The 57,671-nt window shown below is 29.3% G+C and carries 62 protein-coding genes and 1 tRNA gene (2 of these 63 cut by a window edge); 25 read left to right on the top strand and 38 right to left on the bottom strand.

Annotated features, from left to right (window positions below):
- The 3 genes in view from J0H68_05890 to J0H68_05880 are tightly spaced (at most 46 nt apart) and all read left to right on the top strand, a layout consistent with a single transcriptional unit that may run on beyond the window.
- Positions 1–463, top strand: partial view of a hypothetical protein gene (locus J0H68_05890; protein MBN8828220.1) — the 3' end only. It extends 572 nt beyond the left edge of the window; the window shows 463 of its 1,035 coding nt (coding positions 573–1,035); its start codon lies off the left edge, out of view; it ends in the stop codon at positions 461–463.
- Positions 464–469: 6 nt separating this feature from the next.
- On the top strand, positions 470–1,567 hold the full coding sequence (locus tag J0H68_05885) for a methyltransferase (protein MBN8828219.1): 1,098 nt from the start codon (positions 470–472) through the stop codon (positions 1,565–1,567).
- Between the two features lie 46 nt (positions 1,568–1,613).
- Positions 1,614–2,639: an acyltransferase gene (locus tag J0H68_05880; GenBank protein MBN8828218.1), complete on the top strand. Its 1,026-nt coding sequence runs from the start codon at positions 1,614–1,616 to the stop codon at positions 2,637–2,639.
- 2 nt (positions 2,640–2,641) lie between these two features.
- Here the strand turns inward: J0H68_05880 and J0H68_05875 are convergent, their stop codons facing one another.
- The 6 genes from J0H68_05875 to J0H68_05850 form a co-directional block, all read right to left on the bottom strand.
- Complete coding sequence (locus tag J0H68_05875; GenBank protein ID MBN8828217.1) at positions 2,642–3,664, bottom strand: hypothetical protein; 1,023 nt, start codon at positions 3,662–3,664, stop codon at positions 2,642–2,644.
- Positions 3,639–4,916 carry an MBOAT family protein gene (locus J0H68_05870; GenBank protein MBN8828216.1) on the bottom strand — a complete coding sequence of 426 codons (1,278 nt, stop codon included), beginning with the start codon at positions 4,914–4,916 and terminating at the stop codon, positions 3,639–3,641. The genes J0H68_05875 and J0H68_05870 overlap by 26 nt, the downstream gene beginning before the upstream one ends.
- A 479-nt stretch (positions 4,917–5,395) precedes the next feature.
- Positions 5,396–6,229 (bottom strand): hypothetical protein, encoded by an 834-nt coding sequence (locus tag J0H68_05865; GenBank protein MBN8828215.1) that lies wholly within the window; start codon positions 6,227–6,229, stop codon positions 5,396–5,398.
- Positions 6,207–6,761: a hypothetical protein gene (locus J0H68_05860; GenBank protein MBN8828214.1), complete on the bottom strand. Its 555-nt coding sequence runs from the start codon at positions 6,759–6,761 to the stop codon at positions 6,207–6,209. Before J0H68_05860 ends, J0H68_05865 begins: the two co-directional genes overlap by 23 nt.
- 154 nt (positions 6,762–6,915) lie before the next feature.
- Entirely contained in the window at positions 6,916–7,296 is a 381-nt protein-coding gene (locus J0H68_05855) for a hypothetical protein (protein ID MBN8828213.1), read from the bottom strand.
- Between the two features lies 1 nt (position 7,297).
- Positions 7,298–7,471 carry a hypothetical protein gene (locus J0H68_05850; GenBank protein MBN8828212.1) on the bottom strand — a complete coding sequence of 58 codons (174 nt, stop codon included), beginning with the start codon at positions 7,469–7,471 and terminating at the stop codon, positions 7,298–7,300.
- 13 nt (positions 7,472–7,484) lie between these two features.
- On the opposite strand from J0H68_05850, the gene J0H68_05845 reads away from it, so the two are divergent.
- Entirely contained in the window at positions 7,485–7,712 is a 228-nt protein-coding gene (locus J0H68_05845; protein ID MBN8828211.1) for a hypothetical protein, read from the top strand.
- Between the two features lie 4 nt (positions 7,713–7,716).
- Here the strand turns inward: J0H68_05845 and J0H68_05840 are convergent, their stop codons facing one another.
- The 5 genes from J0H68_05840 to J0H68_05820 form a co-directional block, all read right to left on the bottom strand.
- The gene (locus J0H68_05840) at positions 7,717–8,052 is read right to left on the bottom strand and encodes a hypothetical protein (protein ID MBN8828210.1); all 336 of its coding nucleotides are present in this window, start codon (positions 8,050–8,052) and stop codon (positions 7,717–7,719) included.
- A 7-nt stretch (positions 8,053–8,059) separates the two neighbouring features.
- Positions 8,060–8,248: a hypothetical protein gene (locus J0H68_05835; protein MBN8828209.1), complete on the bottom strand. Its 189-nt coding sequence runs from the start codon at positions 8,246–8,248 to the stop codon at positions 8,060–8,062.
- A gap of 338 nt (positions 8,249–8,586) precedes the next feature.
- The gene (locus tag J0H68_05830) at positions 8,587–8,964 is read right to left on the bottom strand and encodes a hypothetical protein (GenBank protein ID MBN8828208.1); all 378 of its coding nucleotides are present in this window, start codon (positions 8,962–8,964) and stop codon (positions 8,587–8,589) included.
- Positions 8,964–14,522 (bottom strand): filamentous hemagglutinin N-terminal domain-containing protein, encoded by a 5,559-nt coding sequence (locus J0H68_05825; protein MBN8828207.1) that lies wholly within the window; start codon positions 14,520–14,522, stop codon positions 8,964–8,966. Before J0H68_05825 ends, J0H68_05830 begins: the two co-directional genes overlap by 1 nt.
- A 1-nt stretch (position 14,523) precedes the next feature.
- Positions 14,524–16,104 carry a ShlB/FhaC/HecB family hemolysin secretion/activation protein gene (locus J0H68_05820; protein ID MBN8828206.1) on the bottom strand — a complete coding sequence of 527 codons (1,581 nt, stop codon included), beginning with the start codon at positions 16,102–16,104 and terminating at the stop codon, positions 14,524–14,526.
- 610 nt (positions 16,105–16,714) lie between these two features.
- On the opposite strand from J0H68_05820, the gene J0H68_05815 reads away from it, so the two are divergent.
- Complete coding sequence (locus J0H68_05815; GenBank protein ID MBN8828205.1) at positions 16,715–17,878, top strand: tyrosine-type recombinase/integrase; 1,164 nt, start codon at positions 16,715–16,717, stop codon at positions 17,876–17,878.
- On the opposite strand, the gene J0H68_05810 is transcribed toward J0H68_05815, so the two are convergent.
- The 3 genes from J0H68_05810 to J0H68_05800 are packed head-to-tail and all read right to left on the bottom strand — an operon-like array spanning position 17,875 to position 19,904.
- Positions 17,875–18,843, bottom strand: coding sequence for a hypothetical protein (locus tag J0H68_05810; protein ID MBN8828204.1), 969 nt, complete (start codon positions 18,841–18,843; stop codon positions 17,875–17,877). The genes J0H68_05815 and J0H68_05810 overlap by 4 nt on opposite strands.
- Positions 18,840–19,430, bottom strand: a complete 591-nt coding sequence (locus J0H68_05805) for a hypothetical protein (GenBank protein ID MBN8828203.1) — start codon at positions 19,428–19,430, stop codon at positions 18,840–18,842. The genes J0H68_05810 and J0H68_05805 overlap by 4 nt, the downstream gene beginning before the upstream one ends.
- Positions 19,431–19,454: 24 nt before the next feature.
- On the bottom strand, positions 19,455–19,904 hold the full coding sequence (locus J0H68_05800) for a hypothetical protein (protein ID MBN8828202.1): 450 nt from the start codon (positions 19,902–19,904) through the stop codon (positions 19,455–19,457).
- A gap of 208 nt (positions 19,905–20,112) precedes the next feature.
- Here J0H68_05800 and J0H68_05795 point away from each other — a divergent pair, with 208 nt between their 5' ends.
- A complete protein-coding gene (locus J0H68_05795; GenBank protein MBN8828201.1) occupies positions 20,113–22,749 on the top strand; it encodes an ankyrin repeat domain-containing protein in 2,637 nt (878 codons plus the stop codon).
- Positions 22,750–23,053: 304 nt separating this feature from the next.
- On the opposite strand, the gene J0H68_05790 is transcribed toward J0H68_05795, so the two are convergent.
- From J0H68_05790 to J0H68_05775, 4 genes are read right to left on the bottom strand one after another with little or no spacing between them, the layout of a single operon-like run.
- On the bottom strand, positions 23,054–23,548 hold the full coding sequence (locus J0H68_05790) for a GNAT family N-acetyltransferase (protein ID MBN8828200.1): 495 nt from the start codon (positions 23,546–23,548) through the stop codon (positions 23,054–23,056).
- Positions 23,541–24,317, bottom strand: coding sequence for a class I SAM-dependent methyltransferase (locus J0H68_05785; GenBank protein MBN8828199.1), 777 nt, complete (start codon positions 24,315–24,317; stop codon positions 23,541–23,543). The genes J0H68_05790 and J0H68_05785 overlap by 8 nt, the downstream gene beginning before the upstream one ends.
- A 13-nt stretch (positions 24,318–24,330) precedes the next feature.
- Positions 24,331–25,125: a DUF2608 domain-containing protein gene (locus J0H68_05780; GenBank protein ID MBN8828198.1), complete on the bottom strand. Its 795-nt coding sequence runs from the start codon at positions 25,123–25,125 to the stop codon at positions 24,331–24,333.
- A complete protein-coding gene (locus J0H68_05775; GenBank protein ID MBN8828197.1) occupies positions 25,126–26,922 on the bottom strand; it encodes an ABC transporter ATP-binding protein in 1,797 nt (598 codons plus the stop codon). It lies immediately after the preceding gene.
- A gap of 71 nt (positions 26,923–26,993) precedes the next feature.
- Between J0H68_05775 and J0H68_05770 the strand changes: the two genes are divergently transcribed.
- A complete protein-coding gene (locus J0H68_05770) occupies positions 26,994–27,491 on the top strand; it encodes a GNAT family N-acetyltransferase (protein MBN8828196.1) in 498 nt (165 codons plus the stop codon).
- Between the two features lie 6 nt (positions 27,492–27,497).
- Positions 27,498–27,920 (top strand): nucleoside triphosphate pyrophosphohydrolase, encoded by a 423-nt coding sequence (locus tag J0H68_05765; GenBank protein ID MBN8828195.1) that lies wholly within the window; start codon positions 27,498–27,500, stop codon positions 27,918–27,920.
- A gap of 66 nt (positions 27,921–27,986) precedes the next feature.
- On the opposite strand, the gene J0H68_05760 is transcribed toward J0H68_05765, so the two are convergent.
- Together J0H68_05760 and J0H68_05755 are read right to left on the bottom strand one after the other, a co-directional pair.
- Entirely contained in the window at positions 27,987–28,892 is a 906-nt protein-coding gene (locus tag J0H68_05760) for an aminoglycoside phosphotransferase family protein (protein MBN8828194.1), read from the bottom strand.
- Between the two features lie 7 nt (positions 28,893–28,899).
- Positions 28,900–29,700 (bottom strand): hypothetical protein, encoded by an 801-nt coding sequence (locus J0H68_05755; protein ID MBN8828193.1) that lies wholly within the window; start codon positions 29,698–29,700, stop codon positions 28,900–28,902.
- A 99-nt stretch (positions 29,701–29,799) separates the two neighbouring features.
- Here J0H68_05755 and J0H68_05750 point away from each other — a divergent pair, with 99 nt between their 5' ends.
- The 5 genes from J0H68_05750 to J0H68_05730 all read left to right on the top strand — a co-directional run bounded on the left by J0H68_05750 (position 29,800) and on the right by J0H68_05730 (position 33,382).
- Positions 29,800–30,564, top strand: coding sequence for a DUF4111 domain-containing protein (locus J0H68_05750; GenBank protein MBN8828192.1), 765 nt, complete (start codon positions 29,800–29,802; stop codon positions 30,562–30,564).
- A gap of 112 nt (positions 30,565–30,676) precedes the next feature.
- Positions 30,677–31,240, top strand: a complete 564-nt coding sequence (locus J0H68_05745; GenBank protein MBN8828191.1) for an alpha/beta hydrolase — start codon at positions 30,677–30,679, stop codon at positions 31,238–31,240.
- 69 nt (positions 31,241–31,309) lie between these two features.
- On the top strand, positions 31,310–32,230 hold the full coding sequence (locus J0H68_05740) for a leucine-rich repeat domain-containing protein (GenBank protein MBN8828190.1): 921 nt from the start codon (positions 31,310–31,312) through the stop codon (positions 32,228–32,230).
- 88 nt (positions 32,231–32,318) lie between these two features.
- Entirely contained in the window at positions 32,319–32,792 is a 474-nt protein-coding gene (locus tag J0H68_05735; protein ID MBN8828189.1) for an NUDIX domain-containing protein, read from the top strand.
- 2 nt (positions 32,793–32,794) lie between these two features.
- Positions 32,795–33,382 (top strand): AAA family ATPase, encoded by a 588-nt coding sequence (locus J0H68_05730; protein MBN8828188.1) that lies wholly within the window; start codon positions 32,795–32,797, stop codon positions 33,380–33,382.
- Here J0H68_05730 and J0H68_05725 read toward each other — a convergent pair.
- The 8 genes from J0H68_05725 to J0H68_05690 all read right to left on the bottom strand — a co-directional run bounded on the left by J0H68_05725 (position 33,377) and on the right by J0H68_05690 (position 38,236).
- Positions 33,377–33,784, bottom strand: a complete 408-nt coding sequence (locus J0H68_05725; protein ID MBN8828187.1) for a hypothetical protein — start codon at positions 33,782–33,784, stop codon at positions 33,377–33,379. The genes J0H68_05730 and J0H68_05725 overlap by 6 nt on opposite strands.
- A gap of 22 nt (positions 33,785–33,806) precedes the next feature.
- Positions 33,807–34,217 carry a hypothetical protein gene (locus J0H68_05720; protein ID MBN8828186.1) on the bottom strand — a complete coding sequence of 137 codons (411 nt, stop codon included), beginning with the start codon at positions 34,215–34,217 and terminating at the stop codon, positions 33,807–33,809.
- A gap of 11 nt (positions 34,218–34,228) precedes the next feature.
- Positions 34,229–35,836 (bottom strand): hypothetical protein, encoded by a 1,608-nt coding sequence (locus J0H68_05715; protein MBN8828185.1) that lies wholly within the window; start codon positions 35,834–35,836, stop codon positions 34,229–34,231.
- Complete coding sequence (locus tag J0H68_05710; protein MBN8828184.1) at positions 35,820–36,392, bottom strand: hypothetical protein; 573 nt, start codon at positions 36,390–36,392, stop codon at positions 35,820–35,822. Before J0H68_05710 ends, J0H68_05715 begins: the two co-directional genes overlap by 17 nt.
- Entirely contained in the window at positions 36,389–36,673 is a 285-nt protein-coding gene (locus J0H68_05705) for a hypothetical protein (GenBank protein MBN8828183.1), read from the bottom strand. Before J0H68_05705 ends, J0H68_05710 begins: the two co-directional genes overlap by 4 nt.
- Positions 36,674–36,695: 22 nt before the next feature.
- The gene (locus tag J0H68_05700) at positions 36,696–37,022 is read right to left on the bottom strand and encodes a helix-turn-helix domain-containing protein (GenBank protein ID MBN8828182.1); all 327 of its coding nucleotides are present in this window, start codon (positions 37,020–37,022) and stop codon (positions 36,696–36,698) included.
- Positions 37,023–37,207: 185 nt separating this feature from the next.
- On the bottom strand, positions 37,208–38,068 hold the full coding sequence (locus J0H68_05695; GenBank protein ID MBN8828181.1) for a hypothetical protein: 861 nt from the start codon (positions 38,066–38,068) through the stop codon (positions 37,208–37,210).
- A gap of 92 nt (positions 38,069–38,160) precedes the next feature.
- Positions 38,161–38,236: transfer RNA gene (locus J0H68_05690), tRNA-Ala, on the bottom strand.
- Between the two features lie 418 nt (positions 38,237–38,654).
- Between J0H68_05690 and J0H68_05685 the strand changes: the two genes are divergently transcribed.
- Genes J0H68_05685 through J0H68_05675 form a run of 3 tightly spaced genes read left to right on the top strand, consistent with a single transcriptional unit; the run spans position 38,655 to position 40,200 of the window.
- Entirely contained in the window at positions 38,655–39,158 is a 504-nt protein-coding gene (locus J0H68_05685; protein ID MBN8828180.1) for a GNAT family N-acetyltransferase, read from the top strand.
- Complete coding sequence (locus J0H68_05680) at positions 39,136–39,693, top strand: hypothetical protein (protein ID MBN8828179.1); 558 nt, start codon at positions 39,136–39,138, stop codon at positions 39,691–39,693. Before J0H68_05685 ends, J0H68_05680 begins: the two co-directional genes overlap by 23 nt.
- Complete coding sequence (locus J0H68_05675) at positions 39,694–40,200, top strand: hypothetical protein (GenBank protein ID MBN8828178.1); 507 nt, start codon at positions 39,694–39,696, stop codon at positions 40,198–40,200. It begins immediately after the preceding gene.
- Here the strand turns inward: J0H68_05675 and J0H68_05670 are convergent.
- Positions 40,176–40,946 (bottom strand): 3'(2'),5'-bisphosphate nucleotidase CysQ, encoded by a 771-nt coding sequence (locus J0H68_05670; protein MBN8828177.1) that lies wholly within the window; start codon positions 40,944–40,946, stop codon positions 40,176–40,178. The two genes, J0H68_05675 and J0H68_05670, sit on opposite strands and share 25 nt — an antisense overlap.
- Before the next feature lie 48 nt (positions 40,947–40,994).
- Between J0H68_05670 and J0H68_05665 the strand changes: the two genes are divergently transcribed.
- A complete protein-coding gene (locus J0H68_05665) occupies positions 40,995–41,726 on the top strand; it encodes a prepilin peptidase (GenBank protein ID MBN8828176.1) in 732 nt (243 codons plus the stop codon).
- On the opposite strand, the gene J0H68_05660 is transcribed toward J0H68_05665, so the two are convergent.
- The 3 genes from J0H68_05660 to J0H68_05650 are packed head-to-tail and all read right to left on the bottom strand — an operon-like array spanning position 41,715 to position 43,370.
- Complete coding sequence (locus J0H68_05660; GenBank protein MBN8828175.1) at positions 41,715–42,017, bottom strand: DUF2610 domain-containing protein; 303 nt, start codon at positions 42,015–42,017, stop codon at positions 41,715–41,717. The genes J0H68_05665 and J0H68_05660 overlap by 12 nt on opposite strands.
- Positions 42,018–42,025: 8 nt before the next feature.
- The gene (locus J0H68_05655; GenBank protein ID MBN8828174.1) at positions 42,026–42,526 is read right to left on the bottom strand and encodes a hypothetical protein; all 501 of its coding nucleotides are present in this window, start codon (positions 42,524–42,526) and stop codon (positions 42,026–42,028) included.
- A complete protein-coding gene (locus J0H68_05650; protein MBN8828173.1) occupies positions 42,516–43,370 on the bottom strand; it encodes a zinc ABC transporter substrate-binding protein in 855 nt (284 codons plus the stop codon). The genes J0H68_05655 and J0H68_05650 overlap by 11 nt, the downstream gene beginning before the upstream one ends.
- Positions 43,371–43,388: 18 nt before the next feature.
- On the opposite strand from J0H68_05650, the gene J0H68_05645 reads away from it, so the two are divergent.
- Complete coding sequence (locus tag J0H68_05645; protein ID MBN8828172.1) at positions 43,389–44,099, top strand: metal ABC transporter ATP-binding protein; 711 nt, start codon at positions 43,389–43,391, stop codon at positions 44,097–44,099.
- Here J0H68_05645 and J0H68_05640 read toward each other — a convergent pair whose 3' ends face one another.
- A complete protein-coding gene (locus J0H68_05640; GenBank protein ID MBN8828171.1) occupies positions 44,100–45,128 on the bottom strand; it encodes a hypothetical protein in 1,029 nt (342 codons plus the stop codon). It abuts the gene before it with no gap.
- 146 nt (positions 45,129–45,274) lie between these two features.
- Between J0H68_05640 and rpiB the strand changes: the two genes are divergently transcribed.
- Positions 45,275–45,727 (top strand): ribose 5-phosphate isomerase B, encoded by a 453-nt coding sequence (gene rpiB, locus J0H68_05635; GenBank protein ID MBN8828170.1) that lies wholly within the window; start codon positions 45,275–45,277, stop codon positions 45,725–45,727.
- Positions 45,728–45,729: 2 nt separating this feature from the next.
- The gene (locus J0H68_05630; GenBank protein MBN8828169.1) at positions 45,730–47,031 is read left to right on the top strand and encodes a serine hydroxymethyltransferase; all 1,302 of its coding nucleotides are present in this window, start codon (positions 45,730–45,732) and stop codon (positions 47,029–47,031) included.
- A 22-nt stretch (positions 47,032–47,053) separates the two neighbouring features.
- Here the strand turns inward: J0H68_05630 and J0H68_05625 are convergent, their stop codons facing one another.
- Positions 47,054–48,430, bottom strand: a complete 1,377-nt coding sequence (locus J0H68_05625; protein MBN8828168.1) for a GntP family permease — start codon at positions 48,428–48,430, stop codon at positions 47,054–47,056.
- Between the two features lie 427 nt (positions 48,431–48,857).
- On the opposite strand from J0H68_05625, the gene J0H68_05620 reads away from it, so the two are divergent.
- Positions 48,858–48,998, top strand: a complete 141-nt coding sequence (locus J0H68_05620) for a hypothetical protein (GenBank protein ID MBN8828167.1) — start codon at positions 48,858–48,860, stop codon at positions 48,996–48,998.
- A 105-nt stretch (positions 48,999–49,103) separates the two neighbouring features.
- Here J0H68_05620 and J0H68_05615 read toward each other — a convergent pair whose 3' ends face one another.
- Together J0H68_05615 and truA are read right to left on the bottom strand one after the other, a co-directional pair.
- Positions 49,104–49,469: a response regulator gene (locus J0H68_05615; GenBank protein ID MBN8828166.1), complete on the bottom strand. Its 366-nt coding sequence runs from the start codon at positions 49,467–49,469 to the stop codon at positions 49,104–49,106.
- Positions 49,470–49,574: 105 nt separating this feature from the next.
- Entirely contained in the window at positions 49,575–50,312 is a 738-nt protein-coding gene (truA, locus tag J0H68_05610; GenBank protein MBN8828165.1) for a tRNA pseudouridine(38-40) synthase TruA, read from the bottom strand.
- An 89-nt stretch (positions 50,313–50,401) separates the two neighbouring features.
- Between truA and dprA the strand changes: the two genes are divergently transcribed.
- The 4 genes from dprA to J0H68_05590 all read left to right on the top strand — a co-directional run bounded on the left by dprA (position 50,402) and on the right by J0H68_05590 (position 56,301).
- Entirely contained in the window at positions 50,402–51,550 is a 1,149-nt protein-coding gene (dprA, locus tag J0H68_05605; protein MBN8828164.1) for a DNA-processing protein DprA, read from the top strand.
- Positions 51,551–51,568: 18 nt separating this feature from the next.
- The gene (gene topA / locus J0H68_05600; GenBank protein MBN8828163.1) at positions 51,569–54,130 is read left to right on the top strand and encodes a type I DNA topoisomerase; all 2,562 of its coding nucleotides are present in this window, start codon (positions 51,569–51,571) and stop codon (positions 54,128–54,130) included.
- A 128-nt stretch (positions 54,131–54,258) separates the two neighbouring features.
- Positions 54,259–54,771: a phasin family protein gene (locus J0H68_05595; protein MBN8828162.1), complete on the top strand. Its 513-nt coding sequence runs from the start codon at positions 54,259–54,261 to the stop codon at positions 54,769–54,771.
- Positions 54,772–55,044: 273 nt separating this feature from the next.
- A complete protein-coding gene (locus J0H68_05590; GenBank protein ID MBN8828161.1) occupies positions 55,045–56,301 on the top strand; it encodes an MFS transporter in 1,257 nt (418 codons plus the stop codon).
- On the opposite strand, the gene J0H68_05585 is transcribed toward J0H68_05590, so the two are convergent.
- Together J0H68_05585 and J0H68_05580 are read right to left on the bottom strand one after the other, a co-directional pair.
- The gene (locus tag J0H68_05585) at positions 56,285–56,941 is read right to left on the bottom strand and encodes a hypothetical protein (GenBank protein ID MBN8828160.1); all 657 of its coding nucleotides are present in this window, start codon (positions 56,939–56,941) and stop codon (positions 56,285–56,287) included. The genes J0H68_05590 and J0H68_05585 overlap by 17 nt on opposite strands.
- Positions 56,942–56,960: 19 nt before the next feature.
- On the bottom strand, positions 56,961–57,671 hold the 3' portion of the coding sequence (locus J0H68_05580; GenBank protein MBN8828159.1) for a hypothetical protein. Its footprint extends 63 nt past the window's final position; the window shows 711 of its 774 coding nt (coding positions 64–774); its start codon lies off the right edge, out of view; its stop codon occupies positions 56,961–56,963.

Genomic DNA, 57,671 nt, shown 5'->3' with positions numbered 1-57,671 from the left:
ACTAATAAATGCAAATGGCCAGCCATATATAAGGCTTGATAGCAAAGGTAATATAAAAGAATTTCGTCATAAAAAAAGATTCATTTTTCCACTAAGGGAATATTCAGCTTTAATGGCATTATTAGAAGAAGCTTACCTGAATGTAAAATATGGGATTACTTTTGAAGAAGCACGTGAAATAAATTTAAAAGTAATTTCGGAAATGAATAATGTTGCTAAAAAGTTTGAAATACCGTTTTTTGTTGTTTTCGTTTATTCGACAGATATAGAATATTATCAAACAGCTTTTTCACAATTAAATATAAAAAGTTTTGATTGCAATCATCAAAAATATAATAGTGGAGATCCTAATTTTAAAGTTCCTGTTGATAACCATCCTAATGCGTCAGTACACGAATATTATGCAAAATGTATAATAAAGAATCTGGGATTAGAATTATTAAATACTGAAGATAAACAATAGTGTATTATGCAAAATAACTTAAATATATGGGCACGTGTTACACGAGGACTTGAATGGGTTGCAGCGGCAGAAGCTTCATTAATTTTAGGTATTACAGAAATCAAAACTGGGCACCGTGACTTATTATTTAAATGCACTGATATTAATGAGGTGTATAAGCTTAGGTGCATTGATGATGCTTACATATTATGGGATGAAATTGGTGGAATAGATCATACAAGACAAGTCTTACAAATTTTAGAAAGAACAATAAATTCACTTCGTGATTTCCCTTTAAATATCCCGAATAATATTTCTAATCTTAGAGTGACCGCTAGTTTTTTAGGTAAGCGTAATTATTCTCGCTTTGAAATTGAAGAAATTATAGGGCCTGTAATTGCTAAGCGTTTTGGATTAAAGTTTATTGATAGCCGTACTGAAGAAGCTTCAAATGCTCTATGGTGTAGAGTACATTTATCAGAAGATTCTATGCGTATAGGTATAAAATTAACAGAGCAGCCTTTACATAGACGCTATTGGCGAACTGAAGCGATTGCTGGATCCCTTCATCCACCAGTAGCTGCCGCTATGGCTTTACTTGCAGATATTCAAGAAAGTAATACTGTAATCGATCCTTTTTGTGGGTCAGGTACGCTTTTAATTGAAGCAGGTTTTAGATGTAAAAACACTAATTTAATTGGTTACGATATTTCTGATCTAGCTATTAAAAATGCAATTGAACAAGCACAAAAAGCAGATATTCCTGTTAAATTTATTAAAGCAGATTCGAGCGATTCTTCACTACCTTTAGCTGATAGAATCATTTCAAACCCTCCATGGGGTAGAGCAGTTGAAGCAAGAGGTAATCTTACAACTTATAATCTCATAACAACATTTCTTGGTAATTTGAAACCTTCTGGTAAAGCTATAATATTAATAGATCAGGAAATAGATTTTTTAACTCTTCTTAAAAGTGAAGGATTAAATCCATCATTAGTCGAACCCGTTAGAATAGGGGGCCGGCTTACACATTTAGTAATGCTAGGTAATGAACCTTGTTTTTCTGACAATAAAATAGGAAGAGCTTTAGAAGAGGCTAAAAGAAATTATAATAATATAAAATAATGAATTACCGATTTATGGTTATTTATTACAGATAGAGCTAAAAATTATGAGTGATATTTCAATAAAAAATATATCAAAAAATTCTAACCAAAAAATTTATAGTATCCAAGTGATGCGTGCAATTGCAGCACTCATGGTTATGCTCGCTCATTTTATATCTGATGGAGTAAAATATAATAAAATTAGTTCAAATTTTGAAATTTATAAGCCTTTTTTATTAAGGGGTGTTGATATATTCTTTTTTATTTCTGGCTTTATCATAACTTTATTGTATGTGACTAAAAATGATAGCTGCAAGCAATTTATAAAAAAGCGAGCTATTAGGATACTTCCAACTTATTATATATTTACGTTAATTGCCTTTGGGGTATGGCTAGTAAAACCTAATTTATTTAATAACTCCGTTGGTAACAAAACTGATATAATTGCTTCATTTATCTTAATACCTTCTAAAACGAATTATTTGCATTTGTTATCTGTTACTTGGACATTATGTTTTGAAGTATGGTTTTATGCATTTTTTGCATTATCTATAGCTTTTTTTAGAAAAAACATACTTATACCGATTACACTTTACGCTATTTACTTGCTACCATTTTTAAATTTAAAATTATTTATAGGAAATACGTTTTCAAGTTTAATTAATTCACCTTATTGCTTAGAATTTTTATCAGGAAGCTTATTTTGCTCCATATATTCATTCAAAAATTATAAAGCTATTCCGGGAATAATAATAGCTTTACTCGGACTTTATATAGCTGATTATAATATATTTATCGTAACCTTAATTAGTGTTAGTTTATTTTTATTATTAGAATTATATTGTAAATATTTACCTGTATCTCAAACTTTAATTTTACTTGGCGATTCGTCTTATTCTTTATATTTATCTCATCTTTTAGTAATGGGTGTTATAAAACACATATGGGATAAATTAAATTTTACCGGAAATTTCATGAATATTATTTGGATTATTTCAATGATTGTAGGTCCTATTATATTTAATATGATATATTATAAATTTATTGATTTAAAGATAGTTCAATATTTGCGTAAAAAATTTATCGCTTGAGTTTATTTTATAATATTTAATTCAAAATATTTTTTAAGAAATTTTCCTATTCTATGAGAATTATTGATTGAAGCTTTAGAAGTTAAATGCCATCTATCACCCATATTTTCCTTTGGTACTGTAGTAATAAATGGTTCATAAAAAATAACATCAGGATAGTGATTTTTAAATTTATTTAGTTCGTCTATAAAAGGTTTAATTTCATCACTTTGCTCGCAAGCCACAGGATTTGTAATTACCAAAAGTTTAACATTAAATTTATCCGCTACATTTTTTATTGGAACGAGATTATCATATAAGGTAGGTCTTCCATTAGAATCAAATAATCCTTCAGTTAATTGTTTATCGCATTTTCCAATTGGAACATCTGTATTAGGCAATGGAAAAGGAGCCCAGCCATCGCTTTCTTTAAATTTCATAAGCCATTCTTTAAAAGGTGGAATATTTAACCAACCACTGCTTGGATCTTTATAAAAATCAAAGCTCCACTTATGATAAAATAAAAGATTTGTAACCGGCACTCTTAAAGAAAAACTAGGCATTTTATTATTTAAAAATTCTCCAATCGATAAATACGATTTTTTATATTCTTCTGAAAATCCCTGTTTATATACCATGGGTAATGAGTAAGGAGAAAAATATAATATTAAGTGTTTTGCTTTAGGATTTTGAGATAAGTAATCTTCTGCTACATATGAATAACCTTGCCACCCTAGGTCAGCACAGCAATTAGTTGATAAATATTTTTTTCCACTTAAATATTCATTTATAATTTTAGGTTGAACGCCAAAAAAACCAGAAGAATCGCCTATTTGAATAATATCGTAATCTTTCCCAAGAAAAATATTTCTTTTACCTTCTGTAATAAACTTTTGTAAAATAGGAGGGGCTCTAAAACTTGTATCGATTAAATCACCTCTCCAATTTATTTCAGGTAAAGGGATGAAGGTAAGTGATGATTCAATAATAAGCACTATTATTATTGCATACACATAATGCTTAAAATACAAAATAAATGAAACCATAATTACTTCTACTGGCAAAAAATATAATTAAATAAGTTAATATTAAAATGAGTATGGTTCTAGTTTTCGTATTAAATATTTTATAAAAATCTACATATTCTCTATTTTTTCTATACGCAAAATAATCTAAAATAATGATGGGAAATATAAATAACAAGCTTCCATAGCTAAAGTCTAAAAACATATCAAGATTCTTAAAATTAAATAATTTTATAGTGCTATAAAATATGTTTTTAAACTGCTTCATTGATTTACTAAAAAATAATAACCAACCAAATAAAATAATTAAAATCATTATTATTCTATTAATTAAATTACCTAATTTGTTTCCAAATTTTTCTTTAAACTTAATATCCCATTTAGTAATTCTATGGATGCTAAGAATTATTCCATGAAAAATTCCCCATAAAATAAAACCCCCGCCTGTGCCATGCCAAAGGCCCATTAGAAACATGGTTATAATTAAATTGATAATATTACGTGTATTACTACCTCTATTTCCACCTAAAGAAATATAGATATAGTCTTTAACCCAACTTGATAAGCTTATATGCCACCTGCGCCAAAATTCTGAAGGGTTAAGAGAGTAATAAGGTGTTAAAAAATTTCGCATTAAATTTATACCAAAAAGTCTGGCAACACCCCTTGCAATATCTGTGTAACCTGAAAAATCACAATAAATTTGGAAGGTGAAGGAGAATAATAATATCAACCCCATACCAGGTTGATTAAGGTTTTCTAAGCATCTATCAACTATATTTCCTAAATTGTCTGCAAAGACTATTTTTTTTGTTAATCCAAAAATTATTTGAAAGAGAGCAAAATCTATTGATTTTTTAGAAACAAAAATTTTCTTAGCTGTTAATTGATGTAATAAATGAGGAGCGCGTTCAATTGGTCCTGCAACAAGCTGGGGGAAAAAAGAAACGAAAGATAAATATTCCCATATTTTGCATTTAGCCTTAAATTGACCGCGGTATACATCAATAATGTAACTCATGCTTTGAAAGGTATAGAAGGAAATTCCAGCTGGGATTGGAATATCGTGTTTTAGACTTTCAAATTTTAAAACGGAGCCAATAACCCAATCCCAATATTTAAAGAACGATAGAAAGCTTAAATTAATTATGACGCTAACAATTAAACAAAGTTTTTTAATTTGACGATTTTTAGAGTGATAAATCACTTTTCCAAGATGATAATCTAAAAATGAAGAGCAAAATAATAAAATACCCCAATTTATGTTACCCAATGAATAAAAGATGTAGCTAATTATTATTATAAATATATTTCTAAAAAGTACATTTTGCTTAAATAGCCAATGATATAAAACTAAGCTTATTGGTAAAAACAAAAATAGAAATTGATAAGACTGAAAACTCATTACTGAATATGGTATTTATAAGAATTATTTTTTAATTTCTATTTAGGTTATTTTTCTCCAATTGCCTAGAAGAATTTGTATAATACTTTTTATAAATAAAAGTTCTAAATAGTAAGATCAAAGTCCTGCGCTAAATATTCCCCGAAAGCTTTTATTTTGATAAATATTCCTTCAAAAATCTGATATTTAATATCTCCTTTATCCTACCATTAAATTAAGTAATACTGAAATAAATTAACTGTAAGAAGAGTGTTTTTGAATATTAGTTTTTTAAATATCTCTTACTTAGCTATCAAATATTCAATTAGGGTTGAAGTTTTATATTTATTTGTTAAATAATATATTTTCTAGCCAGATATAGATAGTAGATTATTAAACAATTCTTCCTTTTTTTGCTCTTCAATTTCAAAATGAAGTAATTCCTTATTTATAAAAATACATCTAACAGCTTTAAAGAGAACAAACGTTTTTTTATCCTTTCTTTCTTCTAGTATTAGCTTCAAAAACATGCCTTCTTTCTGATTAAATAGTAAGGATGCGTTAATTATAATTTTATGTTTTTCCTGTATTTCTTGTATCCTATAACCTAACTTTATTAATCGTTTTTTTATAGCACCTTGAAGTATGTCTACTGAATCAGACGATATACTAGTTAAATATTCCGTAGGGTTTTTTACATCGTTTGCACATTGTACAAATTTTTGTTTCAATACAGTAATAAAGTTATGTCCTTCTGAAGTTTCAGTTATATGATCCTTAAAAATCAATGTAGGTAAGAACACTATAGGAAGTTCATCCATAGGATCTACAAAATCTAATCCAACTGTCTTTTTATTAAATTCCTTTAAATATAAATTAAAACCTTTTCCTCCTTTTTTACTTATTTTAAATAGTAATTGATTATCAAAATAATTTTTAGAATCTGTACTTAATGAAAGTTCTATAGCAGCTTTTTTTATTGCACATGTAGCTAATTCTTTATTTGCTCTAAAGATCAGAGTATGATCTTGATCTTTAATAAAGCTTCCCCATTTATATTCAAATTCATTTAATAATTTGCTATTTTCATTAATTTCCGGTGAATGTATTCCGATTGATATTGCACATCCACTTAGAATTACTAGTAACAAAATATTAATAAGAAATTTATAGGTCAAATTAGCGCATCTGATTAATAGCATTTTCTACTTCCTGCTTAGAACTTTCGATGGATTTAGCTAATTTGATGTCTTCATTAAATTCTAACAATCTTTTTTTTAATAAAGGAGCAATATCTGGCCGTTTACGTAATAAAAAATCTTTTGCTTCATTGAAGTTATCTTTTAAAGTTATACCTTTAGCAATAATATTAGTATTGTTGTAATCAAAAATTAGATCACCACAATACAATATTTCCTTAGGGTTAATTTTAAAATATGCAAAATAATTTGTTGTAGGAAATCCAGTGGAAATAGTCATTCCTGAGGCAGTGCCATGAAAGTGTTCCAATGCATAGTCACCAGGCTCAATCATATAAATAGCAAATTCACCTGAATCAGTAATAAAAAATTTTTTTTCATTATTTTGGATTTTTTTCCAACGTAAATAAATATCATTATTATAAGATTTATTAGTTATAAAAGTTAACCAATTTTTAGATTTTAAATTAGCGCGAAAAATTAGTATTGATTTGTTAGTGTTTTCAAATTCTGAAATTTTAAAATTGGTATTCATTATATTTTTAGTACTGCAGGCGCCTAAAAATATTATTATTAAAGAAATTAAAAATTTTATTATATATTTTTGCATTATTTTATTTCTAAATTATTAAAGTAAGGTTTGTATCATCCTCCTTTTAAATAATCAAGTAAATTTCATTAAATGATAATCACCCCACTTCGGCAATCATTTTTTCCAATTCTTCTTTGAACACTTTTTCAGCTTCAGGGCAGGTTAAGCTGTGATAGCTTTCCCAAAAACTGTATTCCCATAGACTATCATCCATCCATTTTTCTGGTCCCATTACTAAATAACTATCTTCATATTTGCATACCCAATTACTTGGTATTTTAGGGCAAGTAGTTCTAAATAAAACTGAACTTAATACTCCTGGAGTGCGACCATTATTAGTCATTATGATAAACCTTATTTCACCCTTAGAAGTAACTTCAAGTGAAAGTACCAAATAAACTTTATGAAGTGAAATCCAATTATTATCTATCATTTCATTAGTTTGTGGATCAATATTACTAATACATTCTATTTTCATTTTAATTTCCTATTAATATTGTTTTAAAATCTATATCATATTGTATTTCTTTAGTTAGTTTATTTTTATAAAAGTGTATTTCAATTTCGCCCGCTGGACTTTTTATAATTCCGGTTGTAGTAAATTTGCTCCAATCCTTAATATCGCTTCCATTTTTTGTTAAAATTTCGACCACTTTAGGGTTTTGAATGCCATTTTTTAGTGGTATCTCTTTAGCTTTCAAAACTATTTCAGGTTTTAATTTACCATCTTTTGTAAATATAGAAGAAACTTGTTCTGCTAGTAATTGCTTACTTAGCTTATCTTTATTTGCAACATTCTCAGGATATTTTTTTCCATCGGTTTTATTAAACTTACTTACCTGTGTATGTTGTTTGTTTTTTAAAACAAATTTAAGGTCACTTGCAAATTATTGATAATTTAGCTATTATTTTTGACAGTAATATTTTCAGATATGTCTTTCATTAAATTTAAATAATTTTTTAAATACTCATATTTATAAAAATCTTCTTTACTTATGTTATTAATTTTCCCTAAACTAACTTCTGCATCTGCTATGCTTTTTTTTATTGTACCTAATATAAATATATCAACAGTTTTGTTTTTTAAATAATTAGTAATAAACCCTGCAAAATATCCATCTAATTCAAGCAAATTTTCAAACCCCCATTCTGCCAGCTCTTCGTTTTCAAATGTTAAGTCTGGAAATTTTAAGGTTTTGAACTTTTTTATTTTCTCAATTTCATCTTTAATCATTTTTTTCCTAATCAAAATATGTTACTATTTTACCATCTTTCGTCCAATAACCACCATTAAATTTGGTCTTACCTGTTTCATCAGTTAATTTTATTTTAATTTTAATACCTGCAGAACCATCTTTTAATATCACCTCTTTACCTAAATGCTTATTATCTTCAAAAAACTTTAAAGCATCTTTTGTGTATTCTTCCACGGTTCTACCTTTACCATGTTTATGTAAATGATAATCAATAGTTTGCTTATTGTCTTCAAATGTTGATTTAAACCAATTTTCTTCGCAAGCCGATTTATTAATTCCTTCTTTGTTATTAGCAATAAAATTTTGATCAGTTTTTGTATTGTGATGTTTTGTAGTTTTACTTACCTGTGTATATTGTTTGTTTTTTAAAACAAATTTAAGGTCACTTGTAAGTCCTGCGGTAGCAGCGCCACCGATTATAGCTGCGATAGCTAAATTTTCTGCCGATTGATAAGATAAATAAGGATCAAGTTCCCTAATTTATCAGCTATTTTATCAATGAAGGGATTAAGTTACCCTACCTCAGCAATCATTTTTTCTAATTCTTCTTTAAAAACTTTTTCGGCTTCAGGGCAGGTTAAGCTATCATAACTTTCCCAAAAACTATATTCCCATAAACTATTATCCAGCCATTTTTCAGGACCCATAAGGATATATTCATCATTAAATTTACATATCCAGTTGCTAGGAATTTTAGGACAAGTAGCTTTAAACAAGCTTGAATCGAAAACTACTCGTGAACCATAATTGGCAATAATCATAAATCTTATTGGACCATTAATTGACGCATCCATCGATATTACTAAATATTCTTTACCTAATGTAATCCAACAATTATCTATTTTGTCATTTGTAATCGGGTCGATATCATTAATACATTCTATTTTCATTATTTTTTTCCATTTAATATATCTTTAGTTATAGTTTTAAAATCAATATCATAATTCACTTCTTGAGTAATTTTATTTTTGTAAAAATGAACCTCAAATTTACCTGATGGACCATGTAATTCACCTGTACTAAATTTCCCCCAATCCTTTATATTACTGCCATTTTCGGTTAACTTCTCAATTACTTTTTGATTTTTAATACCTTCTTTTAGATCAATAAATTTAGCATTTCTAATTATTTCAGGTTTTAATTTACCGTCTTTAGTAAATATGGATGAGGCTTGCTCAGCTAGTAATTGTTTACTTAGCTTATCTTTATTTGCAACATTTTCAGGGTATTTGGTTCCATCGGTTTTGGTAAACTTGCTCACCTGAGTATGTTGTTTATTTTTCACAACATATTTAAGGTCACTTGTAAGTCCTGCGGTAGCAGCGCCACCGATTATAGCTGCGATAGCTAAATTTTCTGCCGATTGATAAGATAAGTAAGGATCGAGTTCCCTAATTCCCTCAGCTACTTTACCTATTGCATATGAAGAGCCTTTAGCTATATATTCACCGAATGCCTGTTCGCCAATTTTAGCCTTAACTACTGCTCCTGCGGCTTTTGTAAACCCTCCAAACATTCCTCCGACTAAATATAACGAAGCTTCGTAGCTACGACCATATTTTTCAGATAATCCATTTGCAATTTTAATCATCTGGCCAGCTTTATATGAAGCATTGACTATTATCTCATGATTTTTAGCCATTTTTTCATTCGGAGTATAATATAAATGACCTTCTTTTACAAAATACTTACCCTTATCGAGTCCTCCATTTTTAATCTTATCAGGTATTTGTTCATAAGAACCGTAATACTCATTCAATAATTGTAAATTATCTGTTCCGACTTTATTAAATTTGGTAATTGTTATTTTAGTAGTACCGCCATTTTGATCAGCAGGTTTTTCCTTAAGACCAGCTTCTTCAAGTACATAATTAATTTCATCTTTGGTAAAACCATTTTTATACCCCTGTTCATACATTTCTCTATGTTCTGTTGATTCAGGTATTAATGGTTCAAGGTTTGTTATATCTTTAAATACATCTCCAATGTCTTTAATGTTCCTGGCGATTTCTTTATATTCTGAAATTGGAACTGGTAGCATCACAGAATAGGAGTTCTCCTTAATTTTTTTCCATTCTTTTACTTTAGAAAGATTATTGTTGAGGCCTTCGATATTACTTCCTGCAATAGTAGATTTTACAATTCCTTCCTCTAACTTATGCGAGCTATAAACGCTAAAGCTTTTGCCGAAAGTGCTTTGTTTTAGATTGTTCATGTCTGAAGTTAAACTTGCATATGCGCTAGTAGATTTCAAAAATTCTCCATCGGCTTTGATACCGTAACCATGTTGTTTTGTTTCAATTTTTTCTTTTACATCTTTGAAATTTACATTGGTAATATCTGCAATAGTGCTATTTATTCCACCAATTACACCGCCTGTTAACTCCGCGCTATCTGCATGAACTTCTACAGTTAAACCCTTAATCCCTGAAATTTCACTAGAAGTTTCATTTACTATAGTAGATTTTCCTTTACTATAACTGCCGTTTGGAATAGGTAAAGGAGCGCCGTAAAAGCTTAATCCGAAACTTTTACTGGTACTTAGATTATTATGAAAATAAGTATCCGTGAGTGTTTCTATTAATATATTTTTAGCATTAACTACAGTATTAGCACCTTCAATTACTCCTCCCTTAAGAATTAATTCATCGGTATTAATATTAACCCTGTTATTACCCCTAATGTAGGAGTAAACTTTTTTATTGATATATTCATGAGCGCTTCGGTTTAGTTCACTGCCGGTAATTGAATTTTTGCCAAACATAACAGTGTTTTTATTAAATTTTTCGTTAGTCTCGGTTATTTGCTCACTAGCTAGTAATTCTAGTTTTTTAGTATTAAGTTCCACTTTGTCAGTGCCTGTAATAGTTGCACCCTCTAAAATGGTATGGTCAGTATTGGATATATATTCCTTGCCGTAAATATTAGAACCTAAAACATTTTGCTTAGTTTCTTTCTTTTCATATTTACTACTGAATAATCCAACTCCACTTGGATAAAATAATAAACCCCCGCCATGACTTATACCTAACTGGCTAAGTGCTACATCCAACCCTGCCATTTTTGCATTAAATCCATTAGATTTATAATTTTGAGCAAAATCACTGAGTACATGAAAGCTTTCAATAGCTAAATTCATTGCTGGCGCGGCATCAAAAGGTGAGCGCACATTAAATGCGTCTTTAAGTGCGCTAATGAATGGTGAAGTGTCGTGCAGCCTAACGGGTGAACGTTCTGAACTCGGTAAGGAATTTTTTTCTAACATTCGCCCTAATATTCCGGAAGCCGTAAATCCTTTGGTGTTAACAGTAGTAATATTAAAGGTATCAAATTTAAGGGGACGATGTTCTTCTTTTTGTACGTTAAAAATAATTTTGTTTTGCGGAGCCACTACATCCGCGCCTTCCGTATAAATGCCTTTAGCATTAACCTCAAATCCATCAGCTCCTGCTACTTGGGCTTTATAAATATCTACTTCATTCCATGTTTTAGTGATTGTTTTTTTATTAAATAAACCTTTTTTAGTAACAGATGAATTCATTACCGTACTTATAGCTTCCGAAATTAAATCGACTTGGCCGTTAGGTGCATCCATAATTACTTTACCAAGCGAGCTTATAGACGAACCTTTTAGTAAAATATTTCCATTATTACTAACAAGATGAATATCTTTGTTGCTTAATATATTTGTAGGGCCAATAACCGGACACAATCCACCATATTTATCACAATAAGCACTTTTAAATGTTTCAAATTGTACGTTTTTATTTGCAACAACCCTTACTGGATCAGTTCCATTTAAACTATTAATTATTAAACCATTTCCTACAATACCACTATTACCTGTCATTAAAGAAACACTAGGTGCAGTTATTCCGGTAGTTAAAGGAATAAAACCCCAAAAATGAGGATCAGAACTATAATTATGCCCTTTACTAGTATTGAAAGAAAGGCTCTTATTTGCTTCTGCTTTGAATTCTTTACTACTATTAAATTTTGTTCCAAAGGTGATTATATTTCCTCCCAAAGAAGTTAAATATAATCCTCCATTATTAGCTTTAATATAAGGCCAGTCATTTACTACAGTAGGATGCCCGGTTTTTTGATAAGTATCAAAACCAAGATCCAATCCATTATATGGCGAGGGCCTTTTCCAATAAAAATTTGCTGGCGGCTTGTCTTCCCTGATATAAAATTTGGAAATACTTTCGATCGTAATGTCACCTTGAGCATTTAGGGTTATATCATTACTATTAGAGGTTAAATTTCCTCCTTGAATACTTAAATTTCCTCCAAGTGAAGTAATGTTAATCCCTTTGTCTGCATTAATCTCAAATGAATCCCTAATATTATGAGGGCCACCAAGATATTCAAAATTGTCATGATAAAAGGTCGCATTAAAATTATTTTGAGTAATGATATTAACATATCCATCTGCCTTAATATTAGATGCTACAAATTTAGCCTTATCATTTGAAATTATATCAATATTACCTTGAGTACCGTTTGCAGAAATAACGTTAATGTCATAAAACCAGGGGTTTGAAATGTTATTACCTAAATTATAGTAGTATTTGAAATCAACGTTGCCGCCATTATATCTTTCACTAACAAAACCATTACTTGCAATAATCATATTGCCGTCATTAACTAAAATTTTCCCTCGGTTAATAAAAGCTCCTATTGGATCATTAATGATAAAATCACCATTAATTGTAAGCATATTATTATTAAGAAAAGTATTACCATAAAGGCCTAGGTATAATGAATGGTTTAAAACTACTCTAGAATCATTATTAAAATTTTTCGCATAAACAACCATTTGGCCATTCTTTGCAATGTATTCATTCCCTATTTTATAATCAAAACTACTGTTCTTACTAACTTCATATAGACAATCACCTTTGTCGTCACATATTTCTTTAAAATCACCTAATATAAAAAAATTATCAGCCTTTATTTTGCCAGTATTATGATAAGATTTAGTGTTTAATAGTAATTGTTGTTTACTCTCAAGGAGGTTAGCGTTGTTAAATTTATCAGTTCTTATTTCAATAATCTGATCTGCAACTATTTTACCATCATTGAAAAAATTGTTAGTTTTTGCTAATATTGTATTAGCTGTAATTTCCCCTTCAACTTTAGTAACATTATCTGAACTATTAATTAATTCACTGCTATCAATATCTATTACAGAGCCTACCCTTATAAGGCCGGCATTATTTAATATTTTTCCAACACTTGAATAATTCAAATTATTAGAAGCAATAATATGGCCATAAATATTTTGGGTATTATTGTGAATAGTTAAATATATATTATTAGCAGTAAATAAACCTAAATTATTAAAGAAATTATCGCTTGTGACTTTAATTTTGTTATCGGCAATTATTTGCCCACCTTTATTATCTAACTCATTAATATAAAAATTAATATTATTTTTAGAGATGATAGTACCATCAGTATTTCTCAAATGGGTAGAATTAAAATTACCATAATTAGCTAAGTTAATTATACTACCGACTAAATCAATTCCGTTTTTAGAACCAAATTTACCTTGTTCTGCAATTATTACAGCTTTTTGTGCAGTTAGTTCTTTCTTGCCGTATAATTTAATTTTTTGCGCACCGATTTTAGCTTTTTCTAAATCTAAAACATCGTCTGAATACAAATCAATTTTTTCACTGGCTAAAATTGAGCTTGCAAGATCTGCATAATTTTTACTATTAACTTCAATTTTTTCTTGAGCTTCAATCTTACCTTTAATTTTTATAGTATCATCGGAAGAAATAAAAATTTGCTTAGCATACATTGCATCAAGATGAGAACCATCAACTAATTTCTTAGCTTGAATAGTAGCTTTACCTTGAATATAAGATTTGGCTTTTAATTCAACTTCGCCGGATTTAGCGAGTATATCTCCATCGCTTGCTAAATTATCTAAAAGTATTTTACCCTTACCATCTTCAGTAGTAAGAGTAGTTTTTGCAGCATTAATAAAAGCACAGCCTTTACAGAATATACCATTAGGATTTACCAATATAAATTCAGCTTTTTTGCCGGCAATAATAATATCTCTTTTTAAATTAGAAGGTTCATTTCCTTTAACATCAAAGACAATATGACTGGCTTCATTTGAAAGATTAGGATTATGAGATAAGGCTTGTTCCTTATATTCAAGATCACTTATATTATTTTTTACTACTACATTGTTTTGATCAGCGTTAAATAGCTCGAAATCATTTACTGATAAACCTTCGGTATTAGGGTTATTAATGTTAATTGCATCATCACCCACAACTTTTTCTATAGTAATATTTTTCTCATATTCTGCAGGAACAATTCTATTTTCCTCAGCAAAACACTGAGAAGTAAAATAGAAAATATTATATAAAATTAGAGTTATTAAAGTTAAAATATTTATCGCTGCTTTCATCTGTTTTCTCATTTTATATAATATTAATTTTTAGGTTTATAAAAATACTTGGTCCTGATAATCGTTCAGTTGTAATAGAGTTGATTTTCAAATTGTTTTTGAAGGGAGTAGAAAATAATAGCCCGCCGCTTACTCTTTCCTTATGAAAAAGCACTCCAGTGCCATAGCTGCTTAGATAATATGAACCTTTTTGTTTGGACTTAGTGCCGACTCCATAATCGGCAAAGATGTAAGGTCTGATTATGCTATTGTAATATCTCAAATCAGCTAAAGTATAATCCTGCTTGAATACTAAAGCATTTTCTACATTTGCCGATTCATTATAATAACCACGAACATAACCAAAGCTTGCTAATGCTACTTTTTCTTCATTATAAAGACTATGATAAGCTCTTTGAGCGCTAACATTGACGCTATAGCTTTTACCAAAAATTTTAGTATTAAAAGTATTTTCAATTTCATATTTGATGAACTGAGCACGGGGATTATATTTATAATTTCTCTCTATTTTATCTTTTTGAGGGTGTCCTATTTTTAACCCCTTAGATATACTAAAAATGAAGTTATTATTATAGTTACTAGCATGATATGAGTGATTTATATCAAGTTTGGCTACAGTTAATGGAGAGGATTTGGTTTGTATAGAACCCATAACATTATTAGGTCTTCTGTTCTCTAATTCGACCCCTAGACCTAAAATATAATTTTTATTACGAGCTATAGTTTTATCTAATCCAATCCCACGAACGTTACTATATTGCCAGTTATCTATAACAGTCTTGTTAAGTCTATTAATATAAGGATCATTTTTAACAACCTGAAAAACTCCTTTAACTCTTTGAATACTAGGAAGAACGGAAGGAGTATTATTATTATCTTGTTGGGGAAGAGAGGTTTTATTGACAGATTTGCTGTATTTAAATTTTAGTAAATATTCTTTGATGGATATTGAAAAATTTACCCCTGAGCTTTTACCGCCAGGAGTTTTTCCTAAATTTAAACTTAAAATTTCATAAAACCCTAATTTATTTTCTATATCAAAGCTGATAGTTTGTTTAGGAGTATGTTCATAGCCTTGATTGCTATAATAATAATTAACATTAATTGGCTTAATTTGCTTATTAACAAATTCTACATTTATCTTATCTTCTTTCTTACTTAAATTTACTTTAGTATGTAATGTCTTCAAGCGGTTAGTGTGTTCTATAGCCTGATCAATATCATGGATATTAAAAATTTGCCCTTCACTTAAAAGTGCACCTTGGGTCCCGGTAATTTTACTAATAAAACTATATTTAGTTTCAAATATTAATGTCTCATGCTTTTTAGATTTTAATTCTAATGTCGAGTATTTATATCCTGCTTGATCTAGCTTTTTCTGTTGTTTATTTAAAAAAGAGGTTAATTGCTCTACACTCAAACAATCGAGAAAAATAAAATCACTATTTTTAAATATACCTTGAGAGTTAATAATACGAATATTTTTATAACAACTGGCAAGGGAGACTTGATTAAATAAGATGAGAATAATTAATATAAGAAAATTTCTAAGTGAAATATTCGATATGGCTAAAGGAGGCAGTAAAGGAAACATAATAAATTTTCTTATAGGAAGATGATAGCTTTTTATTATCTATTCAACATATTAATAAATTGTAACTAAAAGTTATTCAGCTAACGATTTTTTTATATATCTAGCAGGGGATGATATGAGGGTCAATAGGTAATAGTGTTAAATATTTTAATTATCTATATTTCAATAACTTATAAAATAACTAATGTTTTTTATTCAATTATAGTATGCAGATAAGACACATTATTTTAATTATAGCTAATCCTTTAGACTATATTTTATTTAATATGTACTTCATATTTTGTTTAATATTAACAGGCTTAATTAGTTAAATTTTTTTTAAAAGCCATCTTATATACTGTTTTGAAATTGCTCACTGCTTACTTAAAATATAGCTAAAATAAGTTGCAATGAATAAAGTGATTTTTATTGGTGGAGCCAGGGAGAATCGAACTCCCGACCTTTTGAATGCCATTCTTGAGGTTTATGCTTTTATGGACATTTATTATTTTTGATAATCATTTATTTTCCTTTGATTTTCCTATGTTTTGCTATATATAATGTTTTATACAAGTTTATCAACTTGCATATAATTTGTAGAACATGTGTAGAACATAAGTAGAACGTAGATATGAATGAGAACAAGAAGAATTTTACAATTAATGAATTAAATAAACTTTCACTGCCTGAAGCAGGTAAGAGGGCTTATTACTATGATTCTAAATTAAACGGGCTTGGAATCATGATATTCCCAAGTGGTACAAAAACTTTTTTTGTTTATAAAAGAGTGAATGGCAAACCCGATAAGATTAAACTTGGTAGATTTCCAGATATGAGTATTGAGCAGGCCAGAAAAGCGGCTACAAGTTGCTTAAATGACATTTCACAAGGAATTGATCCAAATAAGGATAAGAAGAAACTTAGGAATGAAATGTTATTTTCTGAGCTTTTTTCTAAATATCTAGAAGAATATGCTAAAAAACGTAAGAAATCGTGGCATATCGATAAGGGTTATTACGACAATCACTTGGAAATCTTATATAAAAAGAAAATATCAAGCATTCTCAAGCAAGATATAGAAAAACTCCACCATCTGATAAAAGAAAGGGCAGGGCTCTATGCTGCTAATCGTACAATTTCTCTGATTCAAACTGTTTACAATAAAGCGATAGATTGGGGATATGAAGGGCTAAATCCCGCCTTAAGAATTAAGAAGTTTAAAGAAAATGCCCGCGATAGATTTTTAAAGCCGGATGAAATTAGCTCATTTTTTGAAGCAATTAACAACGAGCCTAATGATGTAATTAAAGCTTTTTTCTATATTTCTTTATTTACGGGAGCTAGAAAAAGTAATGTACTATCGATGCAGTGGAAAGATTTACATTTAGATAGTGATCCATATTGGAAAATACCCGAAACTAAAAATGGCGAAGCTCATATTGTTTCTTTAGTACCCGAAGCAGTGGATATTTTAAAAGAATTAAAAGATAATTCAGATAGTAAATGGGTATTTCCTAGTCCAGCCAGTAAGTCTGGTCATCTTGAAGAACCTAAATCTGCTTGGAAAAGAATATTGAAACGGGCTGGAATTGAAGATTTGAGAATACATGATCTTCGTAGAACCATGGCTAGCTGGCAGGTAAGAAATGGAGCTAATAGCTATATAATCGGTAAGACTTTAGGGCATAAAGATAAACAGGCTACAGCAGTATATGCCAGAGTAAGTGCTGATACCGCAAGAGAATCTATGGAAAAGGCGGTAAAAGATATGATAAATATTATTACTAAATCTTAGGTAATTATATTATTATTTAAAAATTTTAAAATATCCTGCCTAAGTTTTTGATAAAATACTTGGCACTCATTACTGTTGCCATTGAAATATTTTTTGTTTGAACCATCGGGGAAGGACTCATTAAGGTACGCATGGTCCATAAAGCTGATATGGCGAGAACCAGGATAATGATGAAATTTATAACCAGCTTGTTGTAAAAGTTCTAAGGTACCAGCTTTTTCTTGATATGCTTTTCTTTCCTCTGATAAACAAAATAAAATAGGATATTTGGCAGGATAACGAAACTGTAACTCACCATCAATAAATACAATACATTCTTTTATATCTGTAGCATTAGGATCATGAGGTAATAAGGTACTAACGCCGGTTCTAAATATACTAGAGGTACGATTAGCGAGCATAAGAAGTGCATTTCCACCCATCGAATGGCCAATAAGCGCTACTTTAGAACTATTAATATTTCCTAAGAATTTTTGTTCTTTATTTCTTTTATTCCAATCAAATACATAAAGAATGTTATCAATAATATGGCTATGCTTTGAACAACTTCTGTTACTCCAGAATTTAGGAGATGATGGGTCAGTTGCTAATTGATGCTGAATACATATTACAATAAACCCATGTGAAGCAAGTTCTTCATTGATAATTGCATAATCAGTCATGATTGCACCATTACCATGGCTAAAGATAACGACAGGATGCTTTCCCGGAGCAATTTCCTTAGGATCGGCAGGTTTAGCAAATACTTTGTTGATTAAAGTAGGAAATAATTTAGGCGCCTGCTCTTCATATAGCTTCTCTTGCGAAACATGCTCACCCTTTGATAAAGGAAAATATATTTGTAGGGGTATTAATTGCCCTTCAGGATACTGTAATGTTTTCCTATATTCATCAAAAAATTTATATTTGCATATTCCAATTCTGTATTCTCCTGTAGGGGTAAGTATTATTCTATTTTCCCTCATTCTAAAATCCCACGCTCTTTAAGATAATTAATAATATCTTTTTCCTCTAAAATATTTTCCTCAAATATAGCTTTATAAATAAAATAGCTACCGTTTTTTGGCACCCGATCCTGTTCACCCATTAACTGGAATTTCAGTTTTATAATCAATTCTCTTAGCTCAGGATTAAGCTTAGAAAGCATTAATTGCTGAAAAGCTTGCGATTTTACTAACTCTTCTTCTGCTAAGGACCAAATATCTACTTTCCATTTAGTGCCATCCGGTAATTTTGAGTATAGACCCATACACATTCCCCGCGGCATATTACTATCTTTACGGTGATAAAAATTAAGCAATTGAACTTTGCTAGTAGTTTCAAGTTCTAGAAAATCTTTAGCTAAACTAGTAAAAACCTCTAAATAATTATCAGAGTTAGGAAGAATTAATTGAATGTCAATATCATTCCAAACCATTAAATTAGTGGTATAACTTCCTGCAAATACTATTTCACCATAATTAGATAAAATATCTGTAATATGGTGAGAGAAGAGAAATTCTTCAGCTTTAGCTTTTATTTCAACAGATTTTTTAAGTAAATTGTTAGGCATATTTTTAAAATAGTATTCAAGGGTTTATTTCATCATATTTATATATTGCTTTCGCAACTTTTTGACTTCTTGTTTGATATTTTGATCTTCTTCTTTATTTAAAGGTCTTTCACAATACTCTCTACAAATGAATAACATAGTATCAATGCCATCAGGTTCCTGGCAATAATTTGGATGGCGGGCAATTTCTTGTAATATTTGCTCACTGATTGGAATCATATGAAAATGACAGTTAAAGCCTTTTGAAAAACCTAATTTACTGATAATCACTTTAAATGGCGAATATAGATTTATTAGTAGTTTTTCTGTTTCAGCAAGCATAAGCCCTAACTCACTCAGTGCATCAGGACTCAATTCGCTTATATCACTTACATTTTCTAATGCAGATATTATCAAATAACCAAGGTATCTAGAATCATTACGATGAGAGATATTCCAATACTCAGTTTTAATAATTTTTAAGTCTGAATGCATTAAAGATTACCTATTCTATTACTAAACTTTAAACAAATTCTTTTAAATTTACATTAACGCTAACTAATTAGGACAATTATATAAAGATTTGCAAGCCAACAAGTGTTAATAATATATTATTTGGTGAATAATTATTAATAACTAATGACAATATCAGATTTTGTATTAATATAAAGTTATTCTAAATAAAAGTCGTAAGGTAATATAAATGATAACTGAATTTTTAAATTGGTTATGGCCTTTTAGTATAACTAAGGACATGAAATCCAAGTTTATTGAAGAAATAAGAAGTGAAAATATTAACGAAGTAAAAAAATTCATAACCTATAAAAATATTATAGATATACAAGATGAAGATGGTAATACCCCACTAATAATAAGTTTAAAAGATAAGCAACACAAAATAGCTGAATTATTAATTAGAGCAGGAGCTGATACACAAATTAAGAATAATGAGGGTAATACTGCTTTAGATTTGGCTAGAAAAAATGATAATTCGTATTTAATTAAATTAATTGCAAACCAATCTAAGATCCTTAAATTGCCGAAATTAAGCTTAGATTTATTATCAGCCGCTAAAAGAGGTAATTTAGAAAAAGTAAAAGATCTACTTAGCAAAGGTGCAGAAATAGATGTTCAAGATCCTAGCAGTGGTGATACACCATTACTTATTAGCTTGAAAAATAATCATAAAGAAGTAGCTACCCTTTTAATAAATGAGGGGGCAAGTCCTAATATTAGAGATAAAGATGGTTATCCACCATTAGTATATACTATGTCCACCTTTTATGGTACACAAGGGGGATTTAAAGATAATAATCTAATGAATTTATTATTAAATAATGGGGCAGATCCTTATGCTAAAGATAATAGTGGTAATAACTTGTTTATATGGTATGGATTTAATACTCCTCGACCCAAACCAGAAAGTATAGTTCGAGAAGCTAAAAGCGGCAATATAGAAAATGTCAAAAGACTATTAGAACAGGGTACTGCTATTGAATTTAAGAATAATAAGAATGAGACAGCACTAATTGCCAGCTTAAAGGCTGAGAATTATGAGATGGCTAAGCTTCTTATAGAAAAAGGAGCTAGTATACATGCTGAAGATAAAGAAGGGATTTCCGCTCTAGATCTAATTAAGTTTAACAACTATTTCGACGACCTTTTACCTATTTTACATAATTTTGATTTAATTTACCAAACACACTTAGGTAGTGTAGAAAACATTAAGCAGATAATCGCTCTAGGGTATGATCTTAATATACAAGATGAAGATGGTAATACCCCGCTAATAATAAGCTTAAAAGATAAGCAGCATAAAATTGCTGAATTACTAATTAGAGCAGGGGCTGACACCCAAATAGAAGATAATGAAGGTAACAGTATTTTAGATTTAGCTCGAAAGAATGATAGCCCTTATTTAGTTAACCTAATTATCAATCAATCAAATATTCTTGCTAGGAATAAGTTTAATATAGAATTGTTAGAAGCGACAAAAAAGGGTGATTTAGAAAAAGTAAAAGATCTACTTAGCAAAGGTGCAGAAATAAATGTTCAAGATCCTAGCAGTGGTGATACACCATTACTTATTAGCTTGAAAAACAAACATAAAAATATAGCAGAATTTCTGATAAATGAAGGCGCTGATCCTAACATAGGCGACAAATACGGCTATCCACCACTAGCTTATGCGATGGATAGTAAATATGGCGATAGTAATTTACAAAATTTATTATTAGATAATGGGGCAGATCCTTATGCTAAAGATAGTAATGGTAAAAGTTTATTTATATGGTTTGGTACCCCTAATAAATATGAAGGTGAGATTATTAAAGAAGCAAAATTAGGTAACTTAACTAAAGTTCAAGAGTTAGCCAATAAAGGATATTCCATCGACTTTAAGAACAAGGCAGGGGATACTGCATTACTTGCTAGTTTAAAATCTGGACAATATGAAGTTGTAAAATTCTTACTTGAGGGTGGAGCTGATGCTACAATAGAAGATAAAAATGGAATTTCGGGTTTAGACTTAATTAAGCATAATAATTATAATGAATTTTTACTATTAACACTCAAATATGAGCTAATTCATCAGGTAAAATTAGGTAATATAACTAAAGTAAAAGAGCTTATTGAACAAAATGCAGATATAAATATAAGTAATAAAAGTGGTGATACACCATTATTAGTAAGCTTAAAACTAGGTTATAAGGAAATCACTGATATGCTGATTAAGGCAGGTGCTGATACTAATAAGTCAGATGTAGCAGGTATTACACCATTATATATAGCAGTGGTAAATCAGGATTTAGATTTAGTTAAGCTATTAGTTGATAAAGGCGCCGACCCAAATATTAAAGTTGATAATAAATCTTTATTAAGAATTGCTGCTGCAGATTATAATAAAGAAATATTAAAATTCCTTGATGATTTAATAGTAGAAAAGCCAGGGTACTTTCTTAATGCTCCTTATGCTCACTTTATTGGAGGAGGTCTTAATGTTAACAATAGCGCAAATTTAGACCATACAGTAATTAAAGGGAAAGAAGAATATATAGTTCATGGATATAAATTAAATGTTAATTACTCTCAGGAAGAACTCAATAATACAGCTTATTGGCAGCAATTTCATATTGAAGTGCATAATTCGAATCATAAAATAGGCAAAGCTTTATTTATTGATGCTAATGATTTGTTGTTAGATCATACTAAAATTGATTGTCCAAACATATATGTGGTTGAAGATTGTAAAGTTACTAATATAGATTCAATACTAACGTCGCCAATTAAGTATGTTACTGAAGAACAGCTAAATGAAATTTATAATTCTTATATTGAATAACCAATAGGGTAATCAGTTAAATTCAGGTTCCTTTAGTGTATTCTTTATTATATTTAAGGCATAGAGGTCGGACTATTAGTCACTATTTAGGCAAAATGTAGTATTGGTATTGCCACTAGAAGCCAGTACTTTATAGGTAAATTAGCCAATTGAGGGTGTTGGGTTTTAAGTAGGTTATAAAAAGATATTAATTTATTACCAACTTCTGCCTCTTTTAAATATTTTTCAAACAGGGAAGCAGGCTTATTCCCACTGATAGACTTAAAGGCTTTTACAATAATTGGGATATCTTTTTGAATAGGGATTATAATATATCTTTAATTTCATATGGGCTCATATTATCTAGAGATTTAACCATATATACCATATTCCATTCATAACCAGTTGGTCTTAAATTAAACAATGGAGAGAAACCTAATTGTTGGTAGAATTTATAAGTATTTAAATAATTTGCATCCGATTCTTGAGGAGCTAAAGTTTCTACTGAAATAGTTTTTGCTCCCTTAATTTTTGCTTGCTTAAAAGCTGCTTCAGTTAATATTTTTCCTATACCTAAGCGATGAAATTTCTGTAATATTCCCAACCAATATATATTGGCATTTTCTGGATAAGGAAAGTCTATTGAGATAAGACCCACATACTCTTCAGCTATCTTTGCTGCTAAATTTATATTCGCTCGTACTCCAATAGCATAGTGCTCATTAGCCTCAGGTAAACCAAAATACTCTGGCAAATCAACGGTAATTTTACGACATAACTCTTCAGCTAAATCAGGAGTTATAATTTCTATCTTAATCATCTTTCTTAGACACGGTCAGCATATTAAGAGTCTTATCTTCTATAAATTCTTCGCCATTCATTCCATATCGATTTAAAACTCTAAATCCATTTTTTATGAGCATCTCCTTAAGCTCTTGAGAGGTATAAATTTGCAGTTGGAATTTGTTATTAAATATTTCTGGCTTGCCGGCATTCTTTTGAATCATATAAGTATCATAAGAGGTAAGAAGACCTTTAATTCTATCAATTGTAGAACATTGCATACTATGAACCGTAGTGTCCTTCACCTTTTTCTGAGTATGCATAGCAAAATTTTCTATCACTTGATCGGTTAAGGCTTTTAAATTAAATATATCAAAAATATATATTCCGCCGGTTTTTAAATTTTTATGTATATTTCTAATTGCTTTTTCAAAACCAGGCTTAGTAAGATGGCCTATAGCATTAAAGATGGTAATAACGGCATCAAATTCTCCTACTTTTAAGGTGCGCATATCACCCGCGATAAATTTAGTATCTAACTTTTCTTTTGTGGCTCTATCTCTTGCTATTGTGAGTAACTGAGGGCTTAAATCTGCACCAGTTACTTCATAATTATGCTTTTTAAGATAAAATACTTGCGAGCCAGTACCACAAGTAAGATCTAATACTGTTTTTATTTGATGCTTTTTAAGCAACCGCTCAATTACCGAATTTTTTAATTCAGTATCTTCACCTATATTATGGGCATCAAAATATTCAGGTAATTTTTGGTATTCAAGTGGTAATCCTAGCTTTGTTTTCCCCATAATTGCCTTCCATTTATTTGACTAATTTATCTACCTCATTATCATCAAGCCACTCTTTATGCTTAATAAGATGCTCTAGTTGAGCTTCAATAAGTTTTTGATTCCACTTTTTAGATTTAGCACCTTTATAATAATATCCAAGAAATAGGATATTATGCTTTTTACAGCTTGCTGCTACTGAATTTAAGTGGTCTAAATCATCATCAAACATTACAATTTGTTTGGGAGGATAATTAATAGCTTTTAAAAATTCCATTAAAATAGGTCCTTTTGCAGCAAGGTCGGTAGCTAAGACTCCTTTAAAAAATATTGGGTGGCAGTGGTTATAGTCAAATTTAATTATTTGATTTGTAAAACTGCCTTGAAACCCTAAACTTTTTAAATGTTCATAACGCCATTCGGCAAGTTCGTTATAAATGCCCATTTTACCAGTATTCATGCCAGTTAAGGCAATTACTTTCACTCCTTGAGTTTGTAGCTCTTTAATTTTATCAATAACTTGTGGTTCAATTATTGGTCTTTGAGCTTGCTTTAACATTATAGAAGTTAAATGCTCCCAATCTTTAATATACTTATATTTCTCAAGTAGGAAGTTGCGAAATTCTTTACCTGTTTCCGTATGTTCATTGATTAAATAGCTATCTACTGGCTGAATTAGTGTTTCATCTACATCAAATATAACCAGTATATTTTTCGGCAAATCGAAATTTGCTTCATTAAAAGAATTAATGGGCTTAATTTGTGGGTGCTTATTATAATTGGTACAGGAACTCAATATTAAAATAAGCATTAAGTATCTAAATAGCATTTATTCCACCTTTTCTTCATCTTGTAAAAATCCACCTACTTGCGCATCCCATAATTTTTTATAAAGTCCTGTTTTGGCAAGTAGTTCATTATGAGTTCCATCTTCTACAATTTTGCCTTTATCAAAAACTAAAATGCGGTCCATATGTAGTAAAGTAGAAAGTCTATGGGCAATGACAATAGTTGTTTTATTTTGCATGAGCTGCAGTAAACTCTCCTGAATTAAATTCTCCGTTACAGAATCAAGTTGACTAGTAGCTTCGTCTAATATTAATATTGGCGCATTTTTTAAAATAGCTCTAGCAATGGCAATACGTTGCCGCTGACCCCCAGAAAGTTTTACGCCTCGCTCCCCAACTAGTGAATCATAACCTTGTGACAATTTAATTATAAATTCATGGGCATGAGCTTTTTTAGCAGCAATAATAACTTCTTCGTCACTTGCCTCAATACGACCATAACGAATATTCTCCATTAAACTTCTATTAAACAGCGATGGATCTTGTGGAATCATAGCAATATTTTGACGTAATGAATCTTGAGTAACATCACGAATATCTTGTCCATCAATTAAAATCGCACCATTATTTATTTCATAGAATCGTAATATCAAATTAATAAAGGTAGATTTTCCACTTCCAGAATAACCTACAAGCCCTACTTTTTGGCCTGCCTTAATTTCAATTGATTTGTTGTCGAATAAAGGTTCTGTATTCTGATAATGAAATTTTACATCTTTAAAAATGATCTGACCTTGTTTAACTTGTAATGAAGTTGCATTTGGCTTATCTAGTATTTCTAATGGTATCATTAATGAAATTAAACTTTGCTTACATCTTCCAACTGCTTTATTAAATTCATTAATCTCTGACATAGTGAACCACATCATATGACCAGTTTCCATAGATAAACCTAAAATAAGAGCAAAATCTCCAATTGTTACTAAATTTTTTCCGTAAAGATATACAAGGAAAAAGACAGATAAAGTCATCATAATAACAATTAATCCTCCTTGTATACAAGATAGAAACATTTGATAAAGAACTGTTTTAGTATAAGCTTTTTGCTGATTATTTAAGAATGGCAGCATTCGTATATTTTCAGATAATTTTCTTGAAAAAATTCTTATATTTGCTTGATTAGATAAAATATCAACTAATTCCCCTACTACAATAGATTCTTCTTGAGCTTGGATATCAGATAATAAAACCAGCTTTTTTGACATTAGAATACTAAGACTAGCAAAAAAAATAAACCATGTTACTAAAATAAGACAAAATATTGGATTAACAAAATAAGCAGTGATAAATGCTGAGAATAATAAAGAAGCGCCGCGTAAAAAGTTTGCAGAAGATGCTGTAATTATCCTGGTGATTCCATCTACTAAATTTGTAATTTGCTTTGAGATCTTACCTGACAAACTATTTTGATAGAATTCATGTGAATGTGAAAGAGAATATTCAACTGTTTCAGTTATAATTCTATTTTGAATAATTGGTACATATTTAGCGCATATATAATTTAATCCTCGCCAAGTAAAATTATCAAATACTAAAAAATTTATGACAATCAAACTTGCTGGAAATAATAATATCGAAACATTTGGACTATTTACATTTAGTAATGAATCAATAAGTTGCTTAATAAACAAACTATTAAGTGGTCCCCAAAGTCCTGCTAATGTTGCAAGTAGAATAAAGGTAATTACAATGGGTTTATATTTTTTTAAAAAATGACATATAAATGGAAAAAGCTCATTATCTGCTTCATTTAGCTTTGTATCTTTAATTTCTATCATAACTTTTTAACTAGTTTAACTAAGTTTAATGTGATATTACATATTAGTTAATATAAAATCTATGTAAATTTATGGACTTAACTTTTCATTCATTACAAAAACAATATTTATCGCTGTTATTAAAATGGCTTGAAACACCTCATGTTAAAGCTTTTTGGGATCAAGATACTACTTGGACTCCTGCACTAATTGAAGAGAAATATGGTAGTTATACTGAGAACTATAAGATTGATAGTAATATTAAAAAGCCAATACATGCTTTTATAGTTTATCAAGATAATTTTCCCATAGGTTATATCCAATATTATAATGCATATGATTTTCCAAGAGAAGATGGAATTGAACTCACAGATCTGCCTAATAGTTTGGCGGCATTTGATATATTTATTGGTAACATTAATTATATCGGTAAAGGTATTGGTCCAGAAGTTATAAAAATCTTACTTAAAGATTATATCTGGAAAGAGTTTAATGCTTGCTTTGTTGATACTGAAAGTAATAATATTGCTGCATTAAAAGCTTATCAAAAAGCAGGATTTCAAGAGATTAAAAGGAGTACAAGAGAATAAAGTTATATGGATGCTACAAGAGAAATAACTAAAGATAAAAATATATTTATATTTAATAAATTAGTGCGTGATAAAATTCCGGAGATGATGCAAGGTTTAGGAGCAGAATTAGTAACTAAAGATTTGTCAGTGGATGAATATTTAGAGCAATTAAATCATAAATTAATTGAAGAAACCCAAGAAGTTATTCAAGCTGATTCCAGAGAAGAATTGATCGAAGAATTAGCAGATGCATTTGAGGTATTATATTGTTTAGCTAAAGCAAATAATGTTACCCTTACTGAGATAGAAATAGTTAGAATCAATAAAGTTCAAGCTAAAGGAAGCTTTGAGCAAGCAAGATTTATTGATAAAATCTTAATTGAGGATGATTTTAAATTTATTGATTATTACCGCTCTAAACCTAATGAATATCCTGAGATAAAGTGATTTATTATTTCCCACTTCTTTGGCAAAAAAATAGATTTATATAGCTTATAAACAAATGAAATCATCTTATAAAATAAAAAAAGATTCAAGATATTGACGATTAACTTGATATAGGGATGAATTAACTCCATTCCAAGTTTTTGTTTTAATAGTAAAGCCAATTATTGCTAAAGCACGGTTAATTAATAAAAGAGGCATTATTAATTTATAATTTGGAATAGGGCGAATATTAGAATAACCATCAATAAAACACTTTTTAATATCTGGACTTGTAGACCATTCGTTAAGTTCAAATGAACAAAAATCTTCTTCAGCAAAACCTCCTCGTGCAGAACCCCAATCAATAATTCCTGTTACTTCATTATTAACTGCCATAACATTGCCAGGACGAAAATCACGATGCATAATACAAGGACCATCAACTTGAGTTAGTAGATCAATATGGGAATTAAAATAATAACGAGTTTTTTTAAGAATAATTTCAGGTAAATGGTTACAACATTCAGAAAAACCTTCTTCAAATTTAATTGTAAAAGGAATACGTGGATCATTGCTTAAATTATCATTAGCTATATCACCATATTTTTCTACTTTATTAAGATGAATACATGCAAGTAGTTCACCAATTTTATAAGCAAGTTTATTAGTTATATCGTTTCTTTTTAACACTTCTCCTGGTAAATATTCCATTAATATAGCGCTAGGTACTATTAGCGATGAAGGTTCTGCCTGAATAATTTGCGGTATAGGTAATAAATTAGATAAAAATTTTAAAAAATATATTTCACGAAAATAATCTTCTTCACGTGGATGAACTTTTAGAATAAATGTTGTATGATTTGGTAAAACGACCTTAAACACAATTGCGACCATTGCATCTTCATGTTTAATTCGAATGAAATTGGCATTATGGAGATTAAACTTTTCTTTATATAAGAATATAAGATTTTCTATCAAGCCGTTAAATTCCATTATTTAATTAGTTATTTTCCGTAAAATCTTTAATTTTATCAATTATTTTCATTACTTCTTGTTGGTCGTGAAGAATATCATATTCTTCATTTATAGTATATTTTGACACTACGATATTTAAATCTTTGCTATCATCATATTTTATAAACCTTGAATCTTCTATGTGATCAAGGAGTATAACATAATCATTTGAAGAAATAGAAGAATAATGTTTTCTTAATTCAATTGAACTTTTAGCAGAAATTTCTTTACCTTCTGGAGTTATAATTTTTATTCTAAACCGATCTCTAGGGATATAAGTTGTGATATTATTAAATTTATTACCCTGGATAGTTAAATCTAAATTCTTATGCAAGTTTTCTGTTCTAGCATCATCATTTCGTGAAGTTAATAATATTTTTACAGGTTTTTTTAAATTATTTAATTTTTCTAGTAAGTCTCGAGTAATAGGTCTTATGGCTATACATTCTGTTATTTGGAAAATATCGTTATGTTTTTTGTGAACTATAACCTTAGATAAATAATTAGATTCGCCATTAAAATATGTTTGCCCTTTGACTATCTGTTTATAGATACCCATAAACTTTGAAGAAGTATGATTAGAAGCTATAAATTCTAATCTTTGAGTCTTTATTCCTTGAGTGTTCAGAAAATTCATTTGATTAATATCGCATTTATCTATTCGGTCGATAATTGTATTATCTACATTTAGCATTATAAAAATTTTGTTATTAGCTTTTACTTGTAGTACTCCGAAGGTAAAATATACTACGAAAGTTAAGATAAAAAAGTTTAATGTTTGTTTCATTCTAGCATATATATAATAATTTTTTAGCTTATCTTATGGAGTGAATATAATATTAAGATTATTGATATTCACTATAACTTAAAGAAAAATTCAATTTATATGAATAAAAAAATTTCTGCGGAAATAAAGAATATTATCAATATTTTAACTACCAGATTAAAATACATTCTTAACGACAATCTTTTAGCTATATATATAACGGGTTCTATTTCATATGGAGGTTTTGATCCAGGGAAAAGTGATATCGATTTAGTTATAATAATTAATAAGGAACTAATGAAAGTACAATTAAATAATATTATCGAATTACATCTTTCATTAACTGAGAAATATCCTATATGGGGTAATAGGCTTGAATGTTCATATATTACCCCTGAAATGTTAAATAATATTAATATACCTATAAAAGGAAGGTTATATATTAATAATGGTAAAGTATATACTGATGCTCTATATGGTAATGAGTGGTTAATTAATCTTCATACTCTTTATGAATGTGGAATTAATGTATATGGACCTTGTATCAAAGAAATGATAAAAATTCCTATTGATATAAATGAAGTAAGAAAAGCCTCTAAGCAAGATTTATATCAAAATTGGGCATCTTTATTAAATGATTGTTCTATCTTAAAAAATAGCGAATATAACGCATATATTGTTTTAACTTTATGTCGCATTCTTTATAGAGAGAAAAATGATGATATTGTACCAAAAAATAAGGCTACCATTTGGGTAAAAGAACATTATAAGGGAAAATGGTCTAGTATAATTGAAAAAGCTGAAAATTATAAACATGGTCAGGTATTAAATATGACCAGGGAAGTATTAATTTTTCTGAAATTTGTATTACAAGAACTAAGATAATATCTTTAGTGAATTAAAGAATATTTATATAAAAAATTAAACTTATTAATTGAAATAATATCTAATAAAGTCATACATAAAAAATGTATAATTATGAAATGTGGAATTCCCTATGATTAAAGTAGTATTTATTCCTGGAAATGGAAGCTCGACTACAAAAGATAATTGGTTTCCGAGTGTAAAAGCAGATTTAGAAGTCCATGGATTGGAAGTTATTGCTTCTGAATTCCCTGATAAAGAGTTAGCTAGGCAGTCTTATTGGCTTCCTTATTTATCTCATGAACTAAAAGCTGATCATAATACTATTTTAGTTGGACATTCATCAGGAGCAGTTGCAGCTATTAGATATGCCGAACAATATCAAATCCTTGGATCTGTTTTAGTGGGTACTTACTATACTGATTTAGGAATAGAAAGAGGAAGATTATCAGGTTATTTTAAGCGTCCATGGAATTGGGAAAAAATAAGGAATAATCAAAAATTTGTAACTTTATTTGCCTCTCAAGATGACCCTTGGATCCCTATAGAACAACTTCGTTTTATACATAAAAGCTTAAATTGTGAATATCATGAATACATAAATCAGGGGCATTTTGGAGGAGATTATTTTAAAGCTATTTTCCCAGAAATAACTCTTTCAATTTTAAATAACATACAACAATATATAATAAGATAAAATAACTAAATCCATTAAGTATTTGATACTTTATAACTAGTATAATTTAAAATAAAAAACAGTTAATTAATGAATACTATAAACCTTATCGGACAGAATCTTAATAGCATACCTAATGAAGTTTTTACCCAGGACGGTATATCTATCCTGTGGTTAGATAAGAATAATCTTCATCATATTCCTGAAGAAATAACCTTATTAGCAAAATTAAAAATCCTTAGTTTCTATAAAAACCAATTCGATAACTTACCATCAATTCTTTTTAATTTAAGATCATTAACAAGAATAAATGCAAGTGCTAATAATATTGAAGTCCTCCCCGAGGAAATCGGTAATTTAGATAAGCTAGAAGTATTAGATATTCAGCATAATAAATTAAAGTCTATTCCTCCCACTATAGGTAAACTAAAGAATCTAATTTATTTATATCTAGGAGGAAATCAGTTAAGTAAATTACCTGATTCAATAGCTAATTTAAAACACTTAAAATATCTAAATATAACTTATAACAAATTTCTACAACTCCCAGAAAGTATAAAGTACTTAGAAAATCTAATAGAATTAAGAGTTTATAACAATAACCTTTTATCTTTGCCAGAAATCATAGGTGAATTAGTTAATCTAAAAGAATTACACGCAATGGATAATAAGATAAATTGTCTTCCTGAAGCTATCGGAAAGCTTATAAATTTAAGGAAACTTATTATTAGTAATAATCAACTTGAAAGACTACCTGATTCAATTGGTAGTTTAATCAATATAACGGATTTAGATTTAAGAACTAATAAACTCACTGAACTTCCTGAAACAATAGGTAATCTAAAAACTTTAAGATTCTTAGACTTACGAGAAAATAGATTAGTAAAACTACCCGATTCTATTCAATCTCTTTCCTCCTTAGAAAAACTAGATTTGCGTCTAAACAAGGAATTAATACTACCTGCATGGCTTAAGACACTTGAAAAAAGAAATTGTACTGTTTTTTATTAATCTAAAAATATAAAGTAACACTGTAGCGAAAGCGACTAAACTCATAATATTTACTTATAAAAATTACTGGATTAGAAGTGATAATATAATGCAAAATAATAATAAAAATATCCATGTATTAGCTAGAGGGGTAGTAATTGATCAAGGTCACATATTATTATGCAGAACGCTTGATCTAGCTATTAATTTTTATTTTTTACCTGGTGGCCATATTGAGTATAATGAAGCTGCCCAAGCCACAGCTCTACGAGAATTTCTTGAAGAAACGGGTGCTAAATGCCAAATCAAAAGATTTTTAGGTTGCCTTGAATATAGTTTTGAACCAGGACATAGTAGTATATGTCATAACCATGAATATAATTTTATCTTTGAACTTGAATCACCTGATTTAAAAGCTTTTACTAAAATTATACAGCTTGAGCAACATATTGAATTAGTATGGATGCCATTTAATAAACTAAATGAAATAGATTTTAGAGCTGAACCCCTTAAAGAACTATTACCTGCATGGTTAAATTTAGAGCAGGTTAATGTATTTAAAAGTATTATGAGGAATAATTAGGGATGAATAAAGTAATCATTATAAATGGGCCGTCTTGTGCTGGCAAAACAACCATAGCTAAAGAAATAAGTAAGCAATCTGGTAATAAATTTGCCCATCTACAAATAGATAAGACTGCTGAATATTCTGGCACAATTTTTCCGCCAGGTTTTGAATTTGCTGAAAATGAAATAGGAACAGAAAATAATGATGATGGAGATAAAGACTTATTTAATAATAACCGGTTAGCAAGAAGAAAAGTGGTTGCATCAATATTAATTGCCACAGCCAAGCAATTATTAAATCAAGGTATCGATGTGGTAATTGATACAGCCTTAGATGGTCCTGATGCTAAAAACTTAGCTAAATATTATCTTGAATATTTAAGTGATTATAATATCAAATTTATAGGAATTTATTGTCCTTTAGAAGAAAAATTAAAAAGACTTAAAACAAGGACAGACAATCTACATTTAACAGAAGATTTCGTAAGACAACAAACCCAAATTTATAATGTCTTCGAGCTAAACAAAGACTTGTATGATATTTGGTTTGATAGTTCAAAATTAAATGGTAAACAAATAGCTGAGAAAATTAGATTACTATTATAAATCCTCATTTAAAATATTTTTAGCTATTGCTCTTAAAGTAACATCGTCAATTTCAATTTTCTGAGGTTGCTGGTTTTTTTCTGTAGATATGTTATTATAACTCTGTCCGAGTTCTGATTTACCAAGATGAATTAGCATCTGAACGTTACCATTCATTGCTACTTCCATTTGTTTAATTCTGATTGCTGCATGTCTTAGAGCAATGCCATCTTGCAGTACTTTTTGTACAGAGGGCTGGTTTATTATTCTTTGGTAAAAGGTATCATTTGAAACGCTTAAATATTCTCTTATTGCTTCATTGGAGAAGTTAAAGAAAGAAAGTGGTAGTAACTCATTAATCTCGCTGCCAGTTAATATAGATTTTGATCTAGGTCTACCTTTGGGATTATTTGATTTTCTCACTTTTCTCTCCGTTAACTAAAAATTAATTATGAATACCCCATCGTTTTAGCACTTGAATTGCTTGTAAATATTGCTCTTCTGGTGGGATAGTGCTGCCTTTTAATAATAGCTCATTTTCAAGGTAATGGCTTGTTATTTCGTCAAAAGCGGCTTGTCTTGCTTTATTAATATCTACATTGCCATCATAATGCATAATACTAATTCTTTCTTCATATAAGTCTAAATAATATTCCTTAGAGCTATGTGAATTATTAAGAGCCAATAAATTTTTTATACTTAATTTTTGTTTGGTGACACAGGTGACACTATTTTGACAATTGTTATTAATGTTTGCCATATTAAGTTTACTAATATTACAGAAACCCTGGGGATTAGCTATAATTTTATCAGTATTTTTTATAATATTATCTACTTTATTAAAAAAATGCGTCACCTGTGTCACCTTTAATATATATTATTTAATTTAATTCCTTGCAGCATGCGTCTACCCTGATTGCCTCTAACAGTGATAACATTCAATCTTTTTAATCTAATAGTGAATGTTTGATGAGAAAGAGGGTTTTTATTTCCATTATCATTCATCCAATTGCAATACTGATTATACAGTTCTTTAGATAATAATTTACCTTCACCGATTATACAGCATTGTTCGATAAATTGCAGGAAAGGATCATTTTTCTTCCACTCTTTTACTAGCTCATATGAAGAAGGAGGAATAGTGAAGTAATCACGCCTTAATAATCCTTCTAAAGCATTTAACATTAAGTTAAAAATTCCTGGTTTTTCTTGATCTAGCTTTTGTATTAATGTTGAGTCGATTTCATCCTTAGTAAATTGGCGATTGAAGGAAATAATAATAGCTCTTCGGTCAATTGCATCACTATGATCTTTGGAATAAGGTAGATGATTAGTAGCAAATATTGGGGTAGCATAAGGTTCAAACTCAAAAGGATCCTGAAATTTATGCTGAGCAATCATTCTTTCACCTGAAGTTATGGTTTTAATTGCTTCGTCTGGAAGTTGTTCTCCCTCTGCTATTTCAGTAACAATGTTTGCTAACTTGCCGTATAGCTCTGCAGTTAGAAATTTATCTCCAAGTTGGGAAAGCTTGACAGATGATATATTGTCAGCCCCTAACAAGCTTTTTATTATGTTCAATAATACTGATTTGCCATTGCCTCCCTCGCCAATTAAGATAAAGAATTTTTCAAATCGACATTGTTTAAGCAGTATATAGCCCATCATCTCTAGTATTAATATCTTTTTGCTCTCTTTATCTGGATCATAAATAAAAATTTCTTCTAAAAATTGTTCAAATCTAGGGGCAGTAGCATAAGGATCATAATCAACGTTTAAACAAGTAGTATTATATAAAGATTTATCATGAAGCTTTTCAATAAACTTACCTTCTTCCCAAGCTAAGCGAATGTTTTTTGTAATAATAGATTCACTATTTTGATTAAGTACAATTTCAGGATCATATAATTCGGTTTTAACCAAATCTAAAATGGAATCTACTTTTTGTTTGGAAGCTTCTTTATATTGATTTTGTAGGATCTTTTGGATAGTTTGTTTAAATAACCTATCATGTACTTTATGCCATTTATTAACTTTATATTTATATAAATTATTATTAACATATATAATGTTATCTCTACCAAGATGGTCAATAGTTAAATTTACAAGGGTGAATTGGTTATCTAATATCTCCAGTATTCGCCAATCTAATTCTTCTAGATTTTTAGACTCCTTGCAATGAGTGAGTAGTTCATTAATCCCCAGCTCAAGAGTCCTGGCTATCTTGTTAAGCATTTTACGTTTAGAGGTTATTTTTAGGTCGCCTGATAAAATAATACTTATAGCTTCATTAATGTAATCATTTTCATTAGTAGGTCTTGTAGTGTTATGCTTGATAGGTTGTACAGAAAGATCTATACTATAAATGATATTAGATAGGTTATTTATTATCCATTCAGCTGTGATGCCTCCTTCCAAGGCATCACAAAGATCATAACCGTTAGGTATGTTTTCGAAGTTAGGTTGTAATAGCATTTTGTAACCCCCACAGCTTTTCAGTTTGTATAATATGTAATTCTTTCACCCCTATATTTTTTAGGAGCTCAATAACCTTATCTCGATACTTAATGCCTGCCTTATCACAGTCATAACTTATATAGATGATGCGATTATGTAAGATGCTCCAATCAGACTTATCAGCTGCATTGCTTCCGCCAGATGAGGTGGTTACTACCCACTCAGAAAAAGCTTTCCTTGCAGCCTCTACAACTTTTTCTCCTTCAACTATTAAAATTGGTTTATAGGGAAAATTAAGAATATCTGGAAGGTTATATAATGGCCTTAAAAAATCTGGCCATTTTATCACCCATCTACATTCTCCATTTTTCAATTTGATATAACAATAAGGCAGTATGTCTTTTGTAATTTTTCCAGTCCTTGGGTCTAATTTATCCCAGCGTAGCACATAAAAGCTTAATTGATCTTGATCATGGTAATAACTGTAGATGGCTGTAGGTATTTGGCCTTTTATAACATTACTAATAGATAATGGAGTTTGTGGTACTACTCTGAATGTTTGCTTAATATTCATACTTTTGCTCCTATAATATCTAACAATTCAAGTAAGGCTTCTTGTTGGGACTTTCGTCTCAGATAGGCATAAAAGGAAATTATATCTCCTCCACCAATTCCTTCGGCAAATTCACACCATTTACCAGTTCTTAAGTTAAATTTAAAAGAACCTAAATTGCTATCAGCTCTATTAGGATTAGTAGCTACATACTCGTTACCAACCACTTTCCCACCAGGAAGGATCCTGTGTAAAATACTACTATGATTTCTCTCTAGAATGGCTTTACCCTTTTGAAAAATATCTTTTTGGGAATATAAAAGTTTAATACTCATTACTTTCTCCATTATTACTGAGTTGATGAGTATTATCCTGTATAAACTTTTCGACATCAGCTAATCTGTATCTGACTAACCTCCCAACCTTTACTACTGGTAAATTGTATCTTTTGGTACATTTCCAGATAGAAAGTGTATTTTTCTTAATCCCAAGTATCTTAGCTAATTCCTCAGAATCAATAAGTGCTTCTATTGTATTAGGTAGATTTTTATTAAGTGGGGTAAAAGCTAATTTTGATTTAGTTTCTGCTTTTAAAGCTTTTAGGCAAGCATGATAATCTTTAATATTTGACTCTTTTCTATAAAAATTCATTATTTATCTCCAATAAAGGTTAATATTACTCATTGGTAATTTATCAAAAAGCTTGATGAAAGCTGTTCTTCTATAAATATTTATTGAGTAATATGTATTTTTATAAGGGAGTTAAATGTATTAGAAAAATAGACTAACTTGGTAATACTAATCACCTAGTTATTCTATAAATTGTTACGACGATCTTAAGACTTCAGCTCTTTAATATAAGTTTCTACAACATTAGGAAGATCAATATATAAATATTTATTTTCCTCATTTTCTGGATCTGTTACTATTTCAAGAAAATATTTGCAAAATCTGTAAAATTTTGAATTTTGTTTACCCTGGTTGTCTTTGTAATCTTTTATATCTCCCAGGTATTTTTTAAACAATTGAGCCATTGAGTAAATGTAATCTTTTAATATTTTATCCGGCCAATGCCCACCCTTAATTGGTTTGATATTTTCTAAATGGTGAGCATGTACATCTATACAATAATTAATATATGATAGGATATTATCAAAAGAGTTTTCTAAAGATTTTTTTGCTTGAGCGTAATCCTTAATTGAAGAGTTTATTTTTTTTGCATGGTCTTCTATTAGGTTATAATCATAATCTCTTAAGAGAGCTGAATAATTGGCACAACATATCAGACTTTCAAGTTCAATCAACAGCTCGCTTATTATATTTAGAAGATCACTCATATCTTGATGTATGTGTTTTTTAATATTACCACCTTGCCATAATGCCGCAGAAGTTCTTTTGTTATTAGCTTGTTTTGATTGTATATTGAATAATTTTTCAGTACTTAATCTCAATTGGTATTTCGGTAACCAACTTTCTAAGATAAATTTAATACTTTTATTTAACTCTAATCTTTGGTTTATATTGAAGCTACAGTTAAATTCTTGCTCAATAATATTTAATTTGTGATTAATATGGTCTTCTAAATCAAGTTCTGATATAAAAGCCCCTTTATAAGACGATATAAGATTTATTTGCTCATGCAATCCCTTAATAGTATCCAAAAGATTACCGAGAGCGATAACTTTCTTTTTGGGCATAAGACTCTCCTATTATACATTTTATTTGTAGAACATATGTAGAACATGTAATTTAAAAAAATGAGGCGATTTGGAAAATAAGGCTTAAAACCTGGTGGAGCCAGGCGGAATCGAACCGCCGACCTTTTGAATGCCATTCAAACGCTCTACCAACTGAGCTATGACCCCTTGTACCTAGTAATTAAAAGCTTTTAACATAAAATTTTCACAAGTCAAATTTAAAATATTAAATAACAAATTGCAGCATTTGCAAGCTTATAGGTAAAGATATTGACATTCTATAAAACCTAAAGTAGATTTCTCTAAACATAAAGTTAATATCATGAAGAGTATTATACTTTTTTTAACAGTTGTATTTTTGCTCTCAGGTTTTGTAAAAGCAAATTCTGAACCTTTTTTAATCTCAAATAATAATTTAAATAAAAGCATTTTAGGGAGTTTATTACTTAAAGGACCCTATTTTATAAATTTCAGTATAAGGGTTTTAAATAATAAGACAGTAAGGGAATAGTGCAAAAAGATATTGGCCTAATATTTTAGGGATTAAATTTATAAGGTAATAACTTCTGTATTAAACGGAGATAAAATGGAAATACAAACAGATCGTACCCTTATTCGACCATTTAAAAAACAAGATTTATTAAGTTTACATATATTACATTCTGATCCTGAATTAATGCAACACATGCCATTTGGGCAAAGAAAAAATGTTGAAAAGACTAAACAGGATATTGAAAATTATATTTCATTTTATGATAAATATGGGTTTAGTAAAATGGCTATTATTGACCTAAGCACCAATGATTTAATAGGTCGTGCCGGTTATTCTTATTTGCCAGAAAGCAATGAGCTTGAATTAGGGTATTTATTAGCTAAGGAGTATCAAGGAAAAGGTATGGCGACAGAGGTGGGTAAAGCTTTAATTAATTATGCTTTTAACAACTTAAAGTTAAACAGATTGGTAGCTTTTACGAGTTTAGAAAATTTTGCTTCCCAAAGAGTATTAGAAAAATGCGGAATGAAGTTTTATAAAATTGAGGAAATTTTTGGTATGATTGCCAAATTTTATGAAATTAAAAATGAGATATAAAAGAATAATGATTTTAGGGCGTCCTGGAAGTGGCAAATCTACTTTTGCATCAAAACTAGGCAAAAAATTTAATCTAAAGTTATATCACCTTGAAAAATATTTTTTCATAGATAATTGGGGAGAGAGAAATAAGGACGAATTTCACAAAATTCAACAAGAATTCGTGAATGAAGATAATTGGGTTATTGATGGTAATTGCTTGTCTTCCCTTGAAATGCGTTATGCAAAAGCTGATTTAGCAATTATTTTTTATTATCCAATCTCTGTAATTTTATTAAGGCTATTAAAAGCAAAATTTTATAAATATAAAAACACCAAACACATAACAGAAGAATATAAAGAAAAAATTAGTTTAAAGCTTTTATTTTTTATTTGGAATTTTAAAAGGAGAGTAGAAGATAAATTAGAATATTTAAAACGTAAATATCCGCATGTGGTATTGTATAAAATAACTAATGATAAAGAAGCGGAGCATTTGTTTGAATTACTTAAATCCGATAGTAAAATAATTAGTAATACGAAGTGCAGTATATAAATGCTAAAAGAGTTACTAAATTTTGAAAAAAATATTTTATTATATTTAAACTCCGTTAATGATTGGAATAGCTTATTAATTGATTATGAAAAACCAATAACCGAAAGATTATGGAAAAATTTTAATAATCATAGGGTGTATTTACATCGTATTTATCCATGTAATAAAGAAGAGGCGTTTTTTCATCCGCATCCCTGGCCTTCCGCAATTAAAATAGTAAATGGTACCTATGAAATGTTTATAGGTACTAGTGATAATGAAAATAGACCAAAATTTAAAACAAAAGTAGTGTTAACTTCAGGTTCTTATTATGAAATGTTAACATCAAATGAATGGCATTCAGTAAGGCCCATTAATAACTATACTTATTCAATAATGATCTCAGGAAAACCATTTATTATAGGGGAAACTCCTAGACAATCCCACTTAAAACCACTTTCAGAAGAGAAGAAAAAGGAAATTTTTGATTTTTTTCTAGAAAATTATACTTCTTCTAGTAACTTATAAATTTTATTTAAATCTTTTTCTAAAGTTCTAGGTATTACAACAAAAGGGTTATTAATTAAGTTATTTGGGTCATAGATTAAAGGTTCGTGTGTAATTAAATCAATTATTTCAAATCCTGCTTCTTTTAAAATTGCATGTCCAGCCGCAATATCCCAAATACATGAATCATTAAATCTAATATAAAAATTATGTTTATTAATAGCAATTCGCCCATATTTAATTGCTGATTTAACTTTTGTTATCTCTTCTGCATTAATTAAATTAAAAATTTTCTTTTCAATTTCATTTAAATTATTTTTATTAGTAATTGCATGAATTTTTTCAGAAGGGGAATTTATATCAATATTACTTTTTACTCCTTTTCCTTTTTCTGCATAATAAAGTTCATTAGTAATAGGAGCGTAAATAATGCCCATGATGGGTTGATTATTTTCTATTAGAGCTAGTGAAATACAGAATTCTGGCTCATTTTTTATAAATTGTTTAGTACCATCAAGCGGGTCAAGAAGCCAGAATGTATGATTGCTTTTATCAAAATCATCGTATTTTTCTTCGCTTATAATTGGAATGTCAGAAATTTTATGTAATTCACTAACGATAAAATCATTTGTTTCCCTATCTGCAATTGTGACAGGAGAATCATCTTCTTTTATATAAACAATAAAATCTTCGCCGTAAAAATTTTTTAAAATTTCTCCAGCTGCTAAACAAATTTTAATTGCTTCTTCTAATAATTGATTATTCATAATATTATATTCTAAGATAAACAAATTATAACTTAAAGTTTTTTATTTATGATAGCTAATTTAATAATGGGTCTTGTATTCGGCATTTGGATTGCAAGTTATACTTCAAGCGTATTTTATAGATTGCCAAGAAAAATTCCTCTTAATGGAATTCATGAATCTGGCTTTAAGCCTTTTTGCTCAACGTGTAAACATCCTTTAAAATTTTATGAATATTATAGTGTAATTTCATGGTTTTTTTGCGGTAAAACTTGTAATTATTGCAGTGAGCCAATAAACCCAATTTATAGAATTAGTGAAACAATCGTAATACTCTCATCTACCTTACTTGCCTATTATTTTGGTATGAATGAATATTACTTTTTACTATTTATTTTAGCTATACTTTTAATCATAACAAATTCTATTGTATTTTCTAATTATAAAATTCCTGGAATTTTATTTTTTCTAATAATTTCTTTAGGTGGAATATATACTACTTATATAACTCATGAAATATTCGACTGGGTACTAGAAGGGTCGATATATATTTTCTTAATATTACTTTTAGCAAAATTTAATTTTCTTAAGCTTGATTTTGAAAGTTATTTATTGCTTATTTCTGCAGCTTCGTGGTTTGGATTACGTGCAGAAATTTTTGCAATAAACTTATTAATAAGTACTTGCCTATATTATTTGGGGTTAAAGTTAAGTAAGAAAGCATTTGATATGAAGATAATAAAACTACTTATCTCTATTTCTTTATTTGCAACTACAATAGTAAAAAGTCTAAGCGTTTGAATCTCCTTCATCCATCTCAGGAATAGATAATTCACTATTTTCGCCACCATCTTTATTACTACTAATAGCATAAACGCATAGATCTTCAAACGATACACCATTACGATCAGCTATTTCTTTTAATTTAGAAATACTATCCATTACTTCTTGAGGAATTTGTCCGCCTCTTTCTTTTGAAAGCCAATCAGCTTGAAAGTGTAAAGGATGATGCTTGTCTTCAGGAGCGCCAATATAAATAGTAAAAGGAGCAACTTGACCGCCAAAATTACATGGTACTGTGAATTTCTTCATAACTACTCCTATATTCCTCTATCAGTATCAATTCCTTTAGGTATGTTTTTCTGAGCATGAACTAAAGCTACCCAAAAACCTAATCCTTTATTCATAGTGCTTTTAAGTGCTTCAAGTAAAGGTCTTCTATCATTAAAAATTTTACTTTGCCATGGTTTTGAAAGCCCTGGATCTTCATCAATAATATTAATCATACGAGCAGTATGCGTTTCAATTTCATCAGCGTATATTATTTTTCCAAACTCATTATCAAGGTAATTGTGGTTAATAATGTGTTTTCTTTTAAAATCTTGCTTAATTTGCTTTTCAGTTTCAAGGTCAAGCTTTAGCAAATCTTCAGGTTTAAAGAAAAAAGCTGTAAATTTATTATATTTTTTATCGAAGCCATCAATGCCATATTTTTTATAAATTTTGGTATAACGGTATCTTAACCCCTGCTTAAATAAAAAGTAGAGGGTAAATGTTATTAAAATAAGTGATACTATTAAATACCAGTATTTATAATCCATTACCAAAGCACCGTTTAAAAGAATCTTTTATTTTTAATAATATTATAGCATATTTTTGCCCTGTTTCATAGCTATTTTCTAATTTTAATATTTCCGTATCTAGTTGAATTATAGGTAAATTTAATTTCTTCGATAAATTTTTAGCTGTAGGTAGATTATGAGGGTTATCATAAAAAATGCATCTTAAATTGTTGTTAGTTTGATACTGGTTAATTTCTTCTAAAACTTTTGGTGATAAACTAGTTTCTGAATGTAAGTCTAAGTCAATAAGAGCCTGTAAATTATACCTATTTGTAAAATAATTTAAAGAATTGTGTAAAATTATTGCTTTATAATTCTGTAAACTTTGGAGCTCTTTTTTAATTTGCGCATCTATGGTTAAAAGATTTATTCGTAATTTATTATAATTACTAGTAATTTCTGTTTGATAATTGGGTAATAATTTAATTCCTTCTTCTTTTATTTTTTTAGCAATTTTTATAGTGTTTTCAACATCAAGCCAAATATGAAAATCTTTATTGGGTAAAATTTTTAAATCCTTTATTTGCATGAGTTTTAATGAGTTTGAAGCTTTGAGTTTATCAATCCCTACCTCAAAATTTTCATCCAAATAAATGAAAAGATCAGCGTTTTTAACTACTTCAATATTTTTTGGTGAAAAGGAATAATGATGGTGAGAAGATCCTTCAGGCATTATATTAGTAACGTCTGCAGTATTGCCTAAAATATCTTCAGTAATTGCTGAAATGGCGGAAAGGGTAGTAACTACATTTAGCTTATCTTTTGCTAATGCATGGTTGTAAGAAATTAAAAATACTAATATAATGCTAAACAATTTTTTCATTTAAATACCTAAAAAACGATGAATATTATAGAACTTACTAGTGTAAGCTTAAAGATTAAACAGAGGAAGATATTAGAGAATATTAGCTTCACTGTCAAAAACAAAGAAATAGTAACCATAATTGGACCTAATGGCAGTGGAAAGACTTCGCTTGTTAAAATAATAGTAGGGATAATTGACGATTTTTCAGGTAAAATTAATAAATTGCCTAATTTAAACATAGGTTATTTACCCCAAAAATTTGTGGTAAAAGATATTATGCCAATTACTGTTAGAAAATTTATTAATGCTTTTATAAATGATCTTACTAATAGCGAAGTAGAGGAAATTATTAAAATTACTAATATAAAGTCTTTACTTAACACTCAAGTCTCAAATTTATCTGGTGGTGAGCTTCAGAAAGTGCTACTTGCAAGAGCATTAGTTACCAAGCCCAACTTATTAGTTCTAGATGAGCCAGCGCAAGCAATTGATATTCCAGGACAAATAGAATTATATAATTTACTGGGGGAAATAAGAGAAAAATTTGGAATCAGTATTCTTTTAGTTTCGCATGATTTACATATTGTTATGAAAGCGACTGATAAAGTTATTTGTATTAATAATCATATTTGCTGTTCTGGGAAACCTGAAGATGTATCTAAGAGTAAGGAATATTTAAAATTTATTGGTGATGCTGATATAACGGCTTTATCAATATACGAGCATCACCATGACCACAGACATTAATTAACCAAGATCAGTTGATTTACGTTGCGCTTCTTGTTTTGCTTTCATGTGGTCTGCATTACCAGCTTTTGCTGTAACTTCATTACCTTTTTGTTCTTTTATTTCTCTAAGCCCAGGTTTTACCGAATTTAATTGCTCTTTAAAGCTTTCGAAATCGGCACGACCTTTCTTAATATCACCTTTAGCTTGATCGTAAGTTTTATCAATATTGTCTTTAGCTTGTTTATAAATTTTGTCATTTTGTTTATTTGTTTTTTCCGCGTCTTTTTCAACGCCTTTTATTTGTTCATCCAAAATTTTATCTTGACTTTTTACTGTTTCATGAACTTTATCTTTAATTGAACTTAATTCTTTACGAGTATTTTGAAGTTCCCCCAACTTAATATTTAAGTGACCATTTCCTTTAAGAGTTCTTTCAGGATTTGCTTCTAAGCCTCTAATAGCTTTATTTAATTCACTAACTCTTTCATTTAAAGCTGTTTCTAATTCTTTAGGGGACATGTCTTTAATTGCATTTTCGTCCATAACTAAGCCCTTAGTTAAAGCTTGCATATTATTACGTTTAATTGTATTAACACCCTCTTCTTTGATAATATCACTAGTATTTTTAAGTTGTTCAATTGTATCTTTTTGCCAAGTGTCTACTATTTTATCCATGTCTTTTTTGCCCTGCTTAACTTCTTCGCGAGCATTATCTTTTTCAGTTTTAAAATCTTTTTTCTCTTCCTTATAAGCTTCTTTCGTTGCTTTATTTTCCTCGTACTTTTCTCTTATTTTTTTACCTAATTTATAACCTCCAAAGCCGAGTCCACCTAGCGCCGCTGCACCAAGGGCTATTGGATTCATCAAAGCAAATATAGCTCCTACTAAAACTAAGCCTTTACCCATTGGAGAAAGATTTTTAAACCAATTTAATAAACCACCTTTCTTTTTTTCTGTATCTTGAGCGTTTTCAGCATTTTCAGCATTTTGAGCTGTATCTTGAGTTTTTTGATTTTTGTCTTTTTTATCTTTTGAATCTTTTGGCATAACATCTCCAATATTTAGTTTATGTTAATATGTTAGCATTTTTTAAATAAATAAGTCAAATTAAATACCTATTAATATTAATATTGCCAAGCTTTTCAGACAGATATAATGTAGGAAAAATCATAAAATATGGGTAATTTAATAAAATGTCTGAAAATTCAAAAATTTATCTTGCATCTGATCATGCTGGGTTTAAACTTAAAGAAATTATAAAAGAATATTTTATAAAAGGTGATCAAGCTTTCATTGATTTAGGTACTACTTCAGAAGAATCATGCGACTATCCTGACCTCGCTTTAAACTTATGTGAAAGATTAGAAAGTGAAAAAGAAGGTATTGGAATACTTATTTGTGGTAGTGGTATAGGTATGTCAATAGCAGCTAACAGATATTCCCATATTCGAGCAGCATTATGTATAAATGAAACTATGGCAAAACTTGCCAGAGAACATAATAATGCTAATGTTTTAGTATTAGGAGCACGATTAATTGATGAAAAATCTAATATAAAATGTGTAGAAACCTTTATAAATACAGCTTTCGAAGGAGGAAGACATATTGAAAGAGTAAATAAACTAACAAATCTTAGGAGCAAATGACAATGAATGATTTTTTTACTGCTACCTTAAACGACAAAGACCCTGAAATTATTAAATCAATTAATAAGGAATTAGAAAGACAAAATCAATATATTGAACTTATTGCTTCTGAAAATATTGTAAGCCGCGCAGTTCTCGAAGCACAAGGTTCAGTGCTTACAAATAAATATGCTGAAGGTTATGCTGGAAAAAGATATTACGGTGGATGTGAGTACGTTGATGAAGTAGAAATTTTGGCTATTGAGAGATTAAAGAAACTTTTTAATTGTAACTACGCAAATGTACAACCACATTCAGGTTCGCAAGCAAACCAAGGTGTTTATTTATCTTTATTAAGTCCTGGAGATGCGATCCTTGGAATGGGCCTTGATGCAGGTGGACACTTAACTCATGGATCAAAACCTAATTTATCAGGAAAATATTATAAGCCAGTAGCTTATGGAGTCAGAAAAGATAATCATCTTATTGATTATGATCAGGTTAGAGATTTGGCAAAAAAAGAACAACCCAAAATGATTATTGCAGGTGCATCCGCTTATTCACGTATAATCGATTTTAAAATTTTTAGAGAAATTGCCGATGAGGTTGGTGCATATTTATTTGTAGATATGGCGCATATTGCAGGCCTTGTGGCTGCAGGTGTTCATCCTTCCCCAATTCCATATGCGCATGTAGTAACAAGTACAACTCATAAAACTTTAAGAGGTCCTAGAGGGGGAATTATTCTTGCAAATGATGAAGCAATAGCAAAAAAAATTAATTCGGCCATATTTCCAGGCATTCAAGGTGGTCCATTAATGCATGTAATTGCGGCTAAAGCGGTAGCTTTTAATGAAGCTTTAAAACCTGAATTTAAACAATATGCCGAGCAAGTAGTTAAAAATGCAAAGATGCTTGCTAATACTCTTTTAGATTACGGATTTGATTTAGTAACAGGTGGTACAGATAACCATTTAATGCTTGTTGATTTAAGATCGAAGGGATTAACAGGTGATATATCTGAGAAAAGTTTAGAAAGAGCAGGGCTTACTTGTAATAAAAACAATGTGCCGTTTGATACTGAAAAGCCGATGGTCACTTCCGGTATTAGATTAGGAACCCCAGCTGGTACCACAAGAGGTTTTAAAGAAGAAGAATTTGAATTTATAGGTCATTTGATTGCAAATGTACTTGTAAACTTAGCTCATAAAAAGGAAGACAATAGTAAAGTTGAGAAAGATGCTTTTGAGCAAGTAAAAAAACTTTGTAATAGATTTAAAATTTACCAGTCAGCTACAGCAGAAGTATTAGTAGATAATAATTAAAATAATTAGAAGTAATAGGGTTTTAAAACCCTATTACTGATCCATAAATTACTGCAAGTATACAAGTTAAAGTTGTGAATACACAACTTACCATAAATATATCAAAATACGATTCTTTGTGTTTTAACCCGCAAATGCTAAGCAATGTAATTACTGCTCCACAATGTGGAAGTGTATCAAGTCCGCCTGCTGCAAGAGTGCTTAGCCTGTGAAGAATTTCAGGACTTATATTATATAGGTTTGCCATTTCTAGGAAACTTGAACTTAAAGTTTGCATCGAAATGCTTAATCCACCGGATGATGAACCTGTAATTCCTGATAATATATTTACTGATAATGCTATTTTGATTAATGGATTAGCATCCATATCAGCAAGCATAGATTTAATTAGGGCAAAACCAGTTAAAGATGAAATTACAGCGCCATAGCCTACTTCAGAAGCAGTGTTAAATATAGGTAAGAAAGAGTCATTAACAGCTTGTTTAATATTCTCAATTATTGATCCAATTTTATTCCTTGCAAGAAATAATGTATAAAAACAAGTAAGCGTCATAGCAGAAATTATTGACCAAATTCCATTAACTGATGAAGCTTCAATTTTACCAAATTTTTCTTGTGAAAGATATGTTGTATCAAAGTTAGGAATAATATATTGATTAAAACAAAAGTTACTAACTAACATTAATAATACAGGACTTGCTGCAATTAAAATATATTTTCTATCGGTTTTAATAATATTCGTGGGATCAAATTTATAGGGTCCGTAATTTTCTCCTAAACGTTTTATCTTTTTAATACGATAATTTATCCACGTAAGCCCAAAAAAAAGTATAAGGCTACTTGTAATTATTCCGAACACTGGAGCTGCATAAATATTTGTATGAAAATATGGCATAGGAATTGAATTTTGAATCGAAGGTGTGCCAGGAAGAGTAACCATTGTAAAAGTAAAAGACCCAAGAGAAATGCATGCAGGTATCAAACGCTTTGGGAGGTTACTATTATAAAACATGTTATTTGCAATTGGATAAACGGCAAATGCTACTACGAAGAGAGATACCCCTCCATATGTTAGTATACTGCAAGCAATTACTACTGCTATTGTTACATATTTTCCATTAAACGCAGCTAAAATATTTTCAGCAATACATGTTGCAAAACCTGATTTATTCATTAGCATGCCAAATAATGACCCTAATAAAAATATAGGAAAAAAGCTAATAATGTAACTTCCTAAAGCTTTCATAAAAATTTGGGTGTAACTTGCGAGAATCGGTTCATCTTGTGAAAGAAATACTGCGAGCATTGAAACTAAAGGAGCAATAAAAACTACTGACCAATTTTTGTACGCTAAATACATTAGTAAAATTAGTGAAATAATAATTGGCAATATTTCCATTGGAATCCTCATATTTATGTAGCTTAGTAATATTGTTAACTTAATAATTTTATTTTTCAATAGAATTATTAAGTTAACTTTTTTGAAAAATAACTATATAGAATTATGTTAGAGAAAAGTCATGAAATTGTTATTTTCAATTATTTTTATTCTGACTTTATGGCTTTCAAGAGTAGAGGCTTCAGAAATAAAATTATCTGAATCTTGGAAAAAGCTTGAATATTTTTTAAACTTAAGGCTTATGTAAAAACAAAAGAAAATGAAAATGGAATTTAGGGAAGCTCAAAAGTTTATTAATTTTATATAAAAGATAAATAATAAAAAAGCTGTTAATTTAGTTAATCTACAAGTCACTTTACCTAAAACAACTTTAGAATTACTAAATGCTATAAATTTGTGCAATATAAAGTTAGAAGAAGCAAATTATATGGCGCTATTTCTTAATGAAATTGTTATTAAATATGATCTTAAAAACATAGAAGCCTTTGATGAAAATACTTCTCATATTATAGCAAAAGAATGGCATGAAATTGATTACTCTGGTGAAAACATGACCTGGCAAAAGTAAAAACAAAAATATTCTCAATATAAAATAACAAATTTTAAAACTGTTGAGAATCTTAGAAAATTTTTTGAAGTAAAATCAAAATTACCTTATTTCAAAAAAATAAATTTATGCCAAAGCATTTTCAATAAGTTCTAGTAAAGCTTTAATAGAGTAGGGTTTATGTAAGCATGAATGTGCACCAAGATGAAGACATTTATTTATATCTTCTTTATTTCCGATGCCGGTTTGGATAATCACAGGAATATCTTTTAAATTTATATCTTCTTTAATTTTAATAAGAACATCAACGCCATTCATTTCAGGCATCATTAAATCAAGTAAAATTAATTCTGGCTTTTCTTGACCTTTTAAAAGATAATTAAGTCCCTCAATAGGATTATAAAATGTTTTCAAATTATATCCAGTACCCATTAAGCCTAGACTAACACTTTCGTGTACTGCTTCTTCATCATCGATAAGAACTATAAACATGATTAACTCATTTGCGAATTAAACACATAATAAAAGATAAAGGTTAATGAAAGCTTAAAAATAGAAAAAAATTTTTCTATTAATTAATGATAAAATATTTAACAATTAGTATTCCACTGAATAAAGAAATAATCCATCAGCTGGAGCTGTTGGGCCTGCTTGTGTCCTATTTCTAGCTTCCAGTATATTTTTCACTTGTGTAGGGCAAATTTTTCCCTCTCCAGCCATTTTTATTGTTCCTACAATATTTCTGACCATATGATGAAGAAATGACCTAGCTGACACAGTAATTTCGATTAATTCTTCGTTTTGTACTATATTTATTAAATCTATAGTTATAATAGGATTTTTAGCCTGGCATTCTGAAGCTCTAAAGCTAGTGAAATCATGCTTACCAATTAAAAAATTAGCAGCTTCTTGCATTTTATTTATATCCAAATTAGCAGAAACATGCCAAGCAAGGTTTTTATTAATAATTAAAGGAGCAGGTCTATTTACAATTTTATATTTATAAGTCCTTCTAATAGCTGAAAAGCGGGCGTGAAAATTTTCATCAACAATTTTACAATTAACAATACCTACAGGTAGATTTTTTAAAAAATGATTAGTTGCCCTTAAAATAATTTGTGGATCGAATTCACGGATTAAATCGAAATGAGCTACTTGCCCTAAAGCATGAACACCAGCATCTGTTCTGCCTGCGCCATACACTAATACATTTTCCTTAGAAAAATTATAAATAGCTTTTTCAATATATTCTTGAATAGAAGCAGCATTTTTTTGCTTCTGCCATCCGGCAGTATTTGTACCTTGATATTCAATTGTAACTTTATAACGTGGCATATTATTAAAAAGCGGATTAATTAAATGTATTGCAATTAATAATTTATAATTATATTTTTTATTATAATTTAAACTATATAGATTTAAAAATGTTACAAAACCTTGTAAATAATATTAATGACGAATATAAGTATGATACGGAAATATTACAAGCTTTAATATTAATACGTTCAGAAAATGTAGGACCTAAAACTTTTAAACACTTAATTGATTTATTTAAAGATCCTAAAACTGCTATAGAAGCAGTGCCAGAACTTGCAGCCCGTGCTGGAAAAAGAAAAATTAATTTAGCTACTATTGAGCAAGCTGAAAAAGAAATTAGTAAAATTAATAAATACGGAGCAAGATTAATTTACTATAAAGATTCAAATTACCCAGATTTACTTAGAAATATTCATGATTTTCCACCAATTATTTCGGTTAAGGGAAATTTTAATCTATTAAATGAACCTTGTTTTTCTATAGTGGGATCAAGGAATTCATCACAAAATGGTTTTAATATTGCTAAGAAATTTGCCGAGAATTTGGCTAATAAAAATTGGAATATAGTTTCAGGAATGGCAAGAGGAATTGATTATGCCGCGCATTTAGGATCACTTGAAAAAGGAACTATTGCAGTTTTAGGGGGTGGTATAGATAATATTTACCCTTCAGAACATGAAACACTTTATCATAAAATTACAGAGAAAGGTTGTATCGTCGCTGAAATGCCTATAGGGACTGTTCCTTTACCAAAACATTTTCCATTAAGGAATAGAATAATCTCCGGATTATCTTATGGGACAATGGTTGCTGAAGCTAGTCTTAAATCTGGGTCTTTAATAACTGCAAAATGTGCAATAGAACAAGATAGAGAAGTATTTGCAATCCCAGGATTTCCTCTCGATCCAAGGTGTCAGGGACCTAACTGGTTAATTAAGCAAGGTGCTCATTTAGTTGAAAATATTGACGATATTATAGAAATAATTGAACCTTTGAAACAGAGAAATTTAAATTTAAATGATAATGAAAAAGGTTTTATAAATATTAATTTTAAAAAATTACCTAGTGACAAAGAGACAAATATTGTAAGAAACAAAATATTAAGTCTCTTAAGCTATTCGCCTACCCATATAGATGAAATAATAAAAAGTGTTGATGCCGAAATTTCCTTAATTTACCTTAGCTTACTAGAGTTAGAACTTGCAGGGTTGATTAAAAGATCATCTAACGATACAATTACATTAGTAGCCAGTTAATATTTATTAAAAGAAGAAATGAATTTATTAATAGTTGAATCACCCGCCAAAGCTAAAACAATCAATAAATACCTAGGATCCGATTTTAAGGTTATGGCCTCATATGGTCATATCAGAGATCTACCGTCAAAAAATGGCTCTGTAATGCCAGATAACGACTTTGAAATGATTTACGAAGTCAATTCTGAGTCAGAAAAGCACGTTAAGGTTATTGCTGAGGCTGCTAAAAATGCAAAAATTATATATCTTGCAACTGACCCTGATAGAGAAGGGGAAGCCATTTCATGGCATGTTATTGAAATTTTAAGAAAAAAGAAGGCTATTAATAAAGATACAGAAATCAAAAGGGTTGTTTTTAACGAGATTACTAAAAAGGCTGTTCAAAATGCTGTTAAAAACCCAAGAGATATAGATATTAATTTAGTTAATGCTCAACAAGCTAGAAGAGCTTTAGATTATTTAGTTGGATTTAATGTATCTCCTGTACTATGGCGCAAACTCCCAGGGAGTAAATCAGCTGGCCGCGTTCAATCGGTTGCACTAAAGCTAATTTGCGAAAGAGAAAGTGAGATCGAAAAGTTTGTTACACAAGAATATTATACTGTTAAAGGCTTATTTTTAAGTAATGAAAAAAGTGAATTTGAGGCGGCTTTAAATCAAATTAATAAAAAAAGAATAGAAAAATTTGATTTCAAAACGGCTGAACAAGTTCAAAATATTGTAAATGATATTAAAACAAAAGATTTCTTTGTTTCTGAAATTGAAAAAAAACAAATTTCAAGAAACCCACAGCCGCCATTTACTACTTCATCATTGCAGCAAGAAGCATCAAGAAAATTAGGTTTTTCTGCTAAACAGACTATGACTATAGCTCAAAAATTATATGAAGGTATTGATATTCAAGGTGAAACTATAGGTTTAATTACCTATATGCGTACTGATGGAGTGCAAATTGCAGAAGAGGCTTTGAAAGATACACGTAATTATATTTTAAATAAATATGGCAAAGATTATTTACCATCTAATGCAAGAATGTACCAAACTAAAGCTAAAAATGCTCAAGAAGCACATGAAGCCATTAGACCAACGCATCTTGATCTACCACCAGAAAAAGTAAAAAATTCTTTAGACTCAAAGCAATTGGGTTTATATGAATTAATTTGGAAAAGGTTAATTGCAAGTCAAATGGAATCAGTAATATTTGATTCTATTGGTGTAAATTTAGAAGATAAGGATAAAAAGTACACATTTAGAGCAACCGGTTCAACAATAAAATTTGATGGTTTCTATAAAGTATATAAAGAAGGGCAAGATGATACTTTAGAAGATGAAGAAGGAAATAAATTGCTGCCATCTCTTAAAGAAGGTCAACAAACCGAAATAAAAGATGTTAAAGGAAACCAACATTTTACTGAACCACCACCAAGATATAGTGAAGCAAGTTTAGTAAAAAAATTAGAAGAGTTAGGAATAGGCAGGCCTTCAACTTATGCAAGTATAATTTCTGTAATTCAAGATCGCCAATATGTACGTTTGGATAAACGAAGGTTTATTCCTGAAGAAAGAGGGAGATTAGTTACAGCTTTCTTAGATAATTTTTTCACAAAATATGTTCAATATGATTTTACCGCTCAAATGGAAGAAAAGTTAGATCATATCTCAGCAGGTGAGCTACAATGGAAAAGTGTTCTAAAAGAGTTTTGGATTGATTTTATTGATAATGTGCAATCAGCAACTAAAAAGCCAATGGAAGAAATTCTAAAAGTTTTAGATAAAGTTTTAGAAGATCATATCTTCCCAAATAAAGAACATAAAGAGAATGTAAGAAAATGTCCTGAATGTGAAGATGGGAAATTAGAATTAAAAATAGGAAAATATGGTGCTTTTGTTGGTTGCAGTAATTACCCAGAATGTGATTACAAAAAAGCTTTAAATCAAATTATCAACGCTGAAGTTACAAATAATTCTGAAGATGGCTCACAATCTTCTGAGGATACAAAAAAAACATCTTTCCCTAAAACTATGGGAATTGATCCTAATACTGGTTTAAAAATCGTATTAAAAATAGGACCTTATGGCCCTTATGTGCAATTAGGAGATGATACAGTTAAGGGACCTAAGAGAATAGCCATTCCTAAAAGTTATAAAATTGACGAGATGACTTTAGAAGATTGTTTTAAGCTAGTTGCTTTACCAAAAGAATTAGGAATGCATCCCGATGATAATCAAAAAATTGTACTTGCAATTGGTAAATTTGGACCATACTTACAACATAGTGGCAAGTTTTATTCATTAGGAAAAATTCCTAATTTTTTATCAATTACATTAGAAGAAGCTTGTGAAATTATTGCTAATAACCCTAATAAAACAGCTTCTAAAGCTACAGCTAAGAAATCATCAAAGGCAGGAAGTAAAAGTAAAACTGAGCAAGTAGCAATAGAATTAGGGGAGTATAAAATATTTAAAGGCCCATTCGGAATGTTATATTTATATAATGACGATAAAAAAATTAATTTTCCTCGTGGTACTAAAACCGACCAAATTACTAAAGAATCTATTGAAAAGCTAATTAATAAATAACTGAAAAACAAAGAAATTAAACTTTTAGTTAATTTTGAGCTTGCCTTTTCTACCAATACTGGTAGATAATATATATTTAGACACAATAAAGTTTAAATCTTTACTAAATATTAAACACGGGGGTGAGAATGAGTCACAGTAATAATCCTTTTATGGATATGTACAATAATATGATGGGTATGATGAATAATAATAATATGATGTCAAATTTCATGAATACATGCATGAATGGTATGCCAAATATGATGAATATGAATACTAAAGCACCACAATTTGATATGAATTCAATGAATAATATGCAAAAGAAAGTTATGGATGCTATGGCTAATGCAAACAAAACTATGACTTCAAGTACACAAGCTATGATGCAACACGGTGCTGAAATGGTACAAAATAATGTTTCAAGCTGTATGGGAGTAATGAAAGATTGTTCTCAAGCTAATAGCCCGGAAAACATGTACAATAAACAAGTAAAAGCTGCACAAAATATGTTTGACCAAAATTTCACTGGAATGAAAGAAATGGTAGAAATGTATAATAAAACATGCATGGAAATGATGGATCTTATGGGTAAATCAGTTAATGATTGCATGGGTGAAGTTACATCTACAAAAAGAAAATCTTCTGCAAATGCAGCATAAGGCATAATATTACTTTATTATTAGAAAAAGGAGCTTGGAATTTAATTCCAAGCTCCTTTTTTATTAATATGTATTGACTTATTAATGAATGTGATTAATAATATTTCTCAATAGTATTAATAAATATTTGTAAAAAGTGTAATAATGGTTTTAGAGCAAAATCTTTTCAGTTTAATTATCCTTATTATTGGCAGCTAGCTGCCATATCTTTATATATAATCTCAACTAAAATAACTAATATACTCTAAAATTTAATTTAATAGGTCTTAACATATGTATAGGAAATACTTTTTACCATATCTAATGTGGTTTTTTGCAGTTTTTTTCTTCGCTTATCAATTCATAATGCGATTAGCTCCAGGTCTTGTAATTAATGACTTAATTACTCAATATCAAATTACCGCTACTTCATTTGGGATTTTCTCAGCAATCTACTACATCGGCTATGCAGGTGCACAATTACCGACTGCTTATTTATTAGAAAAGTTCAAAACTAAATATATTATAGGTATCTTTTGTATTATAGCTTCAATAGGTACGTATATTTTATCCTACACTACTTCCTTTAGTACAGCTTTAGTTGGTAGGTTAATGATAGGAATTGGTTCTGCAGCAGGGTTTTTGGGGGTTTCAAAGGTAGTAGCAACATATTTTCCCGAGAAACTATATGCGAGATTGATAGGTTTTAGTTTTACTATAGGAATTTTTGGCGCTGTTTACGGCGGAAAACCTGTAAATAGTCTAATCGAAACTTTTAATTATAATAAAGTGTTTTTTTTAATAGCTGCAATCGGTACATTGATAGCTTTAACCATTTTATTATTTGGGGACAACAGAAAAGCTAATTATTTAGATAGTAAAAAAGATTCAAATTTAATTGAAGAATTGTTTATTATTTTAAAAAATAAAAGAATAGTGCTAATAGCTATTGCAAATTTATTGATGGTAGGTTCTCTAGAAGGGTTTGCAGATGTTTGGGGTATAAGTTTTTTAACTAAAGCTTTTGATATATCAAAAGGTGATGCAGCAACTGTAATTTCGTATATATTTATAGGAATGCTATTTGGAGGCCCAGCTCTAGCTTTCATATCTGAAAAATATTTTAGTAAAACATTGGTAATTTTCTTATGTGGTTTATTAACTTGTATTTTATTCTTAGGGTTAATTATTTTTCCTAATCTTTCATTCTATTTATTATGTGCCTTAATGTTTATAAATGGTATCTTATGTTGTTACCAAGTCCTTATTTTTGCTTTAGGTACAGAAATTGTAAAAAATGAATATAAAAGTATAGCAATAGCCTTTTTAAACTGCGTAAATATGCTTGGGGGCATTTTCTTTCATACATTAATAGGTCTTACCCTTGATCATTTTTGGCAAGGAGATATAAGCAATAATGTAAAATTATATTCTTTATATGAATATAAAATAGCTATCGCTATTATACCAATTAGCTCAATAATAGGTGGAATGTTAGTCATTTATTCAGGTTTAAAAAAAGATAGTAAAAAAATTACTCAAACAATTTAAGTCTATCTTTAATGTAATATTCCATGAAGTTTAATTCACTTTGTGGAATATTCTTTTCATTATCTAAAATATCTTTAATTATAAAATAAGCGATATCCTTTTCACCAATTTTTTCGTGGTAAAAAGCAGGTAATTGTCTTGCCCATAGAGGTAATGTACCTTTTGTCTGAGCAACTTTTTTAGCCAGTTCAATTCCTTTAGAATGATATTTCATTTCATGAAAAGCTAAATAACTTGCTTGATACATCCACCACCATTTTTTTGTTAAATCAACTTCTGAATGCTTCTCTAAATATTCAATGATATGAATTAAATCTTCTTTCTTTGGTGTTACCCCATAATAGTAAGTAGCGATTACAGGGCTATAATTAGTCTTATTGTCTAATTTATCTAATAAATAAAACCAATTTTTTATTTTTACGTAGTCATAATATTTAAGTGGAGAAACGCGCCCAAAACTATCGCCCATAAATTGTAACTGCCAAGCTAAAATTCTATAATAAAACTGTTCATCGCCTAATGAAAAGGATTTAATAGAAATTTCACTTGGTACATTTTCGGTAATCTCAAGTTGAGGTAAGATATTTCTACTTTTGTGCCATACAAATACATTAAAGCCCAAAAATAATATAATAAGCATTTTTAATACTATATTATTATTAAAAATCTTTCTTTTTAATATCATGGAAAGCTACAAAAGTGATTAATAGAAAATAAATAATAGTTTGGGGTAATATAATGTTTAAATGAAAATCTTTTAAACTATGTTCGTATATTAGCCATTTACTTTCAGCAAATAAATCTAGTCTTGGAATAATACATGAAGCTAAGTAAATCAATTTTTGTGAAAGCCAAGGTATTAAATGATCCAAATTACTTAGAGAATATTGATATTTAGTATTTAAAATACTAAATAACCCCATCATACGTGAAGCTATATAAAATGTAGTACATGCTAATACAGAAATAATGTGGCTTTTAAATAATATGCCGCATATGAAGGCGCAAAATGAACATATACATACTTCAAAGAATAAGCTTAAAAGCCATATTATATAGCCCATAGTATTTATTTTAAAAAAATATAATAAAATAGCAGCGCAAGCTGTAAATAACCCGGCTAATATAATTGAACCTAATAAATATGCTAAAACAAAATTATTTCGTGAAATAGGTTTAGAGAGAAAAAAATCTATTTCTTTTTGAAGATGAATTTTATGAATATGTGTAGTAATAAATATTATTATACCAAATACAATTATAATACGACTGCTTCCAGCTATATAGGCTATAATCATTTCTCTTTGTTCAGCAAGTGCTGTTGAACCAAAGAATATTGATATACAAAATGAAATTAGTAGTAAGGCAAT

The organism is Sphingobacteriia bacterium, assembly GCA_017304685.1.
Classification (GTDB): Bacteria; Pseudomonadota; Alphaproteobacteria; order Rickettsiales; family 33-17; genus JAFKLR01.
Note: the sequence above shows the minus strand (reverse complement) of the source record. Positions and strands in the feature narration are given on the sequence as shown.

What these genes read in the sequence shown, in the direction of transcription:
- J0H68_05695 (MBN8828181.1), bottom strand. Translation starts at nt 38,068, where the DNA reads ATGCCCAAAAAGAAAGTTATCGCTCTCGGTAATCTTTTGGATACTATT.
- J0H68_05620 (MBN8828167.1), top strand. Translation starts at nt 48,858, where the DNA reads ATGGCGCTATTTCTTAATGAAATTGTTATTAAATATGATCTTAAAAAC.
- J0H68_05885 (MBN8828219.1), top strand. Translation starts at nt 470, where the DNA reads ATGCAAAATAACTTAAATATATGGGCACGTGTTACACGAGGACTTGAA.
- J0H68_05810 (MBN8828204.1), bottom strand. Translation starts at nt 18,843, where the DNA reads ATGAGGGAAAATAGAATAATACTTACCCCTACAGGAGAATACAGAATT.
- J0H68_05740 (MBN8828190.1), top strand. Translation starts at nt 31,310, where the DNA reads ATGAATACTATAAACCTTATCGGACAGAATCTTAATAGCATACCTAAT.
- J0H68_05735 (MBN8828189.1), top strand. Translation starts at nt 32,319, where the DNA reads ATGCAAAATAATAATAAAAATATCCATGTATTAGCTAGAGGGGTAGTA.
- J0H68_05875 (MBN8828217.1), bottom strand. Translation starts at nt 3,664, where the DNA reads ATGGTTTCATTTATTTTGTATTTTAAGCATTATGTGTATGCAATAATA.
- J0H68_05780 (MBN8828198.1), bottom strand. Translation starts at nt 25,125, where the DNA reads ATGCTATTTAGATACTTAATGCTTATTTTAATATTGAGTTCCTGTACC.
- J0H68_05865 (MBN8828215.1), bottom strand. Translation starts at nt 6,229, where the DNA reads ATGCTATTAATCAGATGCGCTAATTTGACCTATAAATTTCTTATTAAT.
- J0H68_05855 (MBN8828213.1), bottom strand. Translation starts at nt 7,296, where the DNA reads ATGAAAATAGAATGTATTAGTAATATTGATCCACAAACTAATGAAATG.
- J0H68_05845 (MBN8828211.1), top strand. Translation starts at nt 7,485, where the DNA reads ATGCCATTTTTTAGTGGTATCTCTTTAGCTTTCAAAACTATTTCAGGT.
- J0H68_05630 (MBN8828169.1), top strand. Translation starts at nt 45,730, where the DNA reads ATGAATGATTTTTTTACTGCTACCTTAAACGACAAAGACCCTGAAATT.
- J0H68_05650 (MBN8828173.1), bottom strand. Translation starts at nt 43,370, where the DNA reads ATGAAAAAATTGTTTAGCATTATATTAGTATTTTTAATTTCTTACAAC.
- J0H68_05775 (MBN8828197.1), bottom strand. Translation starts at nt 26,922, where the DNA reads ATGATAGAAATTAAAGATACAAAGCTAAATGAAGCAGATAATGAGCTT.
- J0H68_05755 (MBN8828193.1), bottom strand. Translation starts at nt 29,700, where the DNA reads ATGAAACAAACATTAAACTTTTTTATCTTAACTTTCGTAGTATATTTT.
- J0H68_05730 (MBN8828188.1), top strand. Translation starts at nt 32,795, where the DNA reads ATGAATAAAGTAATCATTATAAATGGGCCGTCTTGTGCTGGCAAAACA.
- dprA (MBN8828164.1), top strand. Translation starts at nt 50,402, where the DNA reads ATGTTACAAAACCTTGTAAATAATATTAATGACGAATATAAGTATGAT.
- J0H68_05840 (MBN8828210.1), bottom strand. Translation starts at nt 8,052, where the DNA reads ATGATTAAAGATGAAATTGAGAAAATAAAAAAGTTCAAAACCTTAAAA.
- J0H68_05825 (MBN8828207.1), bottom strand. Translation starts at nt 14,522, where the DNA reads ATGAGAAAACAGATGAAAGCAGCGATAAATATTTTAACTTTAATAACT.
- J0H68_05700 (MBN8828182.1), bottom strand. Translation starts at nt 37,022, where the DNA reads ATGAATTTTTATAGAAAAGAGTCAAATATTAAAGATTATCATGCTTGC.
- J0H68_05860 (MBN8828214.1), bottom strand. Translation starts at nt 6,761, where the DNA reads ATGAATACCAATTTTAAAATTTCAGAATTTGAAAACACTAACAAATCA.
- J0H68_05795 (MBN8828201.1), top strand. Translation starts at nt 20,113, where the DNA reads ATGATAACTGAATTTTTAAATTGGTTATGGCCTTTTAGTATAACTAAG.
- J0H68_05680 (MBN8828179.1), top strand. Translation starts at nt 39,136, where the DNA reads ATGAAATTAAAAATGAGATATAAAAGAATAATGATTTTAGGGCGTCCT.
- J0H68_05590 (MBN8828161.1), top strand. Translation starts at nt 55,045, where the DNA reads ATGTATAGGAAATACTTTTTACCATATCTAATGTGGTTTTTTGCAGTT.
- J0H68_05815 (MBN8828205.1), top strand. Translation starts at nt 16,715, where the DNA reads ATGAATGAGAACAAGAAGAATTTTACAATTAATGAATTAAATAAACTT.
- J0H68_05710 (MBN8828184.1), bottom strand. Translation starts at nt 36,392, where the DNA reads ATGAATATTAAGCAAACATTCAGAGTAGTACCACAAACTCCATTATCT.
- J0H68_05685 (MBN8828180.1), top strand. Translation starts at nt 38,655, where the DNA reads ATGGAAATACAAACAGATCGTACCCTTATTCGACCATTTAAAAAACAA.
- J0H68_05800 (MBN8828202.1), bottom strand. Translation starts at nt 19,904, where the DNA reads ATGCATTCAGACTTAAAAATTATTAAAACTGAGTATTGGAATATCTCT.
- J0H68_05625 (MBN8828168.1), bottom strand. Translation starts at nt 48,430, where the DNA reads ATGGAAATATTGCCAATTATTATTTCACTAATTTTACTAATGTATTTA.
- J0H68_05770 (MBN8828196.1), top strand. Translation starts at nt 26,994, where the DNA reads ATGGACTTAACTTTTCATTCATTACAAAAACAATATTTATCGCTGTTA.
- J0H68_05830 (MBN8828208.1), bottom strand. Translation starts at nt 8,964, where the DNA reads ATGAAAATAGAATGTATTAATGATATCGACCCGATTACAAATGACAAA.
- J0H68_05745 (MBN8828191.1), top strand. Translation starts at nt 30,677, where the DNA reads ATGATTAAAGTAGTATTTATTCCTGGAAATGGAAGCTCGACTACAAAA.
- truA (MBN8828165.1), bottom strand. Translation starts at nt 50,312, where the DNA reads ATGCCACGTTATAAAGTTACAATTGAATATCAAGGTACAAATACTGCC.
- J0H68_05655 (MBN8828174.1), bottom strand. Translation starts at nt 42,526, where the DNA reads ATGGATTATAAATACTGGTATTTAATAGTATCACTTATTTTAATAACA.
- rpiB (MBN8828170.1), top strand. Translation starts at nt 45,275, where the DNA reads ATGTCTGAAAATTCAAAAATTTATCTTGCATCTGATCATGCTGGGTTT.
- J0H68_05765 (MBN8828195.1), top strand. Translation starts at nt 27,498, where the DNA reads ATGGATGCTACAAGAGAAATAACTAAAGATAAAAATATATTTATATTT.
- J0H68_05880 (MBN8828218.1), top strand. Translation starts at nt 1,614, where the DNA reads ATGAGTGATATTTCAATAAAAAATATATCAAAAAATTCTAACCAAAAA.
- J0H68_05715 (MBN8828185.1), bottom strand. Translation starts at nt 35,836, where the DNA reads ATGCTATTACAACCTAACTTCGAAAACATACCTAACGGTTATGATCTT.
- J0H68_05660 (MBN8828175.1), bottom strand. Translation starts at nt 42,017, where the DNA reads ATGAAGAAATTCACAGTACCATGTAATTTTGGCGGTCAAGTTGCTCCT.
- J0H68_05760 (MBN8828194.1), bottom strand. Translation starts at nt 28,892, where the DNA reads ATGGAATTTAACGGCTTGATAGAAAATCTTATATTCTTATATAAAGAA.
- J0H68_05805 (MBN8828203.1), bottom strand. Translation starts at nt 19,430, where the DNA reads ATGCCTAACAATTTACTTAAAAAATCTGTTGAAATAAAAGCTAAAGCT.
- J0H68_05595 (MBN8828162.1), top strand. Translation starts at nt 54,259, where the DNA reads ATGAGTCACAGTAATAATCCTTTTATGGATATGTACAATAATATGATG.
- topA (MBN8828163.1), top strand. Translation starts at nt 51,569, where the DNA reads ATGAATTTATTAATAGTTGAATCACCCGCCAAAGCTAAAACAATCAAT.
- J0H68_05820 (MBN8828206.1), bottom strand. Translation starts at nt 16,104, where the DNA reads ATGTTTCCTTTACTGCCTCCTTTAGCCATATCGAATATTTCACTTAGA.
- J0H68_05675 (MBN8828178.1), top strand. Translation starts at nt 39,694, where the DNA reads ATGCTAAAAGAGTTACTAAATTTTGAAAAAAATATTTTATTATATTTA.
- J0H68_05785 (MBN8828199.1), bottom strand. Translation starts at nt 24,317, where the DNA reads ATGGGGAAAACAAAGCTAGGATTACCACTTGAATACCAAAAATTACCT.
- J0H68_05750 (MBN8828192.1), top strand. Translation starts at nt 29,800, where the DNA reads ATGAATAAAAAAATTTCTGCGGAAATAAAGAATATTATCAATATTTTA.
- J0H68_05645 (MBN8828172.1), top strand. Translation starts at nt 43,389, where the DNA reads ATGAATATTATAGAACTTACTAGTGTAAGCTTAAAGATTAAACAGAGG.
- J0H68_05670 (MBN8828177.1), bottom strand. Translation starts at nt 40,946, where the DNA reads ATGAATAATCAATTATTAGAAGAAGCAATTAAAATTTGTTTAGCAGCT.
- J0H68_05790 (MBN8828200.1), bottom strand. Translation starts at nt 23,548, where the DNA reads ATGATTAAGATAGAAATTATAACTCCTGATTTAGCTGAAGAGTTATGT.
- J0H68_05615 (MBN8828166.1), bottom strand. Translation starts at nt 49,469, where the DNA reads ATGTTTATAGTTCTTATCGATGATGAAGAAGCAGTACACGAAAGTGTT.
- J0H68_05640 (MBN8828171.1), bottom strand. Translation starts at nt 45,128, where the DNA reads ATGCCAAAAGATTCAAAAGATAAAAAAGACAAAAATCAAAAAACTCAA.
- J0H68_05585 (MBN8828160.1), bottom strand. Translation starts at nt 56,941, where the DNA reads ATGCTTATTATATTATTTTTGGGCTTTAATGTATTTGTATGGCACAAA.
- J0H68_05665 (MBN8828176.1), top strand. Translation starts at nt 40,995, where the DNA reads ATGATAGCTAATTTAATAATGGGTCTTGTATTCGGCATTTGGATTGCA.